This window comes from Janthinobacterium lividum (assembly GCF_011601275.1).
GTDB lineage: Bacteria > Pseudomonadota > Gammaproteobacteria > Burkholderiales > Burkholderiaceae_D > Janthinobacterium > Janthinobacterium lividum_E.
Genome location: NZ_JAAOLY010000005.1, coordinates 1 through 57,671 on the forward strand (window position 1 = coordinate 1; position 57,671 = coordinate 57,671).

General features: G+C 59.0%; 54 protein-coding genes and 3 pseudogenes (1 of these 57 running past the window's edge). 34 read left to right on the forward strand and 23 right to left on the reverse strand.

Annotated elements, in window-relative coordinates:
* From GYK42_RS08995 to GYK42_RS09060, 14 genes are all read left to right on the forward strand, one after another.
* Positions 1–2,960: RHS repeat-associated core domain-containing protein (locus GYK42_RS08995; protein ID WP_277346580.1), on the forward strand; the 2,960-nt coding region annotated here is incomplete at its 5' end.
* Positions 2,957–3,355, forward strand: coding sequence for a hypothetical protein (locus tag GYK42_RS09000; protein ID WP_166447220.1), 399 nt, complete (start codon positions 2,957–2,959; stop codon positions 3,353–3,355). The genes GYK42_RS08995 and GYK42_RS09000, both read left to right, overlap by 4 nt.
* 496 nt (positions 3,356–3,851) lie before the next feature.
* A complete protein-coding gene (locus tag GYK42_RS09005; protein WP_166447221.1) occupies positions 3,852–4,391 on the forward strand; it encodes a hypothetical protein in 540 nt (179 codons plus the stop codon).
* 200 nt (positions 4,392–4,591) lie between these two features.
* A complete protein-coding gene (locus GYK42_RS09010; protein WP_166447222.1) occupies positions 4,592–4,927 on the forward strand; it encodes a hypothetical protein in 336 nt (111 codons plus the stop codon).
* Between the two features lie 111 nt (positions 4,928–5,038).
* Positions 5,039–7,309, forward strand: a complete 2,271-nt coding sequence (locus GYK42_RS09015; protein ID WP_166447223.1) for a cohesin domain-containing protein — start codon at positions 5,039–5,041, stop codon at positions 7,307–7,309.
* A 9-nt stretch (positions 7,310–7,318) separates the two neighbouring features.
* On the forward strand, positions 7,319–7,810 hold the full coding sequence (locus GYK42_RS09020) for a type II secretion system protein (protein ID WP_166447224.1): 492 nt from the start codon (positions 7,319–7,321) through the stop codon (positions 7,808–7,810).
* On the forward strand, positions 7,804–8,187 hold the full coding sequence (locus tag GYK42_RS09025) for a type II secretion system protein (protein WP_205711335.1): 384 nt from the start codon (positions 7,804–7,806) through the stop codon (positions 8,185–8,187). The genes GYK42_RS09020 and GYK42_RS09025 overlap by 7 nt, the downstream gene beginning before the upstream one ends.
* A complete protein-coding gene (locus GYK42_RS09030) occupies positions 8,174–8,638 on the forward strand; it encodes a type II secretion system protein (protein WP_166447225.1) in 465 nt (154 codons plus the stop codon). The genes GYK42_RS09025 and GYK42_RS09030 overlap by 14 nt, the downstream gene beginning before the upstream one ends.
* A gap of 51 nt (positions 8,639–8,689) precedes the next feature.
* Positions 8,690–9,886 carry a type II secretion system F family protein gene (locus GYK42_RS09035; RefSeq protein ID WP_166447226.1) on the forward strand — a complete coding sequence of 399 codons (1,197 nt, stop codon included), beginning with the start codon at positions 8,690–8,692 and terminating at the stop codon, positions 9,884–9,886.
* Positions 9,887–9,889: 3 nt separating this feature from the next.
* Entirely contained in the window at positions 9,890–11,584 is a 1,695-nt protein-coding gene (locus GYK42_RS09040; protein ID WP_166447227.1) for a GspE/PulE family protein, read from the forward strand.
* On the forward strand, positions 11,577–12,392 hold the full coding sequence (locus tag GYK42_RS09045; RefSeq protein ID WP_166447228.1) for a hypothetical protein: 816 nt from the start codon (positions 11,577–11,579) through the stop codon (positions 12,390–12,392). Before GYK42_RS09040 ends, GYK42_RS09045 begins: the two co-directional genes overlap by 8 nt.
* Positions 12,389–12,937: a hypothetical protein gene (locus GYK42_RS09050; RefSeq protein WP_166447229.1), complete on the forward strand. Its 549-nt coding sequence runs from the start codon at positions 12,389–12,391 to the stop codon at positions 12,935–12,937. Before GYK42_RS09045 ends, GYK42_RS09050 begins: the two co-directional genes overlap by 4 nt.
* A 105-nt stretch (positions 12,938–13,042) precedes the next feature.
* On the forward strand, positions 13,043–13,378 hold the full coding sequence (locus GYK42_RS09055; protein WP_166447230.1) for a hypothetical protein: 336 nt from the start codon (positions 13,043–13,045) through the stop codon (positions 13,376–13,378).
* An 84-nt stretch (positions 13,379–13,462) separates the two neighbouring features.
* A complete protein-coding gene (locus GYK42_RS09060) occupies positions 13,463–13,783 on the forward strand; it encodes a hypothetical protein (RefSeq protein ID WP_166447231.1) in 321 nt (106 codons plus the stop codon).
* Between the two features lie 394 nt (positions 13,784–14,177).
* Here the strand turns inward: GYK42_RS09060 and GYK42_RS09065 are convergent, their stop codons facing one another.
* A complete protein-coding gene (locus GYK42_RS09065) occupies positions 14,178–14,546 on the reverse strand; it encodes a hypothetical protein (RefSeq protein ID WP_166447232.1) in 369 nt (122 codons plus the stop codon).
* 643 nt (positions 14,547–15,189) lie between these two features.
* On the opposite strand from GYK42_RS09065, the gene GYK42_RS09070 reads away from it, so the two are divergent.
* From GYK42_RS09070 to GYK42_RS29245, 4 genes and pseudogenes are all read left to right on the forward strand, one after another.
* The gene (locus tag GYK42_RS09070) at positions 15,190–18,573 is read left to right on the forward strand and encodes an FG-GAP-like repeat-containing protein (RefSeq protein WP_166447233.1); all 3,384 of its coding nucleotides are present in this window, start codon (positions 15,190–15,192) and stop codon (positions 18,571–18,573) included.
* A 1-nt stretch (position 18,574) separates the two neighbouring features.
* Positions 18,575–22,639, forward strand: a complete 4,065-nt coding sequence (locus GYK42_RS09075) for an RHS repeat domain-containing protein (RefSeq protein ID WP_166447234.1) — start codon at positions 18,575–18,577, stop codon at positions 22,637–22,639.
* An 8-nt stretch (positions 22,640–22,647) separates the two neighbouring features.
* On the forward strand, positions 22,648–23,340 hold the full coding sequence (locus GYK42_RS09080) for a hypothetical protein (protein WP_166447235.1): 693 nt from the start codon (positions 22,648–22,650) through the stop codon (positions 23,338–23,340).
* A 480-nt stretch (positions 23,341–23,820) separates the two neighbouring features.
* Positions 23,821–24,228 (forward strand): annotated as a pseudogene (locus GYK42_RS29245) (Tn3 family transposase); the annotation flags it as partial.
* A gap of 357 nt (positions 24,229–24,585) precedes the next feature.
* On the opposite strand, the pseudogene GYK42_RS09090 reads toward GYK42_RS29245, so the two are convergent.
* Positions 24,586–25,136: pseudogene (locus GYK42_RS09090) on the reverse strand (IS66 family transposase); the annotation flags it as partial.
* A gap of 109 nt (positions 25,137–25,245) precedes the next feature.
* On the reverse strand, positions 25,246–25,548 hold the full coding sequence (locus tag GYK42_RS09095) for a hypothetical protein (RefSeq protein WP_166447236.1): 303 nt from the start codon (positions 25,546–25,548) through the stop codon (positions 25,246–25,248).
* A gap of 81 nt (positions 25,549–25,629) precedes the next feature.
* On the opposite strand from GYK42_RS09095, the pseudogene GYK42_RS09100 reads away from it, so the two are divergent.
* Positions 25,630–25,919 (forward strand): annotated as a pseudogene (locus GYK42_RS09100) (DDE-type integrase/transposase/recombinase); the annotation flags it as partial.
* 34 nt (positions 25,920–25,953) lie between these two features.
* On the opposite strand, the gene GYK42_RS29730 reads toward GYK42_RS09100, so the two are convergent.
* From GYK42_RS29730 to GYK42_RS09150, 10 genes are all read right to left on the reverse strand, one after another.
* A complete protein-coding gene (locus GYK42_RS29730) occupies positions 25,954–26,136 on the reverse strand; it encodes an IS3 family transposase (protein ID WP_166447478.1) in 183 nt (60 codons plus the stop codon).
* The gene (locus GYK42_RS09110) at positions 26,133–26,804 is read right to left on the reverse strand and encodes an IS3 family transposase (protein ID WP_431190165.1); all 672 of its coding nucleotides are present in this window, start codon (positions 26,802–26,804) and stop codon (positions 26,133–26,135) included. The genes GYK42_RS29730 and GYK42_RS09110 overlap by 4 nt, the downstream gene beginning before the upstream one ends.
* Positions 26,805–26,998: 194 nt before the next feature.
* On the reverse strand, positions 26,999–27,586 hold the full coding sequence (locus GYK42_RS09115; RefSeq protein WP_166447238.1) for a hypothetical protein: 588 nt from the start codon (positions 27,584–27,586) through the stop codon (positions 26,999–27,001).
* A gap of 17 nt (positions 27,587–27,603) precedes the next feature.
* Positions 27,604–27,783, reverse strand: coding sequence for a hypothetical protein (locus GYK42_RS09120; RefSeq protein WP_166447239.1), 180 nt, complete (start codon positions 27,781–27,783; stop codon positions 27,604–27,606).
* A gap of 338 nt (positions 27,784–28,121) precedes the next feature.
* Complete coding sequence (locus GYK42_RS09125; protein WP_166447240.1) at positions 28,122–29,285, reverse strand: MFS transporter; 1,164 nt, start codon at positions 29,283–29,285, stop codon at positions 28,122–28,124.
* Between the two features lie 92 nt (positions 29,286–29,377).
* Positions 29,378–29,959, reverse strand: a complete 582-nt coding sequence (vioE, locus tag GYK42_RS09130; protein WP_166447241.1) for a violacein biosynthesis enzyme VioE — start codon at positions 29,957–29,959, stop codon at positions 29,378–29,380.
* A 9-nt stretch (positions 29,960–29,968) separates the two neighbouring features.
* A complete protein-coding gene (locus GYK42_RS09135; RefSeq protein ID WP_166447242.1) occupies positions 29,969–31,087 on the reverse strand; it encodes a tryptophan hydroxylase in 1,119 nt (372 codons plus the stop codon).
* On the reverse strand, positions 31,087–32,376 hold the full coding sequence (locus tag GYK42_RS09140) for an FAD-dependent oxidoreductase (protein WP_166447243.1): 1,290 nt from the start codon (positions 32,374–32,376) through the stop codon (positions 31,087–31,089). The genes GYK42_RS09135 and GYK42_RS09140 overlap by 1 nt, the downstream gene beginning before the upstream one ends.
* Before the next feature lies 1 nt (position 32,377).
* Positions 32,378–35,395, reverse strand: a complete 3,018-nt coding sequence (gene vioB, locus GYK42_RS09145; protein ID WP_166447244.1) for an iminophenyl-pyruvate dimer synthase VioB — start codon at positions 35,393–35,395, stop codon at positions 32,378–32,380.
* Positions 35,392–36,699, reverse strand: a complete 1,308-nt coding sequence (locus tag GYK42_RS09150) for an FAD-dependent oxidoreductase (RefSeq protein ID WP_166447245.1) — start codon at positions 36,697–36,699, stop codon at positions 35,392–35,394. Before GYK42_RS09150 ends, vioB begins: the two co-directional genes overlap by 4 nt.
* A gap of 332 nt (positions 36,700–37,031) precedes the next feature.
* Between GYK42_RS09150 and GYK42_RS09155 the strand changes: the two genes are divergently transcribed.
* Positions 37,032–37,262: a hypothetical protein gene (locus GYK42_RS09155; protein ID WP_100427466.1), complete on the forward strand. Its 231-nt coding sequence runs from the start codon at positions 37,032–37,034 to the stop codon at positions 37,260–37,262.
* A gap of 314 nt (positions 37,263–37,576) precedes the next feature.
* Positions 37,577–39,808: an NADP-dependent isocitrate dehydrogenase gene (locus GYK42_RS09160; RefSeq protein WP_100429389.1), complete on the forward strand. Its 2,232-nt coding sequence runs from the start codon at positions 37,577–37,579 to the stop codon at positions 39,806–39,808.
* A 95-nt stretch (positions 39,809–39,903) separates the two neighbouring features.
* Here GYK42_RS09160 and GYK42_RS09165 read toward each other — a convergent pair whose 3' ends face one another.
* The 4 genes from GYK42_RS09165 to GYK42_RS29550 form a co-directional block, all read right to left on the reverse strand.
* Positions 39,904–40,347: a DUF411 domain-containing protein gene (locus GYK42_RS09165; RefSeq protein WP_166447246.1), complete on the reverse strand. Its 444-nt coding sequence runs from the start codon at positions 40,345–40,347 to the stop codon at positions 39,904–39,906.
* Positions 40,348–40,426: 79 nt separating this feature from the next.
* Positions 40,427–40,792 (reverse strand): hypothetical protein, encoded by a 366-nt coding sequence (locus tag GYK42_RS09170; protein ID WP_166447247.1) that lies wholly within the window; start codon positions 40,790–40,792, stop codon positions 40,427–40,429.
* Between the two features lie 48 nt (positions 40,793–40,840).
* Positions 40,841–42,184, reverse strand: coding sequence for a sensor domain-containing protein (locus GYK42_RS09175; RefSeq protein ID WP_166447248.1), 1,344 nt, complete (start codon positions 42,182–42,184; stop codon positions 40,841–40,843).
* 245 nt (positions 42,185–42,429) lie between these two features.
* Positions 42,430–42,555, reverse strand: a complete 126-nt coding sequence (locus tag GYK42_RS29550; RefSeq protein ID WP_277346581.1) for a hypothetical protein — start codon at positions 42,553–42,555, stop codon at positions 42,430–42,432.
* A 22-nt stretch (positions 42,556–42,577) separates the two neighbouring features.
* Here GYK42_RS29550 and GYK42_RS09180 point away from each other — a divergent pair, with 22 nt between their 5' ends.
* Positions 42,578–44,062 (forward strand): hypothetical protein, encoded by a 1,485-nt coding sequence (locus GYK42_RS09180; protein WP_166447249.1) that lies wholly within the window; start codon positions 42,578–42,580, stop codon positions 44,060–44,062.
* Between the two features lie 78 nt (positions 44,063–44,140).
* On the opposite strand, the gene GYK42_RS09185 is transcribed toward GYK42_RS09180, so the two are convergent.
* Positions 44,141–45,505: an amino acid permease gene (locus tag GYK42_RS09185; RefSeq protein ID WP_058050989.1), complete on the reverse strand. Its 1,365-nt coding sequence runs from the start codon at positions 45,503–45,505 to the stop codon at positions 44,141–44,143.
* A 140-nt stretch (positions 45,506–45,645) separates the two neighbouring features.
* A complete protein-coding gene (locus GYK42_RS09190; RefSeq protein WP_205711337.1) occupies positions 45,646–46,101 on the reverse strand; it encodes an acyl-CoA thioesterase in 456 nt (151 codons plus the stop codon).
* A 135-nt stretch (positions 46,102–46,236) separates the two neighbouring features.
* On the opposite strand from GYK42_RS09190, the gene GYK42_RS09195 reads away from it, so the two are divergent.
* Genes GYK42_RS09195 through GYK42_RS09205 form a run of 3 tightly spaced genes read left to right on the forward strand, consistent with a single transcriptional unit; the run spans position 46,237 to position 48,399 of the window.
* Positions 46,237–46,962, forward strand: coding sequence for a GntR family transcriptional regulator (locus GYK42_RS09195; protein WP_166447250.1), 726 nt, complete (start codon positions 46,237–46,239; stop codon positions 46,960–46,962).
* Complete coding sequence (locus GYK42_RS09200) at positions 46,946–47,692, forward strand: SDR family NAD(P)-dependent oxidoreductase (protein WP_166447251.1); 747 nt, start codon at positions 46,946–46,948, stop codon at positions 47,690–47,692. The genes GYK42_RS09195 and GYK42_RS09200 overlap by 17 nt, the downstream gene beginning before the upstream one ends.
* Before the next feature lie 14 nt (positions 47,693–47,706).
* Complete coding sequence (locus tag GYK42_RS09205; RefSeq protein WP_166447252.1) at positions 47,707–48,399, forward strand: aspartate/glutamate racemase family protein; 693 nt, start codon at positions 47,707–47,709, stop codon at positions 48,397–48,399.
* On the opposite strand, the gene GYK42_RS09210 is transcribed toward GYK42_RS09205, so the two are convergent.
* On the reverse strand, positions 48,400–48,882 hold the full coding sequence (locus GYK42_RS09210) for a heme-degrading domain-containing protein (protein WP_166447253.1): 483 nt from the start codon (positions 48,880–48,882) through the stop codon (positions 48,400–48,402).
* A gap of 94 nt (positions 48,883–48,976) precedes the next feature.
* Here GYK42_RS09210 and alkB point away from each other — a divergent pair, with 94 nt between their 5' ends.
* From alkB to GYK42_RS09245, 7 genes are all read left to right on the forward strand, one after another.
* Positions 48,977–49,639 (forward strand): DNA oxidative demethylase AlkB, encoded by a 663-nt coding sequence (gene alkB / locus GYK42_RS09215; protein ID WP_166447254.1) that lies wholly within the window; start codon positions 48,977–48,979, stop codon positions 49,637–49,639.
* 91 nt (positions 49,640–49,730) lie between these two features.
* A complete protein-coding gene (gene folE2 / locus GYK42_RS09220) occupies positions 49,731–50,642 on the forward strand; it encodes a GTP cyclohydrolase FolE2 (protein WP_205711339.1) in 912 nt (303 codons plus the stop codon).
* Positions 50,643–50,675: 33 nt separating this feature from the next.
* Positions 50,676–50,834, forward strand: a complete 159-nt coding sequence (locus GYK42_RS09225; RefSeq protein WP_161911797.1) for a hypothetical protein — start codon at positions 50,676–50,678, stop codon at positions 50,832–50,834.
* Positions 50,835–50,920: 86 nt separating this feature from the next.
* A complete protein-coding gene (blaOXA, locus tag GYK42_RS09230; protein WP_166447255.1) occupies positions 50,921–51,739 on the forward strand; it encodes a class D beta-lactamase in 819 nt (272 codons plus the stop codon).
* Complete coding sequence (locus GYK42_RS09235) at positions 51,736–52,131, forward strand: hypothetical protein (protein ID WP_166447256.1); 396 nt, start codon at positions 51,736–51,738, stop codon at positions 52,129–52,131. The genes blaOXA and GYK42_RS09235 overlap by 4 nt, the downstream gene beginning before the upstream one ends.
* Positions 52,132–52,205: 74 nt before the next feature.
* Positions 52,206–54,665 carry a penicillin-binding protein 1A gene (locus tag GYK42_RS09240; protein ID WP_166447257.1) on the forward strand — a complete coding sequence of 820 codons (2,460 nt, stop codon included), beginning with the start codon at positions 52,206–52,208 and terminating at the stop codon, positions 54,663–54,665.
* Positions 54,666–54,795: 130 nt separating this feature from the next.
* Complete coding sequence (locus GYK42_RS09245) at positions 54,796–55,254, forward strand: hypothetical protein (protein WP_166447258.1); 459 nt, start codon at positions 54,796–54,798, stop codon at positions 55,252–55,254.
* Between the two features lie 137 nt (positions 55,255–55,391).
* Here the strand turns inward: GYK42_RS09245 and GYK42_RS09250 are convergent, their stop codons facing one another.
* A complete protein-coding gene (locus GYK42_RS09250) occupies positions 55,392–55,586 on the reverse strand; it encodes a hypothetical protein (RefSeq protein ID WP_166447259.1) in 195 nt (64 codons plus the stop codon).
* 92 nt (positions 55,587–55,678) lie between these two features.
* Positions 55,679–55,849, reverse strand: coding sequence for a hypothetical protein (locus GYK42_RS09255; RefSeq protein ID WP_166447260.1), 171 nt, complete (start codon positions 55,847–55,849; stop codon positions 55,679–55,681).
* Between the two features lie 449 nt (positions 55,850–56,298).
* On the opposite strand from GYK42_RS09255, the gene GYK42_RS09260 reads away from it, so the two are divergent.
* Together GYK42_RS09260 and GYK42_RS09265 are read left to right on the forward strand one after the other, a co-directional pair.
* A complete protein-coding gene (locus GYK42_RS09260) occupies positions 56,299–56,862 on the forward strand; it encodes a sigma-70 family RNA polymerase sigma factor (RefSeq protein WP_166447261.1) in 564 nt (187 codons plus the stop codon).
* A gap of 73 nt (positions 56,863–56,935) precedes the next feature.
* Positions 56,936–57,181, forward strand: coding sequence for a hypothetical protein (locus tag GYK42_RS09265; RefSeq protein WP_058049248.1), 246 nt, complete (start codon positions 56,936–56,938; stop codon positions 57,179–57,181).
* 31 nt (positions 57,182–57,212) lie between these two features.
* On the opposite strand, the gene GYK42_RS09270 is transcribed toward GYK42_RS09265, so the two are convergent.
* Positions 57,213–57,671, reverse strand: partial view of a hypothetical protein gene (locus tag GYK42_RS09270; protein WP_166447262.1) — the 3' portion only. It continues 273 nt past the right edge of the window; only the last 459 of its 732 coding nucleotides appear in the window; its start codon lies beyond the right edge, outside the window; the stop codon is at positions 57,213–57,215.

Genomic DNA, 57,671 nt, shown 5'->3' on the forward strand with positions numbered 1-57,671 from the left:
ACGACCACGGACAGCAGCGCCTGGAAGAAAAGAATATCGATGGCAAGCTGGTGCGCGTGACGAATACGCTGGGCGCCCAGCTGGCACACCAGTACGATGCGTTCGGCAACCTGATCCAGACCCGCGACGCGATGCAAAACGTCATCAGCGTGAAATACGATATCCGCGGACGCAAGAAGGAAATGGTCGATCCGGATACGGGCTGGTGGCAGTACGACTACAACGCGCTGGGCGAACTGGTATGGCAGCAAAGCCCGAACCAGCGCGCGCTGAATCAAGCCACGACCCTGGAATACGATCTGCTGGGGCGCCTCATCAACCGTTCCGAGCCGGAATACGCCAGCTACTGGCGCTATGACCGCTACCTCGACGGCAGCGCCTGCAGCAAGGGCATCGGCAAGCTGTGCTCGAGCGGCAGCAGCAATGGCGTGAGCCGCAAGATCGCCTACGACAGCCTGGGACGGCCGGTCAATACGCGCACGGATGTGACCGGTGGACCCAGCTTTGCCAGCGGCGTGCGCTACGACGCGAATGGCCGCCTGGTCAGTCAGATCTATCCGACCGGCGTGCAGGTGGACTACCAATATACGCCGAAGGGCTTCCTGTCCTCGGCCACGCTGGCGCAGGCGGCCAGCATTACGCCGCTGCCGGGCGCGAATGGCGCGGCGACGGCACCGGCGACGAGCCGCCCGGCCGGCAGCCTGCTGTGGCAAGGCCAGTTCTATGATGCACGCGGCCAGGCGGAGCAGCAGTTCTATGGCAACAACGTCACGGTGCGCGCCGCCTTCGAACCGGTCACCGGACGCATCCGCGGCAATACGGCCGCCTTCACGGGTTCGTACGCAGCGATCCTGGATTACCAGTATGAATGGGACAGTTTGAACCACCTGCGCAAGCGCATCGATGCGAATGGCGACGGTGTCAGCGGTTCGGTGACGGACGATTACGGTTACGATCCGATCGGCCGCTTGAGCAGCTACAGCGTGTCGGCACCGGCGGTGCCGGGTCTGCAGCGCACGGTCAGTTTGCAATACAACGCGCTGGGCAGCGTGCTGTACAAGAGCGACGTCGGCACCTACAGCTATCCGGCATCGGGACCGGGCGTGGTGCGCCCGCATGCCTTGATGAGCGTCAGCGGCGCGGTACCGGCCAGCTATACCTATGACGCGAACGGCAACCTGACGGGTGCCAGCGCCGGCAGCTACCGCAAGATCAGCTACACCAGCTTTAACCTGCCAGACGGACAGAATGGACTGGAAGGACCGAACGGTTACCCGCGCTACAGCTGGCAGTACGATGAAAACCACCAGCGCGTGAAGGAAACCCGTGTCAGCAGCAACGGCACGCGCGTGACCTGGATGATGCACCCGGACAATGCTGGCGGCCTGGCTTTCGAGAGCGAACAGAATGGCGGCAGCATCAGCAACCGGCATTACCTGTCGATCGGCGGCGCCAGCCTGGGCGTGCTGGTGACAACAGGCAGCCTGCCGGCACTGGGCGCCGGGCAGATGGAGCCGTGGATACCGCCTAGCCTGGTGGTAGTGAAACTGGAATACTGGCACAAAGACATGCAGGGAAGCCTGGTCAGCACGACCGACCATAACGGCACGCTGACGGCACGCTACTCCTACGATCCATTCGGCAAGCGCCGCACGGCAAGTGGCAACTACGACGCCAGCGGCAAGCTGGTGTATGACTGGAACAATACCAGCAGCGGCACCGACCGCGGCTACACGGGCCACGAGCACCTGGACGACGTTGGCGTGATCCACATGAACGGGCGCCTCTTCGATCCGCGCCTGGGTATGTTCATGCAGGGCGATCCGTTCATCCAGGATCCGATGAATCTGCAGAACTACAACCGCTACGCGTATTGCTATAACAATCCGATGACGTGTACGGACCCGAGTGGCTACCTATTTAATGGATTGATTAAATTTGGACTGGTAGATAACCTGTGGAATAACCATATTAAGAAGTATGCACCAGTGATCGCTGCCGTGGCGATCAGTGTATATTTACCGGGAACTAATTTTTTAATTGGTTTGGCCGGGGAGGGGGCGATTGCACAGGCAGCCGTCACGGGATTCATTAGCGGTACGGTAGCGACAGGAAATGTAAAAGGGGGACTTCAAGGTGCCTTTACTGCCGGTATGTTTGCCGGGGCAGGGAATGTGATCGCGGGAGGGAATTTCTTCACCGGTGGAGCTGGGCAGGCATGGGGGTATGGCGCTAGCGTTGCCCTACATGGTGTCATTGGATGTGTCACTAGTGAAGCAACGGGCAGCAATTGCGGATCAGGAGCATTGAGCGCTGCTTTTAGCAAGGCCATGATTCCGGTAACGGGCCCTATGGTCAAGAGCGATCCCCTCGCCGGTCTAGCCATCAGCAGTGTCGTGGGCGGTACCGCATCAGTACTTGGCGGTGGTAAATTTGCCAACGGCGCAAGGACTGCCGCGTTTGGATATGCCTTTAATGCAATGTCTGCAGCATCCCGTGCTAGATTGATAGGCGCAGGTGGATTTCTAGGAGGAACAGCCGGGGGGGTAGTGGCTGGCGGTTGCGTTGTTGGAAGTGCAGGTATTTGTACAGTAGGCGCTCCCGCGATTGTTGGTCTAGGGATCGCTGGAGGGGCCACATTTGGCAACTTTATAGCCACATTAACAGATACATTAGATAACTGGATCTTTGGAGCAAGCAGCGGAGGGAGTGACGTCAAAACGCCGACACCTGAGGCTCCATATCCCAATAATCCTGACAACTCCGATTTTGATCGTATCAATGGCGGACAGGGTGCAAAGCTAAACCCTGAGGATGGCTCAGTTTGGGAGCGAGATAAGTCACAACATGGCAGTCGTGACGGTGATGGATCCCAATGGAAGCGATGGCCAGATAAACGATCCTGGGGAAAAGGTGAAACGCCAAATAGTATTTGGCCTGACGGGAGGATTCGAAAATGAGTAAAACGGATTGTATTATTGATTTTTCCGTGCTGTTTGAGCGAGTCCTGGGGTGTTGGCCGGAATCTATTGATGTCGGGCAGTTACGTGTAAATGGAAACCACCCTGATTTGTATGTTGTAATTGGCTTGGGAGATATGGGGGATTCGATAGTTGAAGATCTCAGCATTGAGACTGATGCTGTACTCGTGACTAGTCTTTGTGATGCCCTTACATCAACCATTCGTTCTGCTGCGCTATTCTGTACGGAAATTAGACCTGCATTATTGCGGCCAGATACCGTACGTGAAAACTTTGAGAAACGATTACATCGAGCCGTAAAGAATCCCGACCTAGGATGGAGTAATGATGATATTTTATTAATAAAGAGATACTTTGCAGTGAACGCACAATAGCAAAGCTGGCGGGCCACCTTCGGAAAGTGTTCAAGAAAATACATCGTACATTGCATTAGTATCAACATGGTCTAGCAAAACGCAGTTTGGCACGGCGTGGATACTGTTAGCGTTGCCTTGACGACAGGGCCGTACAACAGACCAGCAATGTATGAGAATGACGATCATGAGTACCCACCGCCCACCTGTTTTGAGATTGGCCAATAGCACATTTACGCGATCGATTACTGAATCGCCCACTGAACTGATAAGAAATTACTGAGAAATACTCTATAACCAAAAATAATGGATGAGGAGGGACGAAAAACATCAATGAATATTGCTCACCGAATTATCGTGGCGACCATCACTGAAATTAAATATGGATATCTATTTAATTGCCTCATATTATTTCAAGTATTCCCATAAATTTTCGGCTAAAATCATGAGCGACTTGAATTAGTCGCAAAGCGAACCAAAAACAGAAGTGACTGTCTTTTATGCTTTTCAAGAGTCAATGTATTTTTTAAAAAAACTTCCGCAATTTTACTTCTCCGCAAGCCAGCATTGGCCATGGCTGGCCGCCGGCGCCGTGCTGTGCTGCTCGGTCTGGCTGGCTTTTTTTGAATTGCCAACGCAGCGTACGGATAACAAGACTTCGGCAGTCAAGGTACGCACACTGGAAGCCCAGCTGCGCGCGCAAGCCGCTGATGCCGTGACGGCGCAGCAGAACCTGGCAGCAGAATTGGCCGGCTTCGACAGCCTGTCGCTAATGACGGCGGATTTGCAATCACTGGCCACGCAAAATGGCCTACTAATGTCGGATGCGAGCTTCAAGCCGGCCACCGACAGTCAAGCCGCCGCCGGGATCGGCCGGGTCGAGGTCAATACGCGCATCAAGGGCGCTTATTTGCCGTTGAAGAAAACCCTGGCAACGATGCTGGCCACGCATGGCGGATTGGCGCTGGACTCGCTATCGCTGCGGCGCGCGCGCGCCAGCGATAGCGTGATGGATATCGATGTGCGTTTCACCTACTTTTACCGGAAGTCAAGCTGATGGCGATATCGATGCCGAACTTGCCGGCCCGACGGCAAGTTCTATGGCTGGCAGCGCTACTCACGGCGGCCTTGTGCGGCTGGACTGCCTGGCACGAGCAGGAAAGCCTTGCCTTGGCCTCCGAAGAGACGGTGCCACGTCGACAAGCAGTCGCGACAGCTCCGCGAGCGCAAGGAATTAGCACTGGAGAGGCCGGCAGCTTGCTGGAACGTGACCCCCTGGTGGAATCCAAAACAGACTTGTTTCGTTTCATCAGTTTCCAGCCGCCCGCACCGAAAGCCTTGCCGCCACCGCCGCCACCACCGCCGCCAAAACCGAGCGCGCCGACCTTTCCCTATCAGTACTTCGGGCGCATGGTCGACGTCGATGGCAGGACGGTCACTTATTTAACGCGTGGCGACACACTTATTCCCATCCATGCACGCCAGTTGTTGGATAATACATACCGCATCGATGCCGTGACAGAAACGCAGATTGTCGTGACGTATGTGCCGCTGGAAGAAAAAATAGTGATCGCCGTGCAGACCGGTAAGTAAAAAAGCAAATAAAAGGCTGGCGCCAGCAAGGCGTTCATGCATAACAGGGAGTAGGCATTGCGTTACAAGGGACATTATTTGGGCTGGGCTGGCGCGGTTTGCAGTGCCGTCTTGCTGGCGGGATGCGGCACGCAGTATATACGCGACGATGCACAGCGCCAGATCGGCGCCGGCAAGTATGAGGATGCGCTGCAGGCCTATGATAAAGCCCTGCTAAACGATCCGGAAAGCGTGATTCTACGCACCGGCCAGCTTGCCGCGCGCGACACCATTCTGGCACGCTTGTTGACGGCGGCGACGGCGGCACGTTCGCGCGGCAATGAGACCCAGGCGAAGGAAATCCTGCAGCGCGCGCTAGCAATACAGCCCAACGAAGACAGGGCCAGGGCCATGTTGCTGGAAATCGAGCGCGACACGCGGCAAAAGGCTGCCGTGGCCAGCGCCCGCGAACTGATTGAGAAAGGCATGCGCGAGCGCGCCATGCTGGTGATCGAGGCTGCCCTGAAGGATACGCCAAGAAATACCGAATTGCTCGGCCTGCAGCGGCAACTGGAACTGGCCAGCAAGCAGTCCGAGCTGAGCGTCGCCCGGCTGGCTGAAACCCGCCCCATCTCGCTCGACTTCCGCGATGCCAACCTGCGCATGGTGCTCGAGGCGCTCACGCGCAACAGCGGCATCAATTTTGTGCTCGACAAGGACGTGCGCCAAGATTTGCGCACCACGATTTTTCTGCGGCAGACACGCCTCGACGATGCGCTGGAATTGCTGACCTCAACGAGTCAATTGACCTTCAAGGTGCTCGATGCATCGACTGTATTGATCTATCCGAAGACAGCGGAAAAAGCCAAGGAATACCAGGACCTGGTGATCCGCGCCTTCTATCTGTCCAGTGCGGACGTCAAGCAGACGGCCTTGCTGTTGAAGACCATGCTGAAGATACGCGAGCCGTTCATCGATGAAAAGCTGAACCTGATCATGGTACGCGAGACACCGGAAACGATACGCCTGGCCGAACGCCTGATCGCGCTACATGACTTGTCCGAGCCGGAAGTGATGATGGAAGTCGAGGTGCTGGAAATCAAGCGTTCCAGCCTGACCGAACTGGGCATCAAGTACCCGGACGGCTTCAACCTGACGCCCATCGCACCCGCCGGCTCGGACGGCTTTACATTAGGCAACCTGAAGAGCCTAAACCGCGATTCCATCGGCATCAATTTGCCCGATGTTCGCATCAACCTGCACCGCGACGTGGGCGACGTGAATATCCTGGCCAATCCCAAGATCCGCGCGCGCAACCGGGAAAAAGCCAAGATCCTGATCGGCGACAAACTGCCGGTGGTAACCACGACCGGCAGCTCGAATAACAACAGCTTTATTTCCGAATCGGTGCAGTATGTCGATGTCGGCCTGAAGCTTGACGTCGAGCCGAATATCTATCTGGACGACGAAGTGGCGATCAAGGTGGGACTGGAAGTGAGCTCGCTGGTGCGCGAGATCAAGACCGCTGCCGGTTCGCTGGTGTACCAGATTGGCACGCGTACCGCGAGTACGGTGCTGCGGCTGCGCGATGGCGAAACCCAGCTGCTGGCGGGGTTAATCAGCAACGAAGAGCGCATGAGCGCCAACCGCGTGCCGGGTATCGGCGACCTGCCACTGGTGGGCCGTCTCTTTTCTTCCCAGCGCGACGACGGCCAGCGCACGGAGATCGTGCTGTCGATCACACCACGCATCGTGCGCAATATCCGCAGGCCGGACCTGAATCAGGCCGAGTTCTGGTCGGGTACGGAAAACGACGTACGCAGCAGGCCGTTGACCCTGCCTGCCGTGGAAAAACCAGGCGCGGCCAAGGGCATGCCACCGGTGCCAGGCCTGCCAGGCGCGGTGCCGATGCCAATGGCTCCGGGTGCGCCGCAGGGCATAGCGCCAATGATGGTACCGCCGCAGGATGGAGGAGTGCCCGTACCAGCCGCACCGCAGGTGGCCCTCTCGCTAGTAGGGCCACAGGAGGTCAAGGCTGGCGACACGTTTACCGTGCATGTCAATGTGAAGGCTGCCACTGCCTTGCGTGGCATGCCGCTGAAGCTGCAATTTTCGCAGCAGAACCTGCAAGTGGTCGACGCGGATGAAGGCGCCTTTTTTACTCAGGATGGCGCCACGGCCAGCGCGAGCAAGTCGATGGAGCAAGTCAAGGGGCTGGCATCGATGGCCATCCTGCGCACCGGCGCCGCCGGCGTGAAAGGCGAGGGCACGATGATGAGCTTCAAGTTCAAGGCGCTTGCGGCGGGCCCTGCCGAGATTCGCGTGTTATCGGCCAAATCGATTTCCTCGACGCCGATCGACGCCGAGACGTTGCCCGCGCCGCTGCGCGTGATGGTCAAGTGAGCCCGTGTCATGCATAAACCGCGCAAATTTGCTCATCGCCTGCGCGCCGGCTATACCACTGTCGAGTTGCTCGTGGTGATGGCCGTGCTCGGCATCCTGGCCACGGCCGCCATGCCGCTGGTCGAGCTGACGGCGACCCGCAACAAGGAGCGCGAACTGAAGCAGTCCTTGTGGGAAATCCGCCGCGCCATCGACGGCTACAAACAGGCCTATGATGCAGGAAGGCTCGGCAAGAACGGCCAGGGGAGCGGCTATCCACCGTCGCTGTCAGTACTGGTGCAGGGCGTGCCAGACCTGGCGGCCGGCGGCCAGACGATGTACTTGCTGCGGCGCATCCCAAAGGATCCGTTCGCGCCTGCCGATGTGAAGGCGGAACTATCCTGGGGCTTGCGCAGCTACCTGTCTCCACCCGAGGAGCCGAAGGAGGGCGCGGACGTGTTTGACGTCTATTCCACCTCGGACAAGATCGGCATGAATGGCATCGCATACCGGCTATGGTGACGCGCCCCTTACAACGCGGCTTTACGCTGATCGAACTGCTGGTGGTGATGGCACTGATCGGCATGCTGCTGTCGCTGTCGGTGCCACGCTATTTCGGCAATGTCGACAAGGCCAAGGAATCGGTGCTGCGGCAAAACCTCGCGCAGACGCGTGACGCGATCGACAAATATTTTGGCGATAATGGCCGTTATCCCGATTCGCTAGACGAAATCGTCGTGCGCCGCTACCTGCGCAAGTTACCTGTCGACCCGATTACCGACCGCAGCGACAGCTGGGTCATTGTCGCGCCGGAAAAAAAGGACATGGGCGCCGTGTTCGACGTCAGGAGCGGTGCGGCGGGCCGCGCACGCGACGGGAGCGAGTATGCCTCGTGGTAACCAGCATGGCTTTACCTATGTCGCCATGCTATTCGCGCTGGCGATGTTCGGTATTGGCTTGGCCGCCGTCGGCGAAGCGTGGAGTACCGCGACACAGCGTGAGCGGGAGGAGGAGTTGATCCAGATCGGCCAGGCGTATGTACGCGCCATCGGTACCTATTACGCACAGGCGCCCGGGACGGCGAAATCGTACCCGCCTTCGTTGCAGGACCTGGTCGAGGACAGGCGCTTCGTTGGCGTGCGACGCCACTTGCGCAAGATTTACCTCGATCCGGTAGGCAAGGGTGCTGAATGGGGACTAGTGAGAGCAGCCGACGGCGGTATCGCTGGCGTCTACAGCCTGAGCGAAAAAGCGCCGTGGCGGCGGCAGCCGCTGTTCCTGCCAGGCGCCGCCCCGGTGATGGGTCAGCGCTACACCGACTGGAAATTTGTCTCCGTGGCAGTGCCATGAGGCGGTTCTCACCTAAGGCTGCCACTGCCTGTTAGAACGGACTGGATATTCATGCAATTTAAGATACGTACATTCCATGCCGCCAGCGGCGCCGTTGCCGAGCGCACGGTGGACGGCGAGGATGCTGCCGCCGTGACGCGCATGGTGGAACAGCAGGGCTATGCTGTATTGTCGGTCGCTACGCAGGGCACGCGCACCCGCACGCGCGGGGTTTCCGGCATCAGGGGTTTTAACCTAGTGCTGTTTTGTGACGAGCTGCGCACTTTGTTGTCTTCCGGCATGTCGCTGGTGGAGGCCATTGATACCTTGTGCACCAAGGATAACGATGATGCCAAGCGCACCGTGCTGTTGGAGATCAGGCAACTGCTGCTGGAGGGCAAGCCGCTGTCGTCGGCGCTGGAGTTGAATCGCATGGGTTTCCCCCCTCTGCTGATCGCCTCCATCCGTGCCAGCGAGCGTACCAGCCGGCTCGACGAGGCGCTGGAAGAATATGTGGCGTATGAAAAAGTTGGACAGGAACTCGGCCGCAAGGTGGTCAGCGCGGCGATCTACCCCAGCCTGGTAGTGGGCTTCGGCATGCTGGTGTGTCTGTTCATGATTTCTTATGTAGTGCCACGATTTGCCAAAGTGTATGACGATTTTTCGCAAAAACTAAGTTTTTCTACGGTTGTCCTGATGAAGGTGGGGCAGATCTCCAGCGATTACCTGGGCCTGATCCTTGCTGCGCTGGTGGGGCTGGTGGTGCTGGCGGTGATAGGCCACCGCAACGGCAAGCTGAAGATATTCCTGCTGCGCGCGTTGGGAAGTTTCAAGTTCGTCCAGCACTATTTACGCCTGTACCAGCTAGCGCGCATCTATCAAACCATGTCGATGCTGCTCAAGGGCGGCTATACGTTGAGCGATGCAATACCGCTGGCGCAAAACTTGGCCTTCGAAAAGAAACTCCAGGATCAGATACTGCGCGCGCGGGGCGTGATCCAGGAGGGTAAGCGCCTGTCGACTGCCTTTGCCGAGAACGGCTTAACTGACACGGTGACGGAGCGTCTGCTCCAGGTCGGCGAAAGATCCGGCAACCTGGCGCGTATCATGGACATTATTGCGCAGACTTATCGCCAGGAATTTACCGTATTCATCGACCGTGCGACCCGAGTCGCAGAACCTATCTTGCTGATGGCCGTCGGTATCATGATCGGTGCGATTATTATCTTGATGTACATGCCGGTGTTCGATCTGGCTGGAGGAATTTGATACATGAGCAGTGATTCTGCTTTATCCGGCATGCCGCCGTTAAATACCTTGCTGGCGCAGGCGCGGGCGCGCGCGCGCGACAGTGGTCTGGCACTAACTACTGAACTGGCGGCGCTGGCCGGCTGCGCAGTAGCCGATCTCGCCACTGCTGCGCCGACCCAGCTGGATATGGCGTATTACACGCAGGCAGCCATGCTCTCCTGCGCTCCGGAACTCTCGCTTCTGAGTTTCACGGACTGCGTCAAGCGCGTGATCTATCCGTTGCGGCTGGCGGATGGCGATAGTTTCGTCGTGGCCGATCCGTGGGATGACCACGCCTTGCAATGGCTGGCCAACAAACTCGGCGGCTATCCAGTCCTGGCTTGGGGCGACAAGACGGACATCCTGGCGGCGCTGGACCAGGCACAGCACCGTATCAAGGCATCGAGCAGTCTGTCGGCCGGTGCTCCGGAACTGCGCGACAACGTTGGCGACGCCGCTGGTAACGTGATTTCAATTGAAACCATCGAACGCAGCACCAGTCCCATCGTACGCTTTGTCGATGCCGCCATCTATGATGCCTGGAAGGCTGGCGCCAGCGATATCCATTTTGAATGCGACCGCAATGGCGTGAAGGTCAAGCTGCGTCTCGATGGCGTGCTGGTGCCGGCCTCCGAGTTGCCGGACCGGGTACGTGCTGAGGAAGTCATCTCGCGCATCAAGGTGCTGGCGCAGCTCGACATCGCCGAGCGCCGCGTGCCGCAAGACGGTCGGTTCCGCATCGAGCTGGGGTTGCGCGAACTGGACTTCAGGGTCTCCATCATGCCCAGCATTTTTGGTGAAGATGCCGTGGTGCGACTACTCGACAAGACGCAGTTAAGAGGCGACGCGCATGCCATTTCGCTTGCCAGCCTCGGCCTCGACACCGACGCCATCGAGCGCATCCGCCGCCTGGCGAAGAAGCCGCATGGCATGCTGCTGGTCACCGGACCGACGGGCAGCGGCAAGACCACGACGCTGTATGCGGCGCTGACGGAAATCCAGACTGGCCAGGAAAAGATCATTACCATCGAAGACCCGGTAGAGTATGAATTGCCGGGCGTATTGCAAATCCCGGTAAATGAAAAAAAGGGGCTGACTTTTTCCCAAGGCCTGCGCTCCATCCTGCGCCACGACCCAGACAAAATACTGGTGGGCGAGATCCGCGATGCCGAAACGGCCGAAATCGCCGTACAGGCGGCATTGACGGGCCATCTGGTGTTTACCACCGTGCATGCGAACAGCGTATTTGATGTGATCAGCCGTTTTGCGCACATGGATATCGACTTATATAGCCTCATGTCGGCGTTGAACGGCGTGGTGGCTCAACGCCTCATCCGCTCGAACTGCCCTATCTGCAGCGTGCCGGAAGCGGCAAGCCAGGAAATGATCGAACGGCTGAAAGTGACGACGCTGGATATCAGCGAACTGACGCTGAAAAGGGGGCGCGGCTGCGAGCATTGCCGCAATACCGGCTATAAGGGCCGGCACGCATTGGCCGAAGTACTGCCATTTGACGATACCCTGCGCACCATGATATTGAACCGCGCCGATGTCATCGAGATCAAACGCTATGCACTGAAACTCGGCGTGCGCCCGCTCTATGTACGCGCGATGGACCTGGTGGCCAGTGGTGCCACCACCATGGAAGAAATTGACCGCGTGGTGGCGCATGATTGATGCATACCATATTTACCTGAATGGCAGCGAGGCGATGCTGCGTCGCCAGACAGGATGGGGGCGATGGCGCCGTGTCGAAGAAATGGCTCGCTGGCAGTGGGAGGCTGGCATGCCGGCCAGCCTGAATTTCGGAGCGCTGGAACTACGCCAGCGCCGGTATGCGACGCTGGCGGTGCACCTCGGCTCGGCGCTGGGCAAGTTCATGATACTGGAACTGCCGGCCGGGCTGCAGAGCGAACAGGAGGAGCACGCCGCCGCGGAGGCGCAGATGCAGCATCAGCTGGGCCTGAACCCAGGGCAGTGGGAGTTCACGTTGGGCCCTTTGCCAGGGCGGAAAAAGGTAGTCGCCTGTGCGCTGCGCGCCGATATTGGGGCGAGGTTGCGCCAGCTGGCAAGTGAGCATGGCCTACGGCTGCTGTCTATGCGGCCCTATGTGGCCGGCGTATGGAATGCGATGCAATTGCGGCGTGGTCCGTCGGCCCCTGCCTTGCCCGACGACAGAGCCGTCATCATGATAGAACGTGACGCTTTCACGATCGTGATTGAAAAGGATGGTGCAATGGCGGCGATGAGCGCCATGACGCATCGCCGCGAACCCGATATGATCAACCGCGAGATACGGCGCATGGCGTATTCCCTGGGGGAGGATGCGCAGCAGCATATCCGCCTGGCAGTAGCGAGCGAACTCCTGCCACTGGCACAGTTGCATACCGAGAAAGTGCTGGAGCAGCATGACTATCTGCAGCCCGTCCTGTATGCCGATTTCCGTGACCTGCTGTTCCAGTCTCCTGTGCAGGTGACGCCATGATGCTGCAACTTGAATTCATTCGTCGCCGCCGCGTTCCGTGGCTGGGACTGTTCTGCATGGGCTGTGCATTGGCCTGGGGAGCAGTACTGCTGGCTGAATCGCTCGCCTTGCGTGAAGTGGCGATGCAGGATGCGCAACGCGCCGTTCAGCTGGAGCAAACTCTCAAGGACCGCCGTCTAGCCGCGCTGAAGTTGCAGGCCAAAAACGATCCGGAAACACTGCGCCGCCAAAAGGAACAGGAAAAAATCATTGCAGCCTTACGTTATCCATGGACGAGAGTGTTGTCGACAATTGAGCAGGCCGATTCCAATGACGTCGCCGTTTTATCGCTGTCGCATGAACAAGCGGGTGGCCAAACACAAATTACCCTTGAAGCGCTGGACAGCCAGGCGCTGGTGCATTTTGTCAATGCGCTCAATGAGGGGAACAGTACCAATTCTCCAGGAGAGAAAGTCGAGGGACAAGCGCAATGGTATATCACGAATTATCAGAGCCAGCGCCAGGACGGTCCGCAGACGGTGAAGGGTACTATCTTGAATAAATAGCTGCCAGCATGGTGGTTTACAAGCAAAAATTTTTACTAAAAATCATATTTTTATGATTCTACATTCTGATTTTTTGATATCATCATAAACAAATAGGAGATTGATATGCGTACGGTATCTCGGGTAGTTAATGTGATGTTTGTTTTTCTGGCGTTAACTTGCGGCTCCGCGCATGCAGAACGTCGCCAGATATTTTATTCCGTAGCATCAGGGCAACCAAGCTGGAAATTGGAAAATTACATGGCGGATGTAGTTGCAATCTGGAATACGCCTTCCTCTTGCAACAACGGATTTATTACCTTTCCAAGCAGTATGAGCGCCGCCGACAAAAATCGTTTTTATGCCACGTTGATGGCTGCAAAGACATCCAATGCCACGATGTTTATTTATTATGATGATGTTCCAGGTTCCTGCATGCTTGTGAGTTTCGGATTGTTGTGATGCTCGCACGTCCATACTGGTAGATTTTGATGCTCGTCGCTTTGTCGGCACAGTCGAGTCTTTTTTCAATAAAGAAAGCCATGTATGAAAATGAAAAATATCGCCAATCTAGTCTTTCTCTCGGCAACCCTTATCAGCACGACCGCAAACGCTGCATTTTGTGACGAAAATATTGCAACCCTGATCAGTCATTCAAACGGCAACGTTTATTTCACAACCGACAAAACTTGTCAGTACTGGTGCCAAATTTCTGGAAATCCGGCCTTCATAAAACAGACATATGCAATGATGATGACCGCGCAATTGACCAATAAAAAACTGGCGTTTGCGTGGAACGAATTAACTGCATGCAATGAAAAAAATAAAGTCTATGCCGTGCCTGATTTCGTGGTTGCAGCACCATGATAAATATATTGACAGCCAATGATTTCGCAGCAACCAGTGTCGCTTACCTGGAACGTTAGAAATGCTGTCGTGGCCGTTTTTTTCCGCGGTCATAGCGGTGTCAGTGGATAATTGGCTATCCGATGGCCAAGACCGCATCGGTCGATCATGCGCCAGTTACGTTCCAGTGACATTAACGATATCGGCAGGATAAGCTTCCCGCCCCGACAATACTCCAGAACTCTCACTCCATGCCGCTTGGAGCCAACTCTTTTGCAGGCGCGCTACGCAGAAAAGCCATTTTGCGCACTGGTTCCGTTTTTTATGCCTGGATAACAATGGGGCGGTCAAACGCGCCCACTATCTCAGAAGGTCATGCCTTGCGCAGACTATACGCCCCCTTTTTCTGCATTAATCAGCCTTCCGAGACGATGACCCAAGCAATCTGGCAAAAGCCGGCCACGCGGTTGCTATGGATCGTGACCGTCTTGTTCAATGCTTGTGCCATTAATAAAATACTTAAAATACCTTTGTAATTTGCATCGACCGCATTCAAGTAGCTCCAGGCTGGTGGAGATGCAATTTCGCTTGGACACGGTGGTGTGGTTGAAGACAGATATACGCGAAGGTCGAAATTTCCGGCCCCGCCGGCGCCCCCTACAGCCTCGATTTGTGCGATCTTCCCGCTAGTAACGCCATCCCAGGCAGTTGCCTGCACGCTGGCAAAGAAAAACAACATGGCGCAAAAAAAATTCTTCATGACGATCCTTGGACGTACATTCATTTAAATTTCCTGCATGAAATATACTATTTTCTTACCACTGTGGCTACTATTTTTAGCCCCTCATTGCTAATTTTATCCAGTACTGTCAGCCCGGACTCACGCACATCAGCTAGCTCGCGATCACGTAGAGCAGTTTTTTGAACCGCATGGCTATTTCGCCGATTGCCTTACCTCCCTTTGATCGATATACGGGGAAATGTTTGTCGCTTCTATTCGCCGTTTTCCAAAATTCGATGCGCGTGGTGGTAATGGCCACGCGTCAACACAATCGCGTTGGATGCAAACACCTGGCCGCTAGCAGTAGAAGTGCATGCAACGTACTCTTTTAATTCTCGCTGTAGTCCTTGTTGCCCCTGTTACTGACACCCCGTGTAAGTAACCCATTAGACGCGATGGCGGCTGTCCGTGCTATCTATTTCCTTACATTTTATGCAGCAGAGTGCAAGTTTTAAATTTTTCATTTTTTTGATATTTAGTTTGCAATTTTTTACTTGCTATGGCGTAATATTTGAAAAATGACTGTTTCATAAAAATCGACTATTGCATCGGCTGATGTCCGCCACTGAACGGAGTCGATTTGAAAAGCTGTTTCCGATTCTTGTTGTGCCTCGGAAAACTCAGTTCTGCTACGGAGAATTCATTGATGACATTGCGCACCATCGGTAACAAACGACTTGCCGGGTTCCTGGAACGGTTGATTTGCGCCGCCTTCTTGAGTGTTAGCGTAGGCGCGCATGCGCAAGGCGTCAGCGTATCGAATAGCGGCACGCCAAGCTACACGATTCCGATTGCCGTGCCGCCGGGAATCGGTGGCATGACGCCGAATATCGGTCTGCTGTATAGCGCCAGTGGCATCAATGGTCCAGTCGGCCTTGGCTGGAGCGTGCAGGGCATCTCCCTCATTACCCGCTGTGCCGGCAACAAGCGCATCGATGGCGTGGCGCGCAGTGTCGAGTATGGCAGCAACGATAAATTGTGCCTCGATGGCCAGCGCCTGATCCAGACCGATGTCTCCGGCAATCCTGTTGCGAACCAACAGAGCGACAGCCTCGGCGGCAGTGGCATGGTGCGCGAGTATCGCACCGACAAGGATATCTATGCGCGCATTCGCGCCTATGGCGCAAGCGGTGATCCCGCCAACGGACCGTCTTATTTCAAGGTGTGGACCAAGAGCGGCCAGATCTACGAATATGGTGATATGGCGGGCAATGCTGCCATCAATGTGAGCAACAAGGGAACCATCACAGCGTGGGCCGTTAGCCGCATCAGCGACACGCTGGGCAACTACATGGATTTCCGCTATGAACAGCGCGACGTCGCCTGGGGCAGCGGCCCCGCAGTCGGCAACGCGACACTGGGCCACGAGTGGCGCCTGAAAGAAATCCTCTACACGGGAACGGCGGCGCAACAGCCGGCCAACCGCGTTGTATTCGAATATACGGAACGCCCCGACATGGTACGCGGCACGCTGCAGGACCGCTCCGAAGCCTATCACCAAGGCGGCAAGAACGTCAGCATCTGGCTGCTCGACAAGGTGTCGACGTATATCAACTGGCCCGGGAATGTATCCGCCAAGCCGTCCAATACAGTGCATGTCAAGTCGGTCAAGCTTGACTACGACAACGGTCCAGTGACCTTGCGCAGCCGGCTGGTCAAGGTGCGCGAATGCGCGGACATCAATCTCGGCAAGTGTCTGCCAGCCACTATCTTCAGCTATTCGCCGGGCGGCGGATTGAGCTACACACCCAACACGGCGTTCAAAAATACCGAATTGTCGACCATCGTCATGACCAGCTTAACAGGAAATTATGGCGTCCTGACGGGTAACTTCTTCGGCAATGGCCGTACCAGCATTCTGCGCTGGTCGGATGTACCCGGTGAAAACCGGCTGTTCCGCAGCGACGGCGATGGTGGCTTTACTGCCATTTCAAACGGTACGGGAGCAGGGCAGTTCAACATCACCAATCAGAACCTCTTCAAGAGCGATGGTTGTTATACGTCCACCGCCATCGATTTTAATGGCGATGGATTGACCGATATTCTGCGTGCTCGCGGCGATAGAACCAGTGGTTGCGGTACCGTACCGAGCATCTTGTATCTCTCCAATGGCGATGGGTCATTCAATGCAAGCACCATCACCGGTATTGAAATGATGAAAATACCGTCTGCGACCATGGATCGTTTTGATTGTTCTGGGCCGCATGATCCTTCCCTATCATGCGAAGAATACGGGAAATATATCGGTGTATCGCGCAATCTCGGGCAAACCTATTATCTGATGGATGTGAATAATGATGGCCTGTTGGACATTGTTACCGCCATACTTCCGGAGTTCACCACGACACTAAATCCTCCCAGCGATGCGGCACTGTGTGCCAGCCTTGTTTGTAACCGGATTTTTCTAGGGCAAACCAATGGAACTTTCAGTGAGCTTCAGGCGAGCAATATCACGCATGTTTCTCTGTATGGCGAACCCCAGCAATCTTTTGGTTATGGCGGCAACACTTCCTATATCGCCGACGTCAATGGCGACGGGCTGACTGATTTTGTCGTAAAAAGTGGCATCTGGTTGTCCCGTGGCGATGGCAATTTCGACTATGATCCGGCCCATCAGGCGGTAGCAGCATGCGATTACCCAATGGATTTCAATGGCGATGGACGTTTCGATTGCATTAATCCTGCCGCGAGTGGTGCATACCAGACATTGATGGTGGCTGACGGCACCTACATACAGAGAAAAGCTGGCAACTTCAATTTGGATTCTGTCGATGCGGGATTGCAGAAGCAAGATATGTACGGCCGCGCTATAAGCGGGATGCAGGTAGCTGATTTCAATGGCGATGGCCGCGCCGATATCCTGCACTGGCGCGACGATCCGTCGCAGAACCGCATCTATCTGAGCAATGGCGACGGCACCTTCAGCGCCGGTGCCTTTAACTTGACCAGTGCCAACGACCAGCTGCAAAAGAGCGACGGCAGCGCGCGCTTTGTGCTGGGCGACTTCAGCGGGCGCGGCGCCGTCGAAATCCTGCGCCTGAAGGCCTCGCCGTCCTCGGCGAACGACGCCAGCCGCAATGTCCTGTATGCCAAGGTCGACCCGATGCCACCCGACCAGCTGATGTCGGTGCGTACCGGCAATGGCATCAGCACCACGCTGAACTGGGTGCCGCTGACCAGCCCGAACACCGGCAGCCTGGGCCCGCGCTACAAGAGCGACCGCGGTACCCCTGACGCGGCCGTCTATCCCATGGTCGATGTGCTCACGCCGACCTATGTCGTCGCCACCGTGACGGCCAATGCCGGCTTTGGCGGTACCCTGCAAAAGACCGAGTATGCCTACACCGGCATGAAGATGGCCTACGATGGCCGCGGCTGGCTGGGATTTCGCAGCAACGCGACCCAGCATACCGCGCCCAATGACGAGTACCTGACCGTCACCACGCAGAACATCCAGAATGGCCCCAATCCGGGGCCGGCCAGCATGAGCGAAACGCGCCGTGGCGCCCTGGATCAGCCCTCCGCGCCACTGCTCAGCCGCAGTACCTTTATCTATTGCGATAAAACAGCGGCGGCCGGCGCGCAGGAGGCAGCCACCGCCGGCGCCCCATGCGCCACCAGCGCCAAGGTGCAGCGTCCTTACCTGTATCAAAGCAAGGAAGAGGGCTGGGACCTCGAAGGCGTGGCACTGCCGACGGTGACGACCACCAACACCTTCAACAACAGCGGCGACGCGCGCGAGATCCTGACGGTCACCAGCAGCACCTCCGGCCCGGCGCAAAGCAGCAGCAAGCGCACGACGAATGACTATCTTGCCGATAACACCAGCGGCGACAGCTGGATCCTCGGGCGCCTGAAAACGGCCACAGTCCTGAGTGATGTCAGCGGCAGTTCAAGCCTGCTGCCGACCGTGTCGGCTGGTGCGCCAACGTCGGGCTCGGGCACCGATCCGGGCGTCACGCCGATCCAGCCGGCGGTCAATCCTGCTGCGCTGATGGCCATCATCAACCTGCTGCTGGGAGACGACTGAGATGGCCGCCAACATCAGCGCACATCCGACGGCCGGCACGGCCCAGTTCAACTATTCTCTGTCGGGCATGGCAAGGACCGCAATGCGACAATTGACTTGCTGGCTGATCGCGCTGTGCGCCTTTGGCACCACCCTGGCGCAGGCGCAGACGCCGGCCAATCCGCTGGCCTACAGCCGTTCCAGCGCCTTCGAATATGACCCGGCAACAGGGCTGCTGACCAAAGAAATCGTCGAGCCGGGCACGCTGTCCTGCGTCACCACCAGCTATGCCTACGATGCCTACGGCAACCGCACCAGCGCCACCACCACCGACTGCGGCTCCGGCGGGCGCGCCGCGTTCCTCAGCCGCAGCAGCGGCAGCACGTATGCCGCCAGCACGGTCACACTGGCGGGCATCGGCAACGTCAGCATCCCGGCAGGTGCCTTTCCCAGCACATCGACGAATGCCCTGGGACATGCGGAGAGCAAGGAATACGATCCGCGCTTTGGCACACTGACCGCGCTGACGGGGCCCAATGCCCTGACGACGCGCCTGCAGGTCGATGATTTCGGCCGCACCGTGCGCGAAACGCGCGCCGATGGCGGCAGCACCATTACCGCCTATTGCTATTTGCCGGACCGTGAGATTGCCGACACCAGTTCGAACAGCGCGCACTGTCCGGCACCGCCGCGTGCCGAATGGACACCCGAGGCAATCAGCTTTGTCCACGTCGAGCCGCGCAACAGCGCCGACGCGAAGAGCGGACCGTTTTCGCGCGTGTACATGGACGCCGCCGGGCGCAAGGTGCGCACGGTTACGGAAGCCTACGATGGCGCCGCCCAGCCGGGCGGCACCGGGCGCCTGATCGTGCAGGACACTGATTACAACACACAGGGCGTGGCGGTAATCAGCACCCAGCCGTACTTCCTCGATTCGCAGTCCTCGAGCAGCACTGGCAGCGGCGACTATGGCATGAGCATGAATATCTACGATGCGCTGGGGCGTGTCGTACGCGTGTATACCAGCGATCCGCTGGGCAAGCACGGCAGCGTGCAGTTCGGTACGCGCCGCGCCATGAACGCGGCAAAAAACATCATCTTCTACAAGGGCTTGACGGTCACCTACGAGAACGACCACGGACAGCAGCGCCTGGAAGAAAAGAATATCGATGGCAAGCTGGTGCGCGTGACGAATACGCTGGGCGCCCAGCTGGCACACCAGTACGATGCGTTCGGCAACCTGATCCAGACCCGCGATGCGATGCAGAACGTCATCAGCGTGAAATACGATATCCGCGGGCGCAAGAAGGAAATCGTCGATCCGGATACGGGCTGGTGGCAGTACGACTACAACGCGCTGGGTGAACTGGTATGGCAGCAAAGCCCGAACCAGCGCGCGCTGAATCAAGCCACGACCCTGGAATACGACCTGCTGGGGCGCCTCATCAACCGTTCCGAGCCGGAATACGCCAGCTACTGGCGCTATGACCGCTACCTCGACGGCAGCGCCTGCAGCAAGGGCATCGGCAAGCTGTGCTCGAGCGGCAGCAGCAATGGCGTGAGCCGCAAGATCGCCTACGACAGCCTGGGACGGCCGGTCAATACGCGCACGGATGTGACCGGTGGACCCAGCTTTGCCAGCGGCGTGCGCTACGACGCGAATGGCCGCCTGGTGAGCCAGATCTATCCGACCGGCGTGCAGGTGGACTACCAATATACGCCGAAGGGCTTCCTGTCCTCGGCCACGCTGGCGCAGGCGGCCAGCATTACGCCGCTGCCGGGCGCGAATGGCGCGGCGACGGCACCGGCGACGAGCCGCCCGGCCGGCAGCCTGCTGTGGCAAGGCCAGTTCTATGATGCGCGCGGCCAGGCGGAGCAGCAGTTCTATGGCAACAACGTCACGGTGCGCGCCGCCTTCGAACCGGTCACCGGACGCATCCGCGGCAATACCGCCGCCTTCACGGGTTCGTACGCAGCGATCCTGGATTACCAGTATGAATGGGACAGTTTGAACCACCTGCGCAAGCGCATCGATGCGAATGGCGATGGTGTCAGCGGTTCGGTGACGGACGATTACGGTTACGATCCGATCGGCCGCTTGAGTAGCTACAGTGTGTCGGCACCGGCCGTGCCGGGGCTGCAGCGCACGGTCAGTTTGCAATACAACGCGCTGGGCAGCGTGCTGTACAAGAGCGACGTCGGCACCTACAGCTATCCGGCATCGGGACCGGGCGTGGTGCGCCCGCATGCCTTGATGAGCGTCAGCGGCGCGGTACCGGCCAGCTATACCTATGACGCGAACGGCAACCTGACGGGTGCCAGCGCCGGCAGCTACCGCAAGATCAGCTACACCAGCTTTAACCTGCCAGACGGACAGAATGGCCTGGAAGGACCGAACGGTTACCCGCGCTACAGCTGGCAGTACGATGAAAACCACCAGCGCGTGAAGGAAACCCGTGTCGGCAGCAATGGCACGCGCGTGACCTGGATGATGCACCCGGACAATGCCGGCGGCCTGGCCTTCGAGAGCGAGCAGAACGGCAGCAGCATCAGCAACCGGCATTACCTGTCGATCGGCGGCGCCAGCCTGGGCGTGCTGGTGACAACAGGCAGCCTGCCGGCACTGGGCGCCGGGCAGATGGAGCCGTGGATACCGCCTAGCTTGGTGATCGTGAAACTGGAATACTGGCACAAGGACCTGCAGGGAAGCCTGGTCAGCACGACCGACCATAACGGCACGCTGACGGCACGCTACTCCTACGATCCGTTCGGCAAGCGCCGTACGGCCGGCGGCAACTACGACGCCAGCGGCAAGCTGGTGTATGACTGGAACAATACCAGCAGCGGCACCGACCGCGGCTACACGGGCCACGAGCACCTGGACGACGTCGGTGTGATCCACATGAACGGGCGCATCTTCGATCCGCGCCTGGGCATGTTCATGCAGGGCGATCCGTTCATCCAGGATCCGATGAACCTGCAGAACTACAACCGTTACGCGTATTGCTATAACAATCCGATGACCTGCGTCGATCCGACAGGATATTGGAGTTTAGGAAAATTACTAAATCCATTTAGCCTTATCCGCCGTATTGCACGTAGTCCAATTGGAAATAAACTGGGCTCAATTGCAATTAGTATTGCCTCGGTGATCTTCTGCGAAGGCAGCGCTGCAGCTTGCAATGGGGCTGGGCAAGCTGTTTGGGCGGGATTTTCTGGTCAGTCGCTCTCAAGTTCTGTTCGTACTGGATTTGTAAGTGGCGCCACCACCTATGCCATGTCTGCTGTAGGAGAAACCTGGACTGGAGGAGGCGTTGATGGAGCCACAGACTATTCTAAATTTATGAATACGATGGGAAGTGCAGCGGTGAGCTGCGGCTCAGCAGTGGCAAGTGGAGGCAATTGTGCCAGTGCCGCATTGGCAGGTGGATTCTCGGCTGCGTGGGGTAATTATGGTTTAGGATACGCTCCTGGAAACGCCGCGTCGACAATTATCAAAAACACCATTGTTGCCGCTTCAATAGGAGGGATGGGATCGGTTATAGGCGGTGGAAAATTTTTGAGTGGAGCGCAAACTGGGGCATTTTCCTATTTGTTTGCACAGTTTGCTAGGGAATTTAGAGATGGCTACGGAAGCTTTTCCATTATTAAAGGTGGGCAACTAAACGGAGCAGATGGTAAAGCCTTATTTGACTCGAGAATATCGCAACTCGAAGCTGACGGAACCTTACCAAAGCAAAATTATTTTATGCGCATGTTCTTCCCCAATTTTACTTTTTTTGAAACCTATGGAGTATTGCTGGACAATAGAGTTCGCCAATTTCTTAGTCTTGATGCCGCCCAGCAATTTTCCATAAAAACTGGCGGAATTGTTGTTGGAGGAGCGACAACAGATAATTTCAGCAGAATATATCTAACCGCCACATCTAAAGCGATCATCCCAGGATTAGGAAGGACAGATTCTGCAGAAACTATGGATTTTGTCATAATGCATGAATTCGGACATCAAGGACAAGGGGGCGGCTGCATCGGGAACGAAAAATGCGCAGACGATTATGCGTTGAAAAAATTAAATCCAAACAGGTAAATAAGTTTATGAATTTCAAACTTTTTTTCATTTTTGTGGCACTTTTCACTTTGCCAATCGACTCCTCTTCCGAGGAATTAATTAATGTGGGGAGTGCGTCAAGCTCTATATCTCTTAATGAGGCAGTTGCAAGATCGAAAATTGTTGCAAAAATTCAGATATTGTCTATTCATCCAGTTTTGAACAGTAATTCCAAGGATGAAATCCCTTGCGGATTCTCATATCATGCAAAGGTTACTCAATCTTTGAAGGGTGCTGAAAAATATATTAATTTCTTCATGCCGCTAAAAAATGATTCAATTTTTATCGACAACAATTATTTGGTTTTTTTAAAATACAGAAGTGAAGAAGATGCTCGCCAAATTTTTTCACTCATTTCTGATGGAATGTCCAACTCAGAAAGCTACGCCGTGAAATGCCGATTTCCTCCTGGATATTACATCTCAATAGATCCTTCTCTCATCATTCCATTTGACTCTGAAGCAAGTAGACAATTTGGTGGCGAGTGGCTTACATCAAAACCTGGCATAATATTCTGTGAAACCAAAATAAACTCGAACACCGATGACGAAAAATTTTCGAAAAGAAAAAAATCTGGCCATACTGTAATTAATTGGAATGAGGTCTCAGGGCTTATACAAAAATCAAAAAGGAAATTTAATTTTTTCAACAAATATTATATTGACGAATGCGTAAATTGACTTGCAAAAATTATTCCCCATGAATTGTCTATTTATATTTTTATTATTTTCACATCATTAAAAGCATGCCCAAGCTATGCCGCTTGCAATAGCGATATCGCTGCCATAAGAAAATTTCACTGTTTTAAAGGGTATATCAAGACTCGACGCTTAGTCTATTTCCAAAGTTCAGGATATGCATCTGCAGTTACCACGAGGGCCGCAGCGATGCTTGCCAGCATGCGAATGCAGGGCGGCGTCGCCGTACAGGATCGGCGACGGCATGTTGCCTCGCAGAGAGCATGCCGGATGTGGCGATTATTCTGCTCAAGGCTATCGTTGCCTGATAATTGTTTATCACGGAAGGGCAGGGACATCCGATGCGTTGTTTTGCGTTCTGCAGCGGTTTGCCGAGCGCCTGCGGCGGTATAGGGGTTTGAGATGCAGTGGAACGTAAAACACGGTTAAGCCATTGGCTAAGCTTAGCCGAGCCTCTCCCCCGGCATCATGCGCACGCTCCAGGTCGGCGAGCACCCGACCGGGCTGGTCCAGGTCATCGCCGTATTTGGCCCCATCGACAAGACGCTGCACACACTGACCTATATCGATAACGAAGCTAAGTGCCGGGGCACGCTGACTCAGCTTAACCTTGGCGAGAGGCGGCACTCGTTGCGCTCAGCCGGATGATCAACATGATCGTGCTGTGGAACACCAGCCACCAGCTACATGGGGCCTTCATTGAACCAACTGTGGGCGGACGGTTTCGAGGTAAGGAATGAGGACGTGGCCAGGCTGTCGCTGCTGCTGCATGAGTACATCAACATGCTGGGCCGGTATTCGTGTTCGGTGCCGAATGCGGTGGATAAGGGCGAGTTATGGCTGTTACTCGACCCAGCGAGCGATGAATAGTTCCGCGAGCCTGGCTTAACTGTATTTTACGTTCTTATCGAAAGGATATCGTTACACGAAGTAAACATACCCCGTGGCGACGGCGGCCCCTGTTTCGCCTGGTTCTGATTTTTCACACTACTTTGATTGGCGTCACATAATACCGCCGCCTCTCAGAGCGCCCCTGTTAGGAGCGTGCATGCTTTCCACACCAACCATTGCGCTGTATCGAGCCGGCAGTGCAGGCCAACCTCTCAACCACTGTATCTCCTTGACAATGGTGTTCGGGAAGGACGTAAGCGTAAAACCAGCGCCGTCTTGAACCGGGTGTTGATTTGCTAGATGATGGCATCAGACCGCTAGGAAGCGGCGTGTTGTTTAAGCTGAGGGGAGCTGTGCGGTACAGTTCCAGGGCAGGAAGTCGCTAAACCGGTTGACCGGATGGTCTGCGATATTTGCCAGTACATGGCGCATCCAGGTTTCATGGTTAACACCGCACAGCTTGGCGGTGCCGATCAGCGAGTAGATCGCGGCCGCCCGTTCGCCACCGCTGTTGACGCCGACGAACAAGTAGTTGCGCCGGCCGATGGCGATACGGCGCAGCGCCCGTTCAGCGGCCGAGTTATCGATCTCGATGGGCCGTTGTTGCAGTAGCGCGTCAGCGCCGGCCACAGGTTCAGGGCATACAGGATGGCCTCCGCCGTGGCCGACTTGCGCGACAGCTTTTCAAGCGTGGCGCGTAGCAAGCTGCCGAAGTCGTCGAGCAATGGTCGTGATCGTTGCTCGCGCACCTGCTGTCGTTCATGCGGCGGTTTGCCGCGTATCTCGGCCTCGATCACATACAGCTCGGCGATGCGGCGCACCGCCTCGGTTGTAATGGCCGATGCTCTAGCTGTATGCAGATCGTGGAACTTGCGGTGCGCATGAGCGGGTCTTCGTCCCGAGCCGTTTGCACCCTGGCCGCCAAGCCATTGAAGCCAGAGTGCATGTCGGTCACCCCGGCTGTAATCCAAAGGCGCGTGCCCGCTGGCAAGCCGATTATAGCCGCAGGCTTTGCAAGACGAGCTGGAGCAGCGCGGCGTCGATGCCGGCATGCAGACGCACGACGGCATCGCCAATAATGATTTCGATCATGCCGCTTGGCTCAGCCGTGTGCGGGACCGGCGGCGCCATCGCGATCGGCTTGAGCAGCACCGGCATCTTGACCGACGCGACCGGCTCGAACAAATCAGCACGCAAGTCACGGCGCCACTTGAATAGCATAATGGCGAGACGCCGTTTGAAGTCAGCTGGATAGTTGGGGCGGCCTTTGCAGTTGCCTGCCGTTTTATCTGTATCCAAAGTGATTCCCAAAAAAAGTGACGGGAACTACTTTTGGGTATGTGGACTTTTAAAGGTAGACGGCTGTGGGAAGACGCCTACGGCTACGCGATGGACGAGCGCATGACGCAAGCGCTGACGGCAACGGCGTTGTGGAAGACCGTGCGCAACAAGCGCCCCGCGCCGGGCCTGATTCACCGTTCCGACCGTGGCGCCCAGTACTGTGCCCATGGCTATCAAAAACGGGTGGCACAGTTCGGCATGCAGCCGACCATATCGCGCGGGGGAAACTGCTACGAAAATTGCCCATGGAGAGCTTCTGGGGCAGCCTGAAAAACGATCTGCTGCACCATCAACGTTACGCGACCCGGGCGGACGCGAAAGGCGCAATACTGAGGTGTTCTGTCAATAATGGACACGCCCGTTTCAAGCAGCCGGCGCGTGTTTGTTGAAATTATCTGCAAACGATGCGGGCGATATGTTACCAAGGCGCGAGTGGCGCCGCTGGCGGTTGCAGAAAATCTCGATGTACTCCTTGATCGCTGATTCGGCGTTGGCCCGGGTAGCGTACTCTGATGATGAATCATCTTGTTCTTCTAGCTGCCTCAGAAGCTCTCCCTGGGGGCATTATCGTAGCAGTTCCCTTTGCGCGACATGGATGCCGCATACCGAATTGCGCGGCGAGGGTGTGATTGTCGTCGGCACAGTATTGTGCTGCCGCGATTAGAGTGCAGAATCAAGCCTGGTGGCGGCCGTTTGCTGCGCACCGCCCGCCACGGCGCCTGCGCCGTCAACTCCTTCGTCCTCCGCGCTCCGACCGCGTAGCCCACCATTTCACAGGTGAAGACGTCCTTGATGCCCGCCAGGTAAAGCCATCCCTCGTCCGTGGGGACATAGGTGATGTCGCTGATCCAGGCTTCATTTGGCTTCCTCGGCGCAAAGCGCTGCTCCAGAATGTTCGGTGCCACCGGAAATGCGTGAATCGAATTGGTGGTGGCTTTGAACTTCTGTTTTTGCTTGCAGCGCGGGCCCACCTCACGCCGCAAGCGCACAATCCTATCTCTGCCAGCATTGAAGCCTTGCGAGAACAACTCTGGTTGCAAGCGCAGCGGGCCATATGTCTCACGCGTCTGCACGTGTGCAGCCTTGATTGCGATCTTTAATCGCTCGTCATCTTGTGCACGCTGCGACGGCGTGCGCTCCAGCGCCGCGTAGAAGCCGCTGCGCGACACTTCGAAGACGCGGAACAACAAGCCAAGTGGATAGTGAAGCCGCACCGATTTTATGAACGCGTACCGGGCAGCGGCTCCCTCGCGAAGTAAGCGGTGGCCTTTTTAGCACGTCCTTTTCCATTCGTTCGACCGCCAGTTTTTTGTGCAGCCTGGCCACCTCGGCCTCCAGCTCCGCGACGCTACGGCTACGGGGTGACGCGGCTGGATCGGTACCTCGTTTGGCGGCGCTTAGGCGCTGGTCAAAATCCGCCACAGTGAGAACAGCAAGAGCCCCGGGCGAAGTGGCAACATGGACAATCCCCGCAGGAATGGCGCGAGATCGTCTGGCGCATGTCTGATGAGGTTTCGCCGCTGCTCGCGATCCAGATATAAATCCCTCGTTTGGCGACGTTCTTGAATGCTTTCAGCGTTTCGCTCCAGGAGAAGTTCGAATTGACCTTGCCGTCAGCGAATGCACAATTGAGGGCTGCACGTACAGCCGCAATGTCGCGGTTGACGCTATCCTTTGAACGTTCCCGGACCTCACCAGCCTTGTTAATGGTGATGGGTTTAGCTACCATGCGACGACGAAAGTCGTTCATCTGGTCGCGGGTCAATTTCATCAGTTCTATCTTGTGTATAGGGTCCTGCGTGATCCATCGGCGATAACGTGCGGCGAGGTCTTGTGCTGGCTTGCTACCCTTTAGCTCCTGAATCCGCTTCACATACGCGTTACAGGCATCCAATACAGTTGTCGGTTGATGAATGGCGCCAGCGTCGCCTGTGGCCGCGTGAGAAAACCATTCACGTGCGGCTGCTACAGCCCTGTCAAAACGTTCATGATGCATATATTGATCTAACGTGCCTAGACTATTTTCGACTTCATTTCCTGTCTCATCGCGATGTCGAAGCAGCCACGTTCCGCTTGAGCTATCTTACATTTTGCGAAACCCGACATAGAAGCCTTTGCTGATTCTGTGCCAATACGGTTCACGCCGGGTTTCAGCTTGTTGCGCGCTGTAACTGTATCGATTTTGTTGGCCATGCCATCCTCCGTAACGTGCAAGAATGTTGTATGTGTTCAACCGTAAAATCAGTAGTCAATGTACGGGAAAAGTACGGGAGACATAAGCACATTTCAGCGGACGCAGGAGGACGAAAATGCTGCGTTCTCCTATGATGGAATAGTCCAGTGACATCCATTCAAGTGCAGGTTCGCCTCATTCACACTGCAGGGGTCGCAAGTTCGAAACTTGCACTTCCCACCAAGAATTCGCAATACATCAAGTACTTATATTAAAGCCGACACATTATGTGGTCGGCTTTTTTATTGTGCGAAGATAAAGGCAAGGGGCGGTTGACCTTGCCAACCGTCGCCAGCGGCTAATGCGACAGCACCGAATCGCGCGACTTGTGCCCGAGGTAAGGCAGCAAGCTGATGAGACCAAGCACTGCCAGCGCGACACCGACCCACAGCGGCGAGCGCAAGCCGTAGCCGGCGGCGATGCCGAGGCCGCCAAGCCATGAGCCGGCGCCCAGGCCGATGTTGATGACGGAGGTATGGACGGTGTTGACCAGCGGCCCCGGATGGGCGGTCTTCATCACGCGGGCGATGATGGCGGGATTCATCGACATGCCGACCAGGCCCGTGACGACCAGCAAGGCGACGGTGATGGTCTTGTCGTGCGCGAAGACCGCGAACAGCGCCAGGCTGATGCTCAGGATGACCATGCCCCAGACCATGATGACGGTGGTGTAGCGGTCCGCATAACGGCCGACCATGCCATTGCCCACCACGTTGGCGACGCCGTAGATGCCCAGCAGCCAGGGGATGGCGGACATCGGAAAACCGGTAACTTCCGTCAGGATGGCCGCGAAGTAGCTGAACGCCGCGAAGATCGCGCCGATGATGAGGCCGCTGCTGGCATACGCCGCCCACAAGTGGCGGTTGCGGAACTCTGCCAGTTCATTGCCGAGGCTGACGACTTCGGATGGCTTGGTGCGCGGCACCAGCACGGTGATGAGCGCCAGGCACATCAGCGCGAGCAGGACCACCAGCCAGAAGCTGGCGCGCCATCCCAGGTGCTGGTCGATGAGGGTGGCGACCGGCACGCCCACCACCGAAGCGAGCATGAGGCCGCCGATCACGACGGCGGCGGCGCGTCCGCGCGCGTTGGGGCTGACGATATCGGCGCAGATCGCCAGGGACAGGCCAAAGCAGGTGGCGGCGGCCACGCCCGTGACCACCCGCGCGACGGCCAGGATGTCATAGCTGGTGGCGGAGGCGGCGGCGGATTGGGCCAGGACATAAAATCCCAGCAGCCACAGCAGCCCCTGCTTGTTCGGCACGCGCAGCTTGAGCAGGACGATGGTGCTCAGCGGCCCTCCGATGACCATGCCCATGGCGTAGAGGGAGATCAGATAGCCGATCCGTGTCACCGGTTCGTCCATGGCCAGGGCCAGTGACGGCATCATGCCCGCCACCATGAATTCGGATGTGGTTAACGAAAAGATCGTCAACCCCAGAATGTAAACAACCAGCGGCATAGCAATATCCTTCGAGAGTAATAACAAAAAACACTAGCCAGGGATGGCGCGCGCGCCGGCCGCATGCGGCCCTTGCAGGCGCCATGCCCTGGTCAGGTGTTGCAAGACGTAAAGACGCTGTCCGGAATGTCGCCGACAGACAGATTGGGAAAGTCGCGTACCGAACGGTGCTGCAGGTCATTGCCCGTGACCATGCGCAGCAGGCGGTTGCCACCGGCCTCCAGGTAAAACACCGATGGCGGCTTGCCCGCTGGCTCGACTACCCAGGCATCCGCCTCCCGGCCCAGCACGCTGTGGCGGCCGTCGTGACGGGCGCCGCCGTCCAGCAGCACCGCTTGCGGCAGGAACAGCGCCTGAAACGGCGTCACCTCGTCGGCCAGCGCCGTTCCCTGCAGCTGTGCGCCAGTTGCCTGCGTCTGCCGTGCATAAGCCACTTTCTGCTTGCGGCTTTGTTCACGCCCGGCGTCGCCGGTTTCCGACATCCATAACAGGTGTCCATGTTCCTTTTCCGGCCAGGGGTTGAACAGGCCATCAATGCGGCAGATGTTGCGCGCATAGTCGAACCAGCAATAGCCGGACGTGATCTGGTCGTCCTCCTGCATCGGCGTCCAGTAGGAAACATAGGCGCTGCTCCATTGCATCGGCAGCAGCGGCGGGGAGACGTGTGTCGGCATGGTATCTCCCTAGCGGCCCAGCGCGTAGCCAAGGCTGGCCATCAGCGCTTCCTGCAGCGATGGCAAGTCCTTGCGGCGGGCGTCGAAGCTGGCGGTCAGCTCTGCATTGCTCAGGTCGATACGCTCGCCTACGGTTTCAAACCACAGGCGGCTGGCGTTGGCGTGGTCCTTGAACAATTGCATCAGAGGCACGGCGCGGACATTGAAGCTGTCCAGGGCCGCGGCCGTGCCGGCTTCGGTATTGAGGATTTTGACCAGCAGCAAGGCCGCCACCACCGCCATGGTGGTGCCATGGCCGATGGAAAAATGCCCCGATTGCAGCGCATCGCCGAGCAGGACGAACTTGCCGTCGCAGGCCCGGTCGCGGCTGAGGGTCATGAAGTTGCGCCAGCCCTGGCCCGGTTGGCTCTGCAGCCCATGTTCGCCGAGCTCGGCTTTGAACGTCTTGGCGATATATGCGGCGGCGTCGCGCTCGGACAGCGCTTCCAGCCCGGCCCTGGCGTACGTCTCTTCGCTGCATTCGACGATAAAGGTGCTCATCGTGTCCGAGTATTTGTAGGCATGGCCGATGAAAATGCCTTGCTCATTGCAGCGGAACACCAGGTTCATCTGGTCGAACAGCTGGGTGGTGCCGTACCAGATGTATTTGTTGCGGCCGAAATCGATGTGCGGCACCAGCGCTGGCGGCAACTCCAGCGATTTGTAATTGACGCCATTCGCCACCACGACCAGGTCGTACTCGGCTTCCAGCTGCGCCCGGGGCGCCGGCGGCGTTTCGTAGCTGATCGCGATGCCGGCCGCCACGCACTTGGCGCGCAGTGCTTGCACCAGGGCCTGGCGTCCGACGCCGCACAGGGTCACGCCGGTGCTCATCAGGTTGGGCTGGTCGTGGTGCACGAGCTTGAACTCTTCCAGGAACTGCGGATTGAGCCGTTCCGGCTGCTCCAGATAGGAGAGCGGATTGGCCGGGTGGCGCGGCGGCCGTCCAGGCAGCACGACGCCCCAGCCCAGCACTTCTTCCGGGGTATTTTTTTCCGTGATGCTGATATTCCAGCCGGGCTGGGCTTGTTTCATCTGACTGGCGAAGAGCAGTCCTGCGGGGCCTGCGCCGATAACGAGAATGTTCATTAATTTACCCTTCCAAGTTTGTACCAAACGTTTTGTTTCTTCTGGATTTGCTGCAATTCATCGTAAGGAACCGATGTGAAGTACAGTTTCTCCGCCATGTCTGGCGGATAAACACGGGGGAATTTCTTGTGCATGTAGCGCGTGTAGCGCGTCTGCAGGAAGAAAATCAGATTCGGATTGCTCAGCGCTTCATAGTTGGCGATCGCCATGTCCTGCATGGCGTCCGCCTGCACCTTGCGCTGCTGCGTGAACTCGGACAGGGCAGGGCCCAGGGCATTGCCATGCTTTTCCAGCATGGAAACGAAGACGTGGACGTCTTCCAGCGCCATGTTCATGCCTTGTCCGAGGAAGGGGGCGGTGGCATGCGCCGCATCGCCGATCAGCAGGATATTGGCCTTGTAGTGGAAGGTGCTGGATCGGACATTGATGAGGTCGTTGCTGGGCAGCGCCATGAACTGGTCGATCATCTCTTTGCGGCGGTCCGGCGGCAGGTTGCCGAAGTAGCGGCTGAAGAAGTCGGCCATGGCTTCGCGGTTGAGCGTGCCCAGGCTGGGCGTGCCCGTGTAGGGCAGGCACAGGGCGAAGCTGATGCTGCCGTCCGGAATGGTGGCCGCGCGGCCGGCAAACAGGCCCTTGGAATCCATGCCGAAGAAATACAGCAAATCCTTCCGGAAACCCAGATCCGCCGCGTTCGGCAAGACCAGCGTCTTGTAGCCGTGGCGGAAGTAACTCTGTTTGAACTCGAAACGGCGCACGCCGCTTTGCATGGCGCGCCGCACGGCCGAGTGGGCGCCGTCGGCGCCGATGACCAGGTCGCCATGCAGCTGCTGCACGGCGCCGTCCGGGCCCTGGATCAGCACGATTTTTCTTTCCAGGTCGACATCCAGGCATTTATGCTCAAAGTAATACTTCACTTCGTGCAGGGCGGCATGCCGGTTCAGCAGGCGCTGGAAGGCGGTGCGGTCCAGCGACAGGGGAAACAGGCCTTCGAGCGGGGTCAGCTCGCGTATGCGGTGCCGGCCGCCCACGCAAAATGCCATGCCGACGATGGGTTCGCCGCACTGGTCGAGCTCCTGCTTGCTGATGCCAGCTCCCAGGACGGCCTTGATGCCGCGCACCGTCATGCTCACGCCGATGGCACGCGAGTTGACCGGGTCCGCGTTTGCAGTATTCTCCAGCAGCGGATCGCCGCGTTTTTCGATAACGTGGACATCGTGTCCCCGTTGCGCCAGATAAATGGCGCTGAGGCTACCTGCCAGGCCTCCGCCGACGATAATGATTTTATGCATTTCAAGCCTCTCTTGACATCTTTCCCCGAGATAAATCGGTAAGTTGCTGATTAAAAAACTCCAACATCTCTATCGGTGCCATGCCGATGACATCGCTCTCAAGGCCGCGCGCGTACTGCGCCAGCGCCTGGCATTTCTGCGCCAGCATGTTGCAGCCCAGGCTGTAGTCGCTGCTGATGAGGCTGCTGACCGGCTCTGGCACGGGCGGTCCCGCATGGCGGCCGGGCACGCCGGACGGCATGTTCATCAGGGCGGCCGACAGGGGACGCAACAGGCCGGTCATGATGTCGATGGACGCATTCATCAGGCGCGAGCGGCGCAGGCTGCCCAGCGGCCGCTGCGCGAAATGGTGCGCCATCATCAAAAAGGTCAGTTCGTAGCAGCCTTGATACAGCTGCATCAGCGCGCGCGCCTTCCGGTCGGTCACCACGGTGCAGTCCGCACGCGCTTCCAGCACGGGATTCTTCAGCGCCGGCAGCGCCGGCTCGAACGGTTTGCCGCAGGCTGAAAACTTGCCGGCCACGGCGCGCAGCCGCTGGAAGTGCGACGAGGCGAAATGCGGCGAATCGACGGCCACGCCTTCCCCCTGTTCGGTGACGAAGTCGATGGCAAACAGCGCGCTGTCGCGGTCCGATACTTCCAGCTGGTAGCCGGGATAGGCGCGGTTGGTCAGTTCTTTCAGGAACAGGTGGTGTTCGCCGCCGCGCTTGCCGCCGCCGCTTTCGAACAGGCCGGGCAATTCGGCAACGGCCTGGCGGATCGCGATATAGAAGGTGGCAATGGATTTGCCCGGCGTGGGAATGTAGTCGGGCCATTCGAAACGCACGAAACGGGCCAGCACGTGTTCGGAAAATGGTTCGAACGCAAATTCCGTGTCCAGGCCGAAACGCTTGCGCGCCAACTGGCCCAGCACCGGGGTGCCGCTATAAAACGGTTCGCCAAGCGCCATCAACACATTGTTGACTAATAAATAGTGAATCATTTCTTCATGGGCGATCTCCAGCAGCGCGCCGCGCGTGCCGCTGTTGCGGCGCCGGTCTTCGGCGCCGCAGGCCAGCTCCAGCTCGGCCGGCAGCCAGCGGCCTGCCTGCACCAGCGCCGCCCCCTGCGCATAATTGGGAATCGAATACGCGGCATACAGGTATTGCAGCATCAGCGACAGTTCCAGGTCGATGGCCTTTTTCAGTTCCTCGATCAGCTCGGCCTTGCTGCCGATGACAGGCGGCACCGCCGCTTCCGGCACCGCCGCCTTGGCCTTTGCCTCGACCTGCGTCAGGTATTTCAGGAACAGGCGCGACTTTGGCAGCGACAGTTCGCGGGTGCTGGGCATGTAGTAGCTCTTGTCGCGGTTCTGCGGATCGCACATCTGCCACATCAGGCGCGAATAGGTTTCGCACTTGCACTGGTCCGCCAGGCTGAAGACCTTGTCCGACATGAATGGATACACGAGCTCGTAATAGCTCATCACATGCCGGTAGAGGAAGGCGTAGTCGACCTGTTCGGCCGGTACGTCGTCGAGGTCCCAGTCGTCGGGCAGCACGCGCACGCCGAGGTATTGCTTATCCTTGCCTGCTCCCAGCACGATCCTGGTCGCGCCCGGCTGGCGCCCCGTCAGGGTCAGCGCCGTGTAGCCATGTCCGAGCGGCGACGGCTGCTGCTCCACGGCCAGCAGCGCGCCGTCCTCGGCCTGCGCCGGCAGGGACGCAGGCGCCGCCAGTTCGCCGCGGAAACGGCTTTGCACGGTGATCGTCTGCGGAAATTGCTCATGCTTGTTGCGGTTCGGCGCTTCCAGGTACAGCTGGTTGCTGTCCGATTGCAGTACCCAGTCGGTTTCGTCCCACCGCGCCTGCGCGCTGCCCAGGCTGAGCGAACCCGTGGCTGCGCCGGCGTGCTGCAGCGGCACGTCGAAGACGCCGTGATGGCGCCAGTAGTCGCGGTACAACTGCTCGGGTATCCGCGCCAGCAAGGTGCCGGCGCCGTCCTGCAGTAGCAGGTCGCCGAGTGCCTGCTTGTCGCCCAGGGCATGCGTGGGATGCTGTTCCGAGACGGCGCGCGGGTCGCGCGTGGTGAAGGGAATGGCGGTCGGCATGTTGAAAGTGACGCGGTCCGCATCCATTTTCACCAGCACCGGTCCCAGGCTGCCCTGGCGCGGCTGCAGCAGGCGGCCGGCCGGATAGGTTGCCAGCTCGTCGCGCCGCCACAGGCCGATGCTGCCGGCCAAGTCGTAGAACACGGGCGAATCGGGTTTTAGCGGCGTCGACATATTGAACAGCGCATATTGCACCGTCAGGCCCAGCACCGCGTCGTCGGCCAGGGCTTGCCGCAAGGCCTGCATGCTGGCCGGCAGCGGCAGATCTCCATTGAACAGGAAATGCGGATCTTGCTTGGCCACCGAAAACTGGAACAGCCTGGAGCGGCCGAATTCCTCGTCCAGGAAATGCCCGCTGCGTTCCGTGACATGGCCGCTGCCGAGCCAGCGTACCGAGTGCGCCTGCGCGATATCGGCTGTGAACAAGGTGGGCGTGTTGGGCGTGGCCAGCTTGTCGCTCAAGGTGAACTGGCCGGCGTAGATCAGCGTGGTGTCCGGCTGTGCCGGGTTGTTGTCAATCCACCTGGCGCGGTTGAACGTCGTGCGCAGATACTCGTTGTAGTGGCCCCACAGGGCCAGCTTGGCGCCCACCAGCGCGTCCTGCGTATCGACCTCGCCGTCGCGCAGCTGAACCCCCGTGATCCGCGCGTTTTCCCACGAGAAATGATTGTTGCCGCAAAAATTGTAGCCCGCCGCCTGGCTGAAGACGCCGTCCGGATCGGGTTTTCCCTCCGCATTGAAGCGGGGGGCAAGCTGTTTCAGGTGCGCATGGAATTCGGACGGCGGCCGGCTCAGGTCGACAGCTTTGCCCGCCATCGATACCGCATTCGTGGCGATATCGATGTTGCCGTGCGTATTGCCATTCCCCGTCGGCACATTGGCGCGGGCAAAACCCCGAAAATGCAGGCGGGGGAAGTCAAGTAGGCTCATGCGCGCTCGGTCGAGGAAGTGATGAAGGTATCATTGGCGGCCGCGACCTCGTCCAGTTGAGCTAGCCGTTGCAGCAACAGACCGCTGGCTTGCTGGGCGCTGATCAGGCTGCCTTCCATCCAGCCGCAATGCCCGGTATAGGCATCCGAGCAGGAAATGATGCCGTCCCGGTGCAGCAGGACGGCCGGGTGTTCGGCTTCCGGTTCCACGCAAAACTCGACGCCATGCGGCCAGAACTTGTGGAAGTGCGCCTTGATCCGCGGCAGCGGCCGGCCATCGAGCGGCAGGACTTCTTCCAGGTGGCCGCGGACACGCTCCAGGTACACGTCTTCACCGAGTTCCAGGCTGTCGCGCCAGTAGCTGGCACTTTTGCTGTCGGTGTAGAACAGCACATACTTGTCGCTCTTGAAGTAGATCTTGCGCAGGGGATTTGCCGCCATCAGCACCTTGTCGGTCAGCCCCAGCGCGTCCCACCAGGCCGTGTCGAACGTAAGGAAACCCTTGAACAGGGGCAGCGAGTCGTACTGGAACGGGCTCCAGGCGGCCGGGAAATCCAGGTTCAGGCGCGGCATGGCGGATGGCGGGATCGCCATCACCAGATGACGTGTGCGGTGCATCTGCGTGTCGCCGTGGTGGCTGAAGGCGAGCACATGGTCGGCGCCCGATTTTTCAACGGACAGCAAGCGATGTTCGAGCTGGAATTCCACGCCGGCGACCTGGGCCTGGTGCTGCAACTGGCACAGCAGCGCGTGGTAGCCGTCGGTGGCATAGTGCCACTGGTTGGTGGCATTTTCCGTGAAGTGCTGCGTTTCCGGGTGTTTCTTGATGATGTCGTAGGCCATGGCCGCCGACACCATCGGCAGCAGCAAGGCGTCATAGCCGGTCGCCTTGATGATGTGGCTGGCCTTCTCGGCGCCCAGGTAATGGCTGACGAAATCGAGGAAGGAGAGGTTCGGATGCTCTGCCAGCCTCGGGCTCAGCTCATCCAGCGTCGCCTTCAGCTCGTCCAGCACGCTATCGTGGGAGATGACCTCGGTGAACGGGTAGACCGCATGCGGCAGACCGCTGCCCTGCATCAGTTGCTGGAAATGCGGATGCAGCTGCGGCGAATAGCGGGCGGCGCCGAGTTCGGCGATTTCCTCGTCATCTATTTTCCGCGACTGGATGCGGCCGCCCACGGTGGCATTCAGGTCGAATACCCGGATGCGCAGCTTCCTGTCGGCGGCGGCGCCGATCAGGCGGCTGGCGCAAGTCAAGCCGCCTATGCCGGCGCCAACGATGCAGATGTCAGAATACGTGCTCATACGAAATTCCTTTTTAACGTTCATTAATCAAAAGGCTGCAAAATCGCCAGCAAAAGTTGCCCCTGCGCGTGTACGCAAGGGACAGGGACGCTGCGTGTTACGGCACTTGGCGAGCGTTATCAGCTGGGGAATGAAGAGCCTGGCGAAAACTGGCGTTGTGTCTGGAATGGTCGATTCTTGGCAGCAGAGTTTCTGTTTCAGATCAAGGATGGCACCGACATTAGCCCAGGCATCGGGCACCCAATTTGATAAATATCAATGTAGTTGCCGTCTGCCAAGCGTGCGCTGATATCGCGGAAATGTTGCTACGCTCCTCGCAAACGGGAGGCGCCATGTCCGATATCATCGAATTGTTGCAATGGCCCGCCATGGCCGCTTCGCTGCTGGCGGCCTGGCTGGTGGGTTCACGCGCGGCCGCGCGGCGCCTGGCCGGCTTCTGGGTTTTCCTGTTCAGCAATGTGCTGTGGGTCTGCTGGGGCTGGCATGACGGGGCTTGGGCCTTGATCGCGCTGAACGTCTGCCTGGCCTTGACGAACGTGCGCGGCATCGTCAAAAACGAGTAAGCGCGAGACGATTTGCTCAAATATATTTCTGTTTACATATTTGTTTCTATTGGTGCATACATGGCTTGCGGACCTGCTGCATCTATTTCCATGCGGAAAACCGCCATATTCTCCCGTCTGCTTCAGATATTTGCTGTCTTATATAAGATTCGACGCCATCGGATACACAAACAGCGGCAGGACAGTCTAAAATACGTGGTGGGCAAGCACGGCGTCACCGCCGGCACACTAGCCGTCCAAAGCAAGGCTAAACGTCCTGTGTTTGGAATGAAGAAAGTTAACCACCAGGCATCACCGCATACAAGGGAATGAACATGGCAACACAAAAATCCAAAATCATCTACACGCTGACTGACGAGGCGCCGCTGCTCGCGACGTATTCCCTGCTGCCAATTATCAAAAAATTCACTGCGCCGGCTGGCGTGGACGTGGTGTCCAGCGATATTTCGGTGGCGGCACGTGTACTGGCTGAATTTCCAGAATTCCTGACGGACGCGCAAAAAGTCCCGAATACCCTGGCTGAACTGGGCAAATTGACCCAGAATCCGGACACCAACATCATCAAGCTGCCAAACATCAGCGCTTCCCAAGGTCAGCTGATCGCTTGCGTGCGCGAACTGCAAGGCCGCGGCTACAAGCTGCCGGACTACCCGGAAGACGCGAAGACGGACGAAGAAAAAGCCTTGAAGGCCCGTTACGGCAAGTGCATCGGCAGCTCCGTCAATCCGGTCCTGCGTGAAGGTAATTCCGACCGCCGCGCACCGAAGGCCGTCAAAGAGTATGCGCGCAAGCACCCGCACTCGATGGGTGAGTGGAGCCAGTCGTCGCAAACCCACGTCTCGCACATGCACCATGGCGACTTCTACCATGGCGAAAAGTCGCTGACCCTGGAAAAGGCCCGCGACGTCAAGATGGAACTGGTCACGGCCTCGGGCAAGACCATCGTGCTGAAACCGAAGGTTTCCCTGCAAGCGGGCGAAATCATCGACAGCATGTTCATGAGCAAGAAAGCGCTGCTGGAGTTCTACGAGAAAGAAATCGACGACGCCTTCAAGACGGGCGTGATGTTCTCGCTGCACGTCAAGGCCACCATGATGAAGGTGTCGCACCCGATCGTTTTCGGTCACTGCGTGCGCATTTTCTACAAGGACGCGTTCGCCAAGCACGCCGAGCTGTTCGACAAACTGGGCGTGAATGTCAACAATGGCATGAGCAACCTGTACGACAAGATCGACACCCTGCCAGCGTCGCAAAAGGATGAAATCCTCAAGGACCTGCACGCCTGCCACGCGCACCGTCCGGAACTGGCCATGGTCGATTCGGCCAAGGGCATCACCAATTTCCATTCGCCGAACGACATCATCGTCGACGCGTCGATGCCAGCCATGATCCGTATCGGCGGCAAGATGTGGGGCGCCGATGGCCGTCCGAAAGACGTCAAGGCAGTCATGCCGGAATCGACTTTCGCGCGCATCTACCAGGAAATGATTGGTTTCTGCAAATGGCATGGCAACTTCGATCCGAAGACCATGGGCACCGTGCCGAACGTGGGCCTGATGGCGCAGCAAGCGGAAGAATACGGTTCGCATGACAAGACGTTTGAAGTGCCGGAAGGCGGCACCGCCAACATCACCGACCTGGAAACGGGCGAAGTGCTGCTGACGCAAACGGTGGAAGAGGGCGATATCTGGCGCATGTGCCAGGTCAAGGACGCACCGATCCGCGACTGGGTCAAGCTGGCCGTCACGCGCGCGCGCAACTCGGGCATGCCTGCCGTGTTCTGGCTCGATTCCTACCGTCCGCACGAAAACGAAGTCATCAAGAAGGTACAGGTTTACCTGAAGGATCACGACACCAAGGGCCTAGACATCCAGATCATGTCGCAAACGCGCGCCATGCGCTACACCTTGGAACGCGCCTTCCGCGGCCTGGACACCATCTCGGTGACCGGCAACATCCTGCGTGATTACCTGACCGACCTGTTCCCGATCCTGGAACTGGGCACGTCCGCCAAGATGCTGTCGATCGTGCCTTTGATGGCCGGTGGCGGCATGTACGAAACGGGCGCCGGCGGTTCGGCACCGAAACACGTCAAGCAACTGGTGGAAGAAAACCATCTGCGCTGGGATTCGCTGGGCGAGTTCCTGGCCCTGGCCGTGTCGCTGGAAGACATGGGCATCAAGACGGGCAATGCGAAGGCCAAAATCCTCGCGAAAACCCTCGATGAAGCCACCGGCAAGCTGCTGGACAACAACAAATCGCCATCGCCACGTACCGGCGAACTGGACAACCGCGGCAGCCACTTCTACCTGGCCATGTACTGGGCGCAAGCTCTGGCGGCGCAGAAGGACGACGCGGAACTGGCAGCGCATTTTGCGCCAGTGGCCAAAGCCCTGGCCGACAACGAAGAAAAGATCGTTGCCGAGCTGAAAGCGGTACAAGGCAAGGAAACGGATATCGGCGGCTACTATCTGCCAGATCCGGCGAAGACGGAAGCGGTCATGCGTCCTAGCGCCAGCCTGAACGCCGTGCTGGACAGCATCTGATACAGCCCTGACAGGCGGTAGGTCCTTTACTGCTGCCTGATAAAAAAACGCCGCCGGAAGCGATTCCGGCGGCGTTTTTCATTTCTCTTCAGTGTTCATTTGTAGTGTTTGTAGACCTTGGTGCTGCCATTGCTCTTGACCAGCAAGACGTCATACGCATCCTTGCGCGGTCCTTCCATGCCTGGAGAGCCCATCGGCATTGCCGGTACGGCCAGGCCTTTCGCCTTGGGTTTCTCGCGCAACAGTTGCTTGATCTCGCTGGCCGGTACATGGCCTTCGATGGCGTAGCCGTTGACGAGGCCCGTGTGGCAGGAACCGAGCGCGTCGGGAATGCCCGCCAGCTTGCGGTATTGCGCCGGCATCTCGACATTTTTCGCGCGCACCGTAAAACCGTTCGCTTCCAGGTGCTTGATCCATGCGGAACAGCAGCCGCACGAGGCGCTCTTGTAGACTTCAATGACGGGCAGGGCCGCCAAGGCGAACGTGGGCAGGCCCAGCATGGCGGCGAAGGCGCCGCGCACTAATAAATGGTTGATCATGTGTTGCTTTCAGACGAAGTAGGTCTATCGTGGCCACTTGGGTGGCTTGCTTGGAACGTGCTTGGAACGTACTTGGAATTTATGCGGAAAGCGGCCGCGGCGGCCGGTGCGGGCCGTCGGGAATGAATCCCGTCAGCAAGGCGGCATTGGCTACGCCGGCGTGTTTCACACCGTCGAGGATGGCGGCAGGCAGGGTGGGACAGGGTGATATCAGCTCGCCCAGGCAAAAGCTGGAACAGGCGCCGCACGCGGGGTGCTTGGCAGGGGACTTGCTGTTTTCCGGCGTGCTGGCGCTGTCCGGCTGCGCATCGTGATGCTGGCAGGCCGCCATCATTTCGGCTGCAATTGGCGCAGCGCACGTCCGCATGGCGCCCGCAGCGGCCGCTTGCAGCGGCACCGCCGTGATCAACAGCAGGATCAGCCATGTTTTGAAGAGTCTCAGCATCGCGGGAAAGTATAGCATGGGGCACTGCCGTCAGGAGCCGGCGCCCCCTTAGCGCGAGGCGGCGGCCAGCAGCTTCGATGCGTACATGGCCCGGTCCGCATGGCGCAGCAGCAGTTGCATGGTATCGCCGTCTTCCGGATAGTGGGCCACGCCGATGCTGATGGCGATCTGCAATTGCTGTCCGTTGCCCAGGTGCAGCGGCGCGGCCAGGGCCGCGTGGATCTTTTGCTCGATCAGGTTGACGTCCACCGGTGTGACGTTGCTTTCCAGAAGCACGACAAATTCATCGCCGCCCATCCTGGCCAGGGTGTCGGTTTCGCGCATGCAATCGCGCAGGCGGCTCGCCACCGTTTGCAGCAGCAGGTCGCCACAGGCATGGCCATGGTCGTCGTTGACCCGCTTGAAGTTGTCGAGGTCCAAGAACAGCAGCGACAGCCGACCTTCCTGGCGGTGCGCGCGGGCGAAGGCCGTGTGCAGGCGGTCGTGGAACAGGCGGCGGTTTGGCAGGCGGGTCAGCTCGTCGTGCATGGCCATGAACTGCATTTGCGTCTGCAACTGCCGGCGCTCGATGGCGGTGGCAAGTTGCTTGGCGACAAATTGCAGCAAATCCTTGTCTTGTTCCGTGCCGATGACGGCGTCCTGGCCGCCTTGCAAGGCCAGCACGCCGATGCTGCCCAGAGAGGAATACAGCGGCACGGCAAGCCAGCACGAGGACAGGGCATCGGCCGCCATTTGCAGCGCAGGCGGCAGGCCGGCCAGTTGTCCCGCCTGCAGCAGCAGAGGCCGGCCGCTGCGCAGGACTTCGTCGCACAGCAGGCTGGCCAGCGATGACGTCGGCTGCGGCGCGCTGTCGTCGGCATGGCAGGTCATCGGAGGCTGGGCGCCGTGTTCGTCATGCAGCAGCAAGGTTAGGCTGCGTGCAGGCAAGTGTTCGCCGACGATGTGCTGGATGCGGTGCAGCAGGGCGGGCAAGTCTTGTGTCGCCTGCATGGCTTCGGAAATGGCGTACAGCGCGGCCTGCTTTGCCTGCGCCTGTTTCAGCAGGGTAATGTCGCGCGCCACCGCCACGCGCAGTTGGTCGGCGGCAGACCAGCGGGCTGTCCACATGATGTGCGCCAGGCTGCCATCCTTGCGCAGGTAGCGGTTTTCAAAATGCGTCTGCGCATGGCCATCCATGATGGCGCGCGCGGCGGCCAGGGTGCGGGCGCGGTCGGCGGGAGCGACGAGATCGATCATGAGCTTGCCGATCATTTCCTGCTGCGTGTAACCGAAGATGCGTTCGCACGCGGCGCTGACGAACACGAAGCACCCGTCCACGTCGACCATGCACACGGCGTCGAGCAACAAGTCGGTAAAGCTGGCCAGCGGCGCGCGCAGAATCTTGTGTTCCATACGGTACATTTTGAGACATTCCCGGCAGTGAATCAACTTGTTGCGGGGAGGCTGGGCTATCTGTATGAAAATGTTTCATTTCCCCGACACTCATGCTTTGCTGTTTCTTGCCGTTAATGCAGTATTGCCATGCAGTACTTGCCACCACGCCAGATAACGTGACGCAAGGCTTGCCTGGCGCCAGGTGATTGCAAAAAAATAACCATATCGAACTTTTATGATACCCCTTCTCGCCACTTGCAAGGTTACAGCGCCATGACCTCCATTTCTCCACTTTCAAGCTGGAATAGCGCCCCGTCGCGGGCCTCGGCCACTCCGTCTAACCGAGCGGAGACGGCGTCATCATCGCCCGCATCCACCTCGTCTTCCATCGTTGCTCTCAGCCCGGAGAGCGTGAACGGAAGTATCCCGGCAGCGTTCGAGAAACCGCCGATGGTTTGGGAAAGCGCGACGCGCGACAAGGTCAGCGAAGCGATGACAAAGAGTTTTTCTGCGTATGCGTTTGGCGGCCGCTTCAGCGGCCTGGGCGCGGCCATGCTGGGACAGGCCAAGCTCGGTAACTACAATTTCTCGCAGGCGATGCGGCAGCCGCCGCCCAGCACCACGCCGAATATCTATGGCGCATCCGGCATCGCTCCCGGCAGCCTGCATGGCAATGGCGAAGACAGGGTGTCCCTGAGCATCACGACCAAGAGCGGCGTGGAAGTCAAGCTGTCACTCGACAGTCAGGGCGACGGCCTGGCCGTGAACATGACGACCAGCGGCGACCTCAGCGACGCAGAGGCCAGCGCGCTGGGCGATCTGGCGAAGGGTTTCCAGGAAGCCATCGACGGCATGGGGCAGAGTACGCCGAAAATCAAGCTGGAAGGCTTGATGCAGTTCGACCAGCAAGTGCTCGAGTCGGTGAAGCTGCATGCGGAAGTCAAGGTGCGCGGCGAGCCGGAAAGTATTCAAACCCTGGATTTCCAGGCCGATGGCGCGCAGCGCAAGGTCAGCTTCAGCGGCGTGGCCGGCAGCCTGGACCTGAAGGTCGACGCCAGCCAACTCAACACCTTGGGCAGCAAGGAGCGGCAAGCCAAGGCGCTGGGCAGCTATATGCAGCAATTCGACCAGGCGGCGTCGCGCGGCCATGGCGACGCGGGCCTGGTGGCCATGCTCAAGGATAGCTTCACGGCCTTGCACAGCAACGCCGCCGCGCCGCAAGCGGCCACGGATGCTCCCGAGACGGGCAAGTGGCGTCTGGCGGCCGAAGACAAGTCCATCCTGACGGGGCTGGCCGATTTCAGCGCTTCCGTGTCGCAAGCCGTGAAATTCAGCAATCCCATGCGCAGTGCGGAAAAGGATGGCTTCAATTATGAAGTGTCGCAGAAGACATCGCAGACTGGCGCCAGCCAGGACGCGCGGTCGGTCAGGCAACAGCAGCAATCGAAGCTGAGCGCCAGCTTCCATCAGACGCTCGTCCCCGGCGTGCCGCTGCGCCTGATGGACAATACGGAATCGCAGAACTATACCTATCACCAGATCGAGGATACGGCCAGCAGCGATGCGCAAGTGGCTTACAAGGATGGCAAGATGGTGAAGGCGAGCTTGCGGCAGGAAGGCAGCCAGTCCGAGCATGTCATGAAGTATTTCCTGGGCAAGCTGGAATCGGACAAGACCACGCCGGGCAATTATTCCGTGCTGCGCGACTTGCTGCCGGTGCTGGGGCCGTATAAGACGGGAGAAAAGGATATGACGTCCGAAGAGCGTATGGAGCAGCGCAAGCAGGCGCTGCTGACCTTGAGCGACGACGTGCTGCTGCAATCATATGCGGGCAAGACCATCAGTCTGTGGCAAGCCGATGTGCTGCCGGACGAGGGCGGGGCCGCCGCCGCTTAGATACGACAGCGCCCAATGCAAAAAGCCCGTCTGCGAAGACGGGCTTTTTGTTTGCTGATTGATTAATACAGCGCAAGCCTATGCCTTGGCCTTGTTTTGCTTGATCCAGTAGCCGATGCCCAGCGCGGCGAGCCACACGGGAATCAGGTAGACGGAGATGCGCAGGCCCGGCGTCAGGTACATGATCACCAGGATGCCAGCCAGGAAGACCAGGCACAGGTAGTTGGTGAACGGGTAGCCCAGGCTCTGGAACAGGGTCGTCTTGCCCTCGGCCTTCTTCTGCGCGCGGAAGCGCAAATGAATCCAGCTGATCATGGCCCAGTTGATGATGAGCGCCGAGACCACCAGGCCCATCAGCACTTCGAACGCTTCGCCCGGCATGAAGTAATTGACCACCACGCAGGCGCCCGTGGCCAGGGCCGACACGCCCAGCGCCGCCAGCGGCACGCCGCGGCGGTTCAGGCGCAGCAGCGCACGCGGCGCATTGCCTTGCTTGGCCAGACCGAACAGCATGCGCGTGTTGCAGTACACGCCGCTGTTGTACACGGACAGGGCGGCCGTCAGCACCACCACGTTCAGGGCCGTGGCCACCAGGTTGCTGTCGAGCGCATGGAAGATCAGCACAAACGGGCTGCCGCCGGTGACGACGTTTTGCCATGGGTACAGCGACAGCAAAATGCCCAGCGCGCCGATATAGAAAATCAGGATGCGGTAGATGGCCTGGTTGGTGGCGCGCGGGATCGTCGTGCTCGGGTCATCCGCCTCGGCCGCCGTGATGCCGACCAGTTCCAGGCCGCCGAACGAGAACATGATGACGGCCATGGCCATCACCAGGCCCTGCCAGCCATTCGGGAAGAAGCCGCCGTGCTGCCACAGGTTGGCCACCGACGCTTGCGGGCCCGCGTCGCCGGAGGCCAGCAGGTACGCGCCGAAGACGATCATGCCGATGATGGCGACCACCTTGATGATGGCGAACCAGAATTCCATCTCGCCAAACGCCTTCACATTGAGCAGGCTGATGGCGTTGATGGCGCAAAAGAAGACCAGGGCCGAGACCCAGGTGGGCACGCCCGGCCACCAGTATTGCACGTAGATGCCGACGGCCGTCAGTTCGGCCATGCTGACGAGCACATACAGTACCCAGTAATTCCAGCCCGACAAAAAGCCGGGCAGGTGGCCGCAGTATTTGTCGGCGAAATAGCTGAACGAACCGGCGACGGGTTCGTCGACCACCATCTCGCCCAGCTGGCGCATGATCAAAAATGCGATGACGCCGGCGATGCCGTAGCCCAGCAGCACCGAAGGGCCGGCCATCTTGATGGTTTGCGCGATGCCTAGAAACAGGCCGGTGCCGATGGCGCCGCCCAGGGCGATGAGCTGGATGTGGCGGCTTTTCAGGCCGCGTTTGAGCTCTTGTGGTTCGGTAATCCCGACTGCCGTCATATGTTTTATCCTGTTTTTTACGGGGCTGAGGTCGCTGATTCTAAAGCATGGACGGGCAAAGCAGGAGCGAAATGCATGTTGCACTGCGGAGGCGCAAGAAAAGCCCCGCATCTTCGCCGAACGGTGCGCAAAACGGCAGCCTAAACGCCTGCGTCCTGCGCACCGGCCGCGACGATGGCCGGCTCGTACACGGCCAAAAACTCGGGCGGCAGGCGGCGCGCGCGGCCGCTGCTCAATTCGATGCAGATCAAGTCCCAGCGTCCGCGCACGACGGTGGCGCCGTCGCTGTCGCGGACCAGCTGGAAGCGCCGCTCCATGCTGGAGCGACCGTCGCTGGCGCACAGCCAGGTGGCCAGGGTCAGCGCTTCGCCAGCCCGCGTCGGCAGCAGGTAATCGTATTCGCCGCGGCGTATCGCCATGGCTCGGTCCAGGCGCCGGTAATCGTCCAGGTCCAGCCCCAGGGTGGCCGAATGGTGCCAGGCGATATGCTCGCACCAGCGCACGTAGACGGCGTTGTTGGTGTGCTGCAAGCCGTCGATGTCGCCCGGTTCCGGCGTGACGGGCAGGGTGTGGGCGTGCGGATAATCCCAGTTCAAGTGTGCTCCTTTCGATACGGTGGCGGCTGATTGTACGTGCTTGCGCTGCGTCCTGTCTGCGACGCACGCATGGAAAAACACTGTTTTATCCCTTGATGTATGATGCATCATATTTTACTGAGCGTGAAAATACCTATGAACCATCCCCTGGACAGCCTGGTGCACGTCAATCTGGGCAAGTCCGTGTATGCGATGCTGCGCGAGGCGCTGGCGGCCGGGCGCTTCCAGCCGAATGACCGGCTGCGCATCCGCGAGCTGGCGCTGCAGCTGGGCACGAGCGTGACGCCCGTGCGCGACGCCATGCTGCAGCTGGTGCAGGAAGAGGCACTGGTGCTGCGCTCGCCGCGCGACTTCCGCGTGCCCGTGCTGAGCGTGGCGCGCTACCTGGAAATCCGCGCGCTGCGCCTGGAACTGGAAGGCTTGGGCGCGTTTGAAGCGGCGCAGCGCATCGACGACGCCACCCTGGCCGACCTCGAGCGCCTGCTGCAGGCGAACGAAGAAGCCATCGCGCGCCACGACCTGGCGGCGGCACTGCAATGCAACCAGGCGTTTCACTTGGGCCTGGCGCAGGCGGCCGGCATGCCGACATTGAAACGCTTCGTCGACCATCTGTGGATGCAGACGGCGCCGCTGATTGCCGCCGGCTATGCCAGCTTTTCGCCCGACATGCGGGTGGGCCACCACCACGCCATCATCAGCGCGCTGCGCCAGCGCGACGGCGCGGCCGCGCGGCGCGCCATCGAACAGGACATCCTCGACGGCGGAGCGCAGATGCTCGCGTATGTGATGCGCCAGGAGCGCATGCACGCCGGTGGAACACAGAAAGAAAAGGACGAGGAAAAACATGACGCACAAGACTGAACAGAAAACCGCCATCGTCACGGGCGCCAGCCGCGGCATCGGCCATGCGGTGGCCGAGCGCTTCCGCAGCCTGGGCTGGAGGGTCATCACCGTTTCGCGCAGCCCGATTCCAGGCGGCTGCCCGCGCAGCCAGGAGCACAACACGCATGTGTGCATGGATTTGTCGGACCTGAGCCAGATCGGGCAGATGGTCGATACCCTGCGTCCCATGCTGGGCGACTCGAAACTGCACGCGCTGGTGAACAATGCGGGCGTGTCGCCGAAGGGGCCGGGCGGCTCGCGCGTCAATTCGCTGACCACCGACATGCAGACGTGGCAGGAAATGTACAACACGAATTTCTTCGCGCCGCTGGCGCTCACGCGCGGCTTTGCGCAGGAATTGTCGAACGCGCATGGCGCCGTCGTGAACTTGTGCTCGATCGCCGGCTACCGCGTGCACCCGTTTGCCGGTTCCGCCTACGCCAGTTCGAAGGCGGCGCTGGCGTCGCTGACGCGCGAAATGGCGAATGACATGGCACCGCTGAACGTGCGCGTGAACGCCATCGCACCGGGCGAGATCGACACGGCCATCCTGTCGCCGGGCACCTCGCACATCGTCGACACGCAAATCCCGTTGCGCCGCCTGGGCACGACGGCCGAAGTAGCGGATTTAGTGGAGTTCCTGTGCAGCGAGCGCGCCTCGTACATCACGGGCGCGGAAATTCCCATCGACGGCGGCCAGCGCATTTAAGGAGGAGGAAGAGCATGAGCAAACATATCGGCATCGTCGGCTGTTCGGCCGAAGGGGCGGCCCTGTGCTACCGCACGATTTGCGAAGAGGGCGCGCATGCGCTGGGGGCGTATGAACACCCGGAAGTATCGATGCATACGCCGCCGCTGGCGCGCTACGTGGAGTGCCTGAACGGGGGCGATCTGGCCGGCGTGGCAGAGCTGATGCTGGCGTCGGCACGCAAGCTGCACGCGGCTGGCGCCGAATTCCTGATCTGCCCCGACAACACCATCCACCAGGCATTCGAGCTGATGGCGCCCCGTTCGCCCTTGCCCTGGCTGCATATCGCCGACGTGGTGGCCAGCGAAGCGGCCGCGCGTGGTTTCAAGAAGGTGGGCTTGACGGGCACGCGCTGGCTGGTCGACAGCGCCGTGTATCCGGACAAGCTGGCCGCGCGCGGCATTGCTTGCGTGCGGCCCGGCGAGGACGAACGCAGCCAGATCAACCGCATCATCATGGACGAACTGGTGCCGGGCGTGGTCAAGGAGGACAGCGTGGCGCGCTTCCAGGCCATCATCGGCGGCTTGCGCGAGCAGGGCTGCGACGCCGTCATCCTCGGCTGCACGGAAATCCCGCTGATCATCAGCGACGCCAATTCGCCGCTGCCGACCCTGGACTCCACGCGGCTGCTGGCGCGCGCCGCCTTGCGCCAGGCACTGGCCGCCTGACTATTTATTCAGCTGCGTGTCCAGCTGCGCCTGCAGGGCGGCCACCACCAGCGCGTGGTCGTCGGCTTGCGCCAGGCCGGAAACGGTCACCGTGCCGACCAGTCCCACACCGCGTATCAGCAGGGGGAACGCGCCGCCGTGGCCCGCGTACTCGATGTCGTCGAGATATTTCACGTCTTCGAAGGTGCTGCCCCGGCTTTTATATGAAATACCCATGTAGTAGGAGCTGCGGCAAAAGCGCTGCACCGTATTGTTCTTGCGGCGTATCCAGTCCGCCTGGTCCGCCGTGGCGCCCGTCATGGCGTGGTGGAACAGGACTTGACCGTTGCGCGTGATATTGACGGTGACGGCCTTGCCCCGCTTGCGCACTTCTTCGACGATCCACAGGCCCACGGCCAGCGCGTCGTCGTTGTCGAAGCGTTCGAATTGCAGGGATTCTTCCTGCTGCGCCAGGGTTTGCAGCAAATCGGCGTAATGATCCATCGTGGAGGAGGGCGGTAGTGGCTGGAAGCGCTACTGTAGCGCACCATGGGGCAGCCGCGCGCGCTTTTTATGTGGCGCGGATAAAATAGACGGCATGAACCTGTCCCTGTTTGCCGACGAAGAGCAAGTCCCGGCCGGCCCCGTGCCGCTGGTGCCAGGCTTGTCCGCGTCCATCCTGCTGCGCGGTTTTGCGCTGCCTTACCTGGACGAAGTGCTGCCGGCGCTGGACGCCATCGTGCTGGCGGCTCCCCTGCGTCACATGGCCACCCCAGGCGGCTTGCGCATGTCGGTTGCCATGAGCAATTGCGGCCCCCTGGGCTGGGTCACGGATGGACGCGGCTACCGCTACGCGCGTCTCGATCCGGCCAGCGGTCTCCCTTGGCCGCCGATGCCGCCCGTATTCCTGCGCCTCGCGCAAGAGGCGGCGCTGGCGGCCGGCTATCCGGGCTTTGTTCCCGACGCCTGCCTGGTCAACCGCTATGCGCCTGGCGCGCGCATGGCCCTGCACCAGGACCGCGACGAATGCGATTTCAACGCGCCCATCGTCTCCGTCTCGCTTGGCTTGCCCGCCACCTTCCTGTTCGGCGGCGCCGAGCGGGCCGACAAGGCGGCGCGCATCCCCCTGCTGCATGGCGACGTGGTGGTGTGGGGCGGCGCCGACCGCCTGCGCTTCCACGGCGTGGCGCCGCTGAAGGAGGGCGAACACGCTGTGCTGGGCGCGCAGCGCATCAATTTGACGTTTCGCAAGGCTAGCTGATCTGTTAATTTGCCGCATCAATGCAAGTTGCTTGCAAATGTAATTGTTTTTCTCCATGATATGCAACTTGTTTGCATATGGAGCCATCACCATGAAGCGCGATTCGATTTCCTCTCCCCTGCCCGACGTGGCGACAGGCCCCCATCTTGGCAGCCCCTTGCCGCTCGAGTGGGTCGGCATGCAGGGCATCGCTTTGCCGCTGTGGCTGGAAGAGGGCGGGCAGGCCCAGCAAGTGCATGCCTGGGCCGACGTGCACGTCGATTTGCCCGATCCGACAGTCAAGGGCATCCACATGTCGCGTTTGTATTTGTTGCTCGATGCGTTTGCCGCCGCGCAGCCGCTCGAGGCGGGCGCGCTGGCCGCCGTGCTGCGGCGCATGGTGGACAGCCACGCCGATTGCGGCAGTACGCAGGCGCGCCTGGCGCTGGCGTTTCCCGTGCTGCGGCGCCAGCCGGCGCTGCTGACGGCGGGCTTGTCGGGCTGGAAATCGTATCCGGTGCGCCTGCAGGCCAGCTGGGCGCCTCAGGGCTTTGAGCTATCCCTCACGGTGGAGATCGGCTACTCGTCGACCTGCCCGTGTTCGGCGGCGCTGGCGCGGCAGCTGCTGGCCGATGCCTTTGCGGCGCGGTTCGGCGCGGGCGGCATCGATGGCGCGGCCGCGTGCGCCTGGCTGCAGGAATACGGGAGCCTGGCCACGCCGCACAGCCAGCGCAGCACGGCGACGGTCACCGTGCCATTGATGGAACAGGCGGAGCTGGACCTGTTTCCCCTCATCGACCTGGTGGAAGCGGCGCTGGCAACGCCGCTGCAGACGGCAGTGAAACGGGCCGACGAGCAGGCGTTCGCGCGCTTGAATGGTGCTAACCTGATGTATGTGGAAGACGCGGCCCGCCGCGTGCAGGCGGCGCTGCAGCCACGTTATACGCAAGCGCGTGTTACCGTACGGCATATGGAAAGCCTGCATCCGCACGATGCCGTGGCGCAAGCGGGCAAGCTTGCCTGAGCTTTTCACTCAACCACCGTGGAGGAAGACAGCATGCCGGAGAAAAACGAGCGGGAAGTGGACGACGACAGTCTGGAAGAAGAACTGGAACGCGAACGGCGCGAGCATGCGCTGATCGACGAGGAAAAGCTGGGCATGGACGAGCTGGAAGAGGAGCGGTTGAAGCGGGAGCGCCAGCCGGGCGGTCACTAACGTCAAAGTGACGCATCCGCGCTGGCATCGCGCCGCGCCGCCCGGTACAATTTCGCCTTGTCCTACTCCCCCAACCCCGGAGGCCCATGAAATATCGCGCATTCTTCCAGTTTATCCTCGGCCTGACAGGCGCCGTTCTGGCCGCCTCGCAAGCCCATTCCGCCACCATCTGCACGGCCATGGCCGACGCCAAGACCGGCACGGTCTTGCTGCAAGAGGGTAATTGCCTCGACAGAGTCACCCCCGCATCCACGTTCAAGATCGCGCTCAGCCTGATGGGCTATGACGCCGGTTTCCTCAAGGACGAGCACAAGCCCAGCCTGCCATACCGCCAGGGCTATGTGGACTGGGGCGGCGAAGCCTGGCGCCAGGACACGGACCCGTCGCGCTGGATGCAGTATTCCGTCGTCTGGTATTCGCAGCAGATCACGCAGGCGCTGGGCGCCGAGCGCTTCCAGAAATACGCGAAGGCTTTGCGTTATGGCAATGCGGATGTGTCGGGCGACAAGGGCAAGGACAATAGCCTGGAACGCTCGTGGATCAGCTCCTCGCTGAAAATTTCGCCGCTCGAGCAGCTGGGCTTCCTGCGCAAGCTGGTCAACGATCAATTGCCCGTCTCCAAACAGGCCATGGAACAGACGCGGCGCCTGACGCGCCTGGCGGACGTGGACGGCTGGCAAGTGCACGGCAAGACGGGCGCGGCCTTCCCGCGCAAGGCCGATGGCAGTTTCGATGAAGCACATGGCTACGGCTGGTTCGTGGGCTGGGCCAGCAAGGGCGAGCGCAGCATCGTGTTCGCGCGCCTGGTGCAGGACGAGCAGAAGGGCCAGCAGTCCGCGGGCTTGCGCACGCGCGAAGCGATGCTGAAAGAATTGCCGGCCCTGCTGGAGCAGGCGCAGAAGTGACGGCCGGCATCGTTGCCGCCACTTTCATCGCTTCCGACGGCGACTACCTGGAAGCCGTCATCGAAGTGGGCGGCCAGCGCCTGCACGTGATGGACGAGTTCGGCGGCGGGCGGATGGCCGCTGGCACGCAAGTCCAGCTCGAACTGTGGCCCATGCCCGGCGAGATGGACGACTGGGACGCCATCTTCCGTGCCAACCCCGGTCAGGAAAAGGGGCTGCGCCGGCTTGACGGCTGGCGCTACCTGGCGCTGGGCGTCGTGACGCAGGTCGATCCCGTCATTTGCGATTGTGGCCTGCTGCAACTGGAAAACCCGTTTACGACGCATGACGGGCGCTGCGTGGGCGCGTATGTCGGCGTCACCGTGGCCCGCCTCGATGCTTGCTTGGCGTAAATTCCGGCCCGCTTTGTTGCCCGCCCTATATACTTGCTGAAACGGATTTTCCGGCATCAGACAAGGTTACAAGCATGGCATCAGGCATGGAGCAGTTTCAGGAAAAAGCAAGACAGGCATGGACATGGACGCGCGCGCAGGCCTTGCGCGTGGCGGGCGTGGCGTGGGTGAGGGCGGTGGCGCTGTACCGGCGCGGCCACGCGCACCTGATGACCTTGCCGCCCGTGCGGCGCGCGCTGGTGCTGGGCTTATGGTCATTCCTGGCTGTGCTGGCGCTGCTGACTGCCTACATGCTGCTGCTGATTCCGTTGACGCCCAGCATCCACGACTTGCGCCAGGCGCGAGCGGCCGCGCCGAGCACCATGGTCAGCGCCGACGGCAAGGAACTGGCCCGCTTCGACCAGGGCCTGCAGGAACGGGTCACGTTAAAGCAGATTTCGCCGAACGTGATCAGCGCGCTGATCTCGACGGAAGACCACCGCTTCTACGACCACCACGGCGTCGATTTCACGCGCACGGCAGGCGCCATCCTGCACACGGCGAGCGGCAACCCTCAGGGCGGTTCCACCATTACGCAGCAGCTGGCGCGCAATATGTTCCCTGAGGAAATCGGCCGCTCGCGCAACTTGAACCGCAAGCTGAAGGAGCTCATCACGGCCCTGAAGATCGAGGCCACCTACAGCAAGACGGAAATCCTGGAAGCGTATTTGAATACGGTGCCTTTCCTGTACAACACCTACGGCATCGAGATGGCGGCCCGTACCTATTTCGACAAGCCCGCGTCGCGTCTCGATATCCTGGAAAGCGCCACCCTGGTCGGCATGCTCAAGGGGACGAATTATTACAATCCCGTCGGCAATCCCGAGCGTTCCCTGCAGCGCCGCAACGTGGTGCTGGGGCAGATGCGCAAGCATGACGTCATCGACGAGGCGCGCTACAAACAGTTGATCAAACGCCCGCTGCGCCTGCATTTCGAGCGCCAGAGCGAGCGGGCGCAGTCGGACAGCCATTTCACGGCCTATGTGCGCAAGTGGCTAATCGAGTGGGCTGATGAAAACGACTACAACCTGGAGCTGGACGCCCTCGTGGTGCACACCACGCTCGATTACGACTTGCAGCAGGCGGCCGAGCGCGCCGTCGAGCGCCAGGCGAATGCCTTGCAGGCCATCGCCGACGTGGAATGGAGCCGCGCCGGCGTGCCGTCGTCCACCTCGACGGGCATGTACGCGGGCATGCAGGGCGGCAGCGTGGCCTTCGATTATTTCTGGAAGTCGCACCCGGCCTTGCTCGACGCCTTCGTGCGCGAGTCGGGCGACTACCGCAAGCTGACAGCGGCTGGCGGCACGCCGGAAGCGGCGCTGGCGCAGCTGAAGGGCGACCGCGCCTTCATGGCGGCCCTGCGCAAATCGAAGACGCGCCTGGAAGCGGGCTTTGCGGCCATGGACCCGGCCACGGGCGCCGTGCGCGCCTGGGTAGGCAGCCGCGACTTTGCGCGCGAGCAGTTCGACCACGTATCGCAGGCGGCGCGCCAGCCCGGCTCCACCTTCAAACCCATCGTGTATGGCGCGGCGCTGGAAAAGGGTCTCAGTCCCGAACACGTCTACCGCGATGCCGTGATGGATATCAAGGCGGCCGACGGCACGAAATGGCGCCCGACGGACATGAGCGGCACGACGGGACGCGACATGACCATGCGCGACGGTCTCGTCTACTCGAAAAACACGATCACGGCGCAAGTGATGCAAGACGTCGGCTTGCCGCCGATCATCAAGCTGGCGCGCGCGCTCGGTATCCGCGACAGCAAGCTGGAAAAAGTGCCGTCGCTGGCGCTGGGCACCAGTCCCGTCACCTTGCTGGAAATGGTCAACGCCTACGCCAGCATCGCGGCACAGGGCGAAGCGCGCCTGCCGTTTGTCGTCACGCACATCACGGACCGCGAAGGCAAGGTCATCGCCCGTTTCGGCGAAGACAAGCCCAAGCGCGCCATGCAGGCCGAATCGGCCGCCACCTTGACGGACATGATGCGCGGCGTGATCGACCGCGGCACGGGCACGGCCATCCGCAGCCGCTTCGGCATCCGTTCCGACGTGGCCGGCAAGAGCGGTACCACGCAAAACAATGCGGACGGCTGGTTCATCCTCATGCATCCGGAACTGGTGGGCGGCGCCTGGGTAGGTTTCAATGACGCGCGCGTCACCATGCGCAGCAATTACTGGGGGCAGGGCGGCCACAACGCCGTGCTGGTGGTGGGCGACTTCTTCAAGACGGCGCTCGACACGGGAAAACTGTCGCGCGACGCCATCTTCCCCGGCGGCAAACCGCCGCCACCGCTGCGTCACGTGGAACCGGTCGAGGAACCGCAGGACGAACCGGTGGAAGAGCCGGGAGATTTGCTGCAAGAGGGTGCGCCGCCAGCGCCGCTGGCCATGCCGGCCGAGGGCGATGGCGGGCAGGAGTCGCATGGAAAGGCGGTGCCGGAGGTGGCGCCTGCGCCCGCTCCCGTGCCGCAGCCGGTGCCGGCGCCGCAGGGATAAACGGCACGGCCATCCACGCCGGCGTGGCCACGCTCCGGATATAGAGGGCTGGCGCTGTTTTCTCATGCAAGCTGATGTATCCAGGCTTTCAGTCGGACGTGGCCGATTTTTGCAGAGAGAACGCAGGAATATGATGGCATTGAAAGTGGCATTGAAAGTGGCAGCGAAATGTTTACTTTTGATGGTTCTGTTTTTCGCTTTCGGCGCGGAAGCGAGATCGGTAAGGGCGGCGGGCGAACAAGCTGCTTTTTCCCGTGCGGATGCCGTTTATGAAATGGAGATACGTCAACGTTCCCCGGCTATCCGTGCTGCGGTCAATTGTGGCGTCGTTTATGCGGTGACGGTGCGCCGGGTGCTCAAGGGAAGCGTGCCGGACCCTGTTTTTGCATTTGGCTTCCTCGATGGTTTGGAGGTGGGGCATTCTTATACCGTTTACCTGGCGTCGTCGCGGAATACGCAGCTGATGCGGGGAGTGCTGCGATCGAGGACGATGAGTGACTCCCAGGTTGAGTTGTTTGTCGAATCGTGCCGCGAATGGGATTACTACTTTTTTCAGGCAAAAAAAATCGAGCCGGCAGAGGTCAACTGACGAGGCCTGAAGACGGCGCGGGTCCAGGTGCCGATCAGGAACATACAATAACGACGTGGAGACGGCAATGCATCTGGGCTGCATGAAGTATTTCTTGGCCGTCTATTTTTTCATTTGGGGATTGGCTGGCCCTGGCGTCAGGCGACGGCGTGCCATCGGGCATTCTTCTTTGCCAAGTCCAGGGTGTTGATATGCATGACGGGGACAGCCAGTCGCATCGAAGAAAAAAATCCGGCGGCGCGGTGGTCAGCTGGATTGAAATGGTCCGGCTGATAAAAAAGGCCAATGGCGTACTCAGGTTTTTGAGCAGAGGCCTGGATGCGTGCGAGCACTAAGCAAGATCCAACGTTCTGACATGAGGAACCGGGCCTTCCCACCGACCAGGAAAGGCTGGAAAAAGTACCGTCTGGCGCCGGCAGCCTGGCTACCATTTAGGTTCACGTGACCAACGTAACACTGTGGCAAGCCTGATTTTCACCGTATAGTCCTCTCCCGTTTCGTGCTCCAGCCACACGATGCCGTCTTCGATGCTGACCCAGGCATCGACTATACGCGTGTCGAACGGCATCGCCGTGTCTTTGATATCAATCTTCATTCGTCCAGACTCAGCATTGAGCGACCTTAAGACCCGCGTCGTTCGTTGCGTAAACTCGATGACGTATGAAGTGCTTGTTTTTTTTATCATTGGAAATGCTCACCCAGAATGCTTTGAATATTTTTTAAATATTACTACATAAAAATTTGCCCTAGCGCACGAAGGTGAACACATCAACAAGCTTTCACTGGTAAGAATTTCAAATGGGAAATATTTATTAATTCAAATAAATTAGAATTCCATAAATGGACCAGTTTTTCCTGTTCCTGTGTTAAAAAGGTTCCATGTAAATTATTTCTCGAAAGAACATATATTTAATTTTTAATAATATTTATCCTATTGCATTATACTATTGATATAAATCAATGTTTTTTGTGTATTGGATTGAAGATATATTCTTGCTGCTAGGATATAGGATCAACTGTGGCTTCAGTGAGTGGTGCATGCCCATGGGAAATGAAAATTACTTAATGGAAATTGCCTGTACGGATACTGCAGAGGTATTTCATGTGCTATATATCAGATATCGTGGCCAGATAAGAAATATGGTAAGTCATGATATTCATCGCGAGGAAGATATTGATGACATAGTTCAGATTATATTTCTCAATGTTTTTCGATGGTTTGAAAAAGGTTGTGGATGTTCGATGTTTTATTCGAAGTTATATTCAATGGCATCGAATAGTATAAAAAATTATTGCTGCCATGCGGAAAGCGTTAATTCGGGCTTGCTTGATGTAATTGATGATGCGGATTATTCCATTGATGCATTGAGCATGTTTCATGAGGATAGTCCGGAAGATATATGTAGTGCAATGGAAACTGGAATGGAAATTATCCGACTAATCGCCAATTTGCCGCCTCCCTTGAAAAAGGCATTATTGTTGCGCGAGGATGAAGGGATGAGCTATGAAGAGATTGCAATAAAGATGGGATGTCCGATGGGAACAGTGCAAAGCCGTATCCACAGAGTAAGGGCCGAGATGCGCAAGATACTGAAAAAGGATCAATGAATGCGGCCTGCCGAATTGCGGTAGTCCGAAGCGGAAGCATACGGTGCTTGTCCCATACTTGATATGAATTTACATGGTAAATAAAAACTACATCGGTAGCCTCGCGCAGGTTGCGCTTGATTATCCCAGGCGGATCGATGCATTGACAGCACAAAAAATAGATGTGGCGATTATTTTCCAGGAAATGCTTGGCACCGCTGTTGCCGCCAAATATTTGCACACCAATGGCGTGCCGCTATCTGTCGCATTGCGCGTATTGGTCTGCGAGCGCAGAAAAGACCCGTCGCCGCCAAAAATGATTGGCATTGAAAAAGGGTAGGTCCATTGCGCCCATCCATGCTGCTTGCGTATCAGACCGTATTGCGCCGCAACCCAGCTCCCCGCACGAACACTTGCAGCGCCGGCATGGTTTGCTTGTGCAGCACTTTCAGTTCGTCTCTCAGTGCGGGTGTGATGGCCAGGCTGCCGTTCGCTTGCTGGCGCACGGGCAAGTCCAGTGCCTGCGCCATTTCGACGGGATAATTCGTGAATTCGCCGTAGGGCCGCTTGCCGTCGACGGACGGGGTGGGCCAATAGCCTTCGGCCAGGTAGTCTTCCGCGCCCATGCCCAGCATTTCCACCGACATCCACGACTGCTGGCGCAGCAGTATCAGATGCCGGGCCGTCAAGGTGAACGGCGTCTTGCCATTGGCATAGCTGCCCGGTTTCAGGTCGGCCATCTGCACGAAGTGGGGCAGCAGCAGGGCCGCTTCCATCAGGCGCTGGGCGGCCAGCGCCGCATCCTTGCCGTCGATCGCCTGCATGGCCAG

Excerpts from the sequence above, each read along its gene's own strand:
- GYK42_RS09000 (WP_166447220.1), top strand. The coding sequence starts at position 2,957 with ATGAGTAAAACGGATTGTATTATTGATTTTTCCGTGCTGTTTGAGCGA.
- GYK42_RS09005 (WP_166447221.1), top strand. The coding sequence starts at position 3,852 with ATGTATTTTTTAAAAAAACTTCCGCAATTTTACTTCTCCGCAAGCCAG.
- GYK42_RS09020 (WP_166447224.1), top strand. The coding sequence starts at position 7,319 with ATGCATAAACCGCGCAAATTTGCTCATCGCCTGCGCGCCGGCTATACC.
- GYK42_RS09025 (WP_205711335.1), top strand. The coding sequence starts at position 7,804 with ATGGTGACGCGCCCCTTACAACGCGGCTTTACGCTGATCGAACTGCTG.
- GYK42_RS09030 (WP_166447225.1), top strand. The coding sequence starts at position 8,174 with ATGCCTCGTGGTAACCAGCATGGCTTTACCTATGTCGCCATGCTATTC.
- GYK42_RS09035 (WP_166447226.1), top strand. The coding sequence starts at position 8,690 with ATGCAATTTAAGATACGTACATTCCATGCCGCCAGCGGCGCCGTTGCC.
- GYK42_RS09040 (WP_166447227.1), top strand. The coding sequence starts at position 9,890 with ATGAGCAGTGATTCTGCTTTATCCGGCATGCCGCCGTTAAATACCTTG.
- GYK42_RS09045 (WP_166447228.1), top strand. The coding sequence starts at position 11,577 with ATGATTGATGCATACCATATTTACCTGAATGGCAGCGAGGCGATGCTG.
- GYK42_RS09050 (WP_166447229.1), top strand. The coding sequence starts at position 12,389 with ATGATGCTGCAACTTGAATTCATTCGTCGCCGCCGCGTTCCGTGGCTG.
- GYK42_RS09055 (WP_166447230.1), top strand. The coding sequence starts at position 13,043 with ATGCGTACGGTATCTCGGGTAGTTAATGTGATGTTTGTTTTTCTGGCG.
- GYK42_RS09060 (WP_166447231.1), top strand. The coding sequence starts at position 13,463 with ATGAAAATGAAAAATATCGCCAATCTAGTCTTTCTCTCGGCAACCCTT.
- GYK42_RS09065 (WP_166447232.1), bottom strand. The coding sequence starts at position 14,546 with ATGAATGTACGTCCAAGGATCGTCATGAAGAATTTTTTTTGCGCCATG.
- GYK42_RS09070 (WP_166447233.1), top strand. The coding sequence starts at position 15,190 with ATGACATTGCGCACCATCGGTAACAAACGACTTGCCGGGTTCCTGGAA.
- GYK42_RS09075 (WP_166447234.1), top strand. The coding sequence starts at position 18,575 with ATGGCCGCCAACATCAGCGCACATCCGACGGCCGGCACGGCCCAGTTC.
- GYK42_RS09080 (WP_166447235.1), top strand. The coding sequence starts at position 22,648 with ATGAATTTCAAACTTTTTTTCATTTTTGTGGCACTTTTCACTTTGCCA.
- GYK42_RS09115 (WP_166447238.1), bottom strand. The coding sequence starts at position 27,586 with ATGCATCATGAACGTTTTGACAGGGCTGTAGCAGCCGCACGTGAATGG.
- GYK42_RS09120 (WP_166447239.1), bottom strand. The coding sequence starts at position 27,783 with ATGGCCAACAAAATCGATACAGTTACAGCGCGCAACAAGCTGAAACCC.
- GYK42_RS09125 (WP_166447240.1), bottom strand. The coding sequence starts at position 29,285 with ATGCCGCTGGTTGTTTACATTCTGGGGTTGACGATCTTTTCGTTAACC.
- vioE (WP_166447241.1), bottom strand. The coding sequence starts at position 29,959 with ATGCCGACACACGTCTCCCCGCCGCTGCTGCCGATGCAATGGAGCAGC.
- GYK42_RS09135 (WP_166447242.1), bottom strand. The coding sequence starts at position 31,087 with ATGAACATTCTCGTTATCGGCGCAGGCCCCGCAGGACTGCTCTTCGCC.
- GYK42_RS09140 (WP_166447243.1), bottom strand. The coding sequence starts at position 32,376 with ATGCATAAAATCATTATCGTCGGCGGAGGCCTGGCAGGTAGCCTCAGC.
- vioB (WP_166447244.1), bottom strand. The coding sequence starts at position 35,395 with ATGAGCCTACTTGACTTCCCCCGCCTGCATTTTCGGGGTTTTGCCCGC.
- GYK42_RS09150 (WP_166447245.1), bottom strand. The coding sequence starts at position 36,699 with ATGAGCACGTATTCTGACATCTGCATCGTTGGCGCCGGCATAGGCGGC.
- GYK42_RS09155 (WP_100427466.1), top strand. The coding sequence starts at position 37,032 with ATGTCCGATATCATCGAATTGTTGCAATGGCCCGCCATGGCCGCTTCG.
- GYK42_RS09160 (WP_100429389.1), top strand. The coding sequence starts at position 37,577 with ATGGCAACACAAAAATCCAAAATCATCTACACGCTGACTGACGAGGCG.
- GYK42_RS09165 (WP_166447246.1), bottom strand. The coding sequence starts at position 40,347 with ATGATCAACCATTTATTAGTGCGCGGCGCCTTCGCCGCCATGCTGGGC.
- GYK42_RS09170 (WP_166447247.1), bottom strand. The coding sequence starts at position 40,792 with ATGCTGAGACTCTTCAAAACATGGCTGATCCTGCTGTTGATCACGGCG.
- GYK42_RS09175 (WP_166447248.1), bottom strand. The coding sequence starts at position 42,184 with ATGGAACACAAGATTCTGCGCGCGCCGCTGGCCAGCTTTACCGACTTG.
- GYK42_RS29550 (WP_277346581.1), bottom strand. The coding sequence starts at position 42,555 with ATGGAAGACGAGGTGGATGCGGGCGATGATGACGCCGTCTCCGCTCGG.
- GYK42_RS09185 (WP_058050989.1), bottom strand. The coding sequence starts at position 45,505 with ATGACGGCAGTCGGGATTACCGAACCACAAGAGCTCAAACGCGGCCTG.
- GYK42_RS09195 (WP_166447250.1), top strand. The coding sequence starts at position 46,237 with ATGAACCATCCCCTGGACAGCCTGGTGCACGTCAATCTGGGCAAGTCC.
- GYK42_RS09200 (WP_166447251.1), top strand. The coding sequence starts at position 46,946 with ATGACGCACAAGACTGAACAGAAAACCGCCATCGTCACGGGCGCCAGC.
- GYK42_RS09205 (WP_166447252.1), top strand. The coding sequence starts at position 47,707 with ATGAGCAAACATATCGGCATCGTCGGCTGTTCGGCCGAAGGGGCGGCC.
- GYK42_RS09210 (WP_166447253.1), bottom strand. The coding sequence starts at position 48,882 with ATGGATCATTACGCCGATTTGCTGCAAACCCTGGCGCAGCAGGAAGAA.
- alkB (WP_166447254.1), top strand. The coding sequence starts at position 48,977 with ATGAACCTGTCCCTGTTTGCCGACGAAGAGCAAGTCCCGGCCGGCCCC.
- folE2 (WP_205711339.1), top strand. The coding sequence starts at position 49,731 with ATGAAGCGCGATTCGATTTCCTCTCCCCTGCCCGACGTGGCGACAGGC.
- GYK42_RS09225 (WP_161911797.1), top strand. The coding sequence starts at position 50,676 with ATGCCGGAGAAAAACGAGCGGGAAGTGGACGACGACAGTCTGGAAGAA.
- blaOXA (WP_166447255.1), top strand. The coding sequence starts at position 50,921 with ATGAAATATCGCGCATTCTTCCAGTTTATCCTCGGCCTGACAGGCGCC.
- GYK42_RS09240 (WP_166447257.1), top strand. The coding sequence starts at position 52,206 with ATGGCATCAGGCATGGAGCAGTTTCAGGAAAAAGCAAGACAGGCATGG.
- GYK42_RS09245 (WP_166447258.1), top strand. The coding sequence starts at position 54,796 with ATGATGGCATTGAAAGTGGCATTGAAAGTGGCAGCGAAATGTTTACTT.
- GYK42_RS09255 (WP_166447260.1), bottom strand. The coding sequence starts at position 55,849 with ATGAAGATTGATATCAAAGACACGGCGATGCCGTTCGACACGCGTATA.
- GYK42_RS09260 (WP_166447261.1), top strand. The coding sequence starts at position 56,299 with ATGGGAAATGAAAATTACTTAATGGAAATTGCCTGTACGGATACTGCA.
- GYK42_RS09265 (WP_058049248.1), top strand. The coding sequence starts at position 56,936 with ATGGTAAATAAAAACTACATCGGTAGCCTCGCGCAGGTTGCGCTTGAT.